The sequence below is a fragment of the Nitrosomonas sp. genome, from assembly GCF_019635155.1.
Lineage (GTDB): Bacteria > Pseudomonadota > Gammaproteobacteria > Burkholderiales > Nitrosomonadaceae > Nitrosomonas.
In genome coordinates this window covers 57,672-115,342 of record NZ_JAHBZY010000002.1, presented here as the reverse complement: position 1 = coordinate 115,342, position 57,671 = coordinate 57,672, and the positions used below count along the sequence as shown (strand labels likewise).

General features: G+C 48.6%; 47 protein-coding genes (2 of these 47 cut by a window edge). 30 read left to right on the top strand and 17 right to left on the bottom strand.

Translation table 11 applies throughout. From position 1 onward, the window contains the following. The 3 genes from KF839_RS02090 to KF839_RS02080 form a co-directional block, all read right to left on the bottom strand. Window positions 1–1,766, bottom strand: partial view of an FtsX-like permease family protein gene (locus tag KF839_RS02090; protein WP_292916166.1) — the 5' portion only. 781 nt of this gene lie to the left of the window's left edge; the window shows 1,766 of its 2,547 coding nt (coding positions 1–1,766); it begins with the start codon at window positions 1,764–1,766; the stop codon falls past the left edge of the window. Continuing rightward, entirely contained in the window at window positions 1,763–2,428 is a 666-nt protein-coding gene (locus KF839_RS02085; protein ID WP_292916165.1) for an ABC transporter ATP-binding protein, read from the bottom strand. Before KF839_RS02085 ends, KF839_RS02090 begins: the two co-directional genes overlap by 4 nt. A gap of 385 nt (window positions 2,429–2,813) precedes the next feature. Then, window positions 2,814–3,128, bottom strand: coding sequence for a hypothetical protein (locus KF839_RS02080; RefSeq protein ID WP_292916164.1), 315 nt, complete (start codon window positions 3,126–3,128; stop codon window positions 2,814–2,816). Between the two features lie 228 nt (window positions 3,129–3,356). Between KF839_RS02080 and KF839_RS02075 the strand changes: the two genes are divergently transcribed. After that, window positions 3,357–4,631, top strand: a complete 1,275-nt coding sequence (locus KF839_RS02075) for an O-acetylhomoserine aminocarboxypropyltransferase/cysteine synthase family protein (protein ID WP_292916163.1) — start codon at window positions 3,357–3,359, stop codon at window positions 4,629–4,631. Window positions 4,632–4,793: 162 nt separating this feature from the next. Further along, window positions 4,794–5,075, top strand: coding sequence for a peptidylprolyl isomerase (locus tag KF839_RS02070; protein WP_323802041.1), 282 nt, complete (start codon window positions 4,794–4,796; stop codon window positions 5,073–5,075). Between the two features lie 73 nt (window positions 5,076–5,148). Here the strand turns inward: KF839_RS02070 and KF839_RS02065 are convergent, their stop codons facing one another. The 4 genes from KF839_RS02065 to KF839_RS02050 all read right to left on the bottom strand — a co-directional run bounded on the left by KF839_RS02065 (window position 5,149) and on the right by KF839_RS02050 (window position 9,028). Continuing rightward, complete coding sequence (locus KF839_RS02065; RefSeq protein WP_292916161.1) at window positions 5,149–5,484, bottom strand: DUF4156 domain-containing protein; 336 nt, start codon at window positions 5,482–5,484, stop codon at window positions 5,149–5,151. A gap of 79 nt (window positions 5,485–5,563) precedes the next feature. Beyond that, on the bottom strand, window positions 5,564–5,917 hold the full coding sequence (locus tag KF839_RS02060; protein WP_292916160.1) for a hypothetical protein: 354 nt from the start codon (window positions 5,915–5,917) through the stop codon (window positions 5,564–5,566). A 136-nt stretch (window positions 5,918–6,053) separates the two neighbouring features. Then, window positions 6,054–7,505, bottom strand: a complete 1,452-nt coding sequence (locus KF839_RS02055; RefSeq protein ID WP_292916159.1) for a M14 family zinc carboxypeptidase — start codon at window positions 7,503–7,505, stop codon at window positions 6,054–6,056. Next, window positions 7,502–9,028, bottom strand: coding sequence for a M14 family zinc carboxypeptidase (locus KF839_RS02050; RefSeq protein ID WP_292916158.1), 1,527 nt, complete (start codon window positions 9,026–9,028; stop codon window positions 7,502–7,504). The genes KF839_RS02055 and KF839_RS02050 overlap by 4 nt, the downstream gene beginning before the upstream one ends. Window positions 9,029–9,381: 353 nt before the next feature. Here KF839_RS02050 and KF839_RS02045 point away from each other — a divergent pair, with 353 nt between their 5' ends. The 10 genes from KF839_RS02045 (at window position 9,382) to KF839_RS02000 (ending at window position 21,411) form a co-directional block, all read left to right on the top strand. After that, complete coding sequence (locus tag KF839_RS02045) at window positions 9,382–10,071, top strand: PEP-CTERM sorting domain-containing protein (protein ID WP_292916157.1); 690 nt, start codon at window positions 9,382–9,384, stop codon at window positions 10,069–10,071. Window positions 10,072–10,255: 184 nt separating this feature from the next. After that, on the top strand, window positions 10,256–12,055 hold the full coding sequence (locus tag KF839_RS02040; protein WP_292916156.1) for a c-type cytochrome: 1,800 nt from the start codon (window positions 10,256–10,258) through the stop codon (window positions 12,053–12,055). 28 nt (window positions 12,056–12,083) lie between these two features. After that, complete coding sequence (locus KF839_RS02035; RefSeq protein ID WP_292916155.1) at window positions 12,084–12,518, top strand: VOC family protein; 435 nt, start codon at window positions 12,084–12,086, stop codon at window positions 12,516–12,518. Next, entirely contained in the window at window positions 12,515–12,733 is a 219-nt protein-coding gene (locus KF839_RS02030; RefSeq protein WP_292916154.1) for a hypothetical protein, read from the top strand. Before KF839_RS02035 ends, KF839_RS02030 begins: the two co-directional genes overlap by 4 nt. A gap of 7 nt (window positions 12,734–12,740) precedes the next feature. Then, on the top strand, window positions 12,741–13,721 hold the full coding sequence (locus KF839_RS02025) for a magnesium transporter (protein ID WP_292916153.1): 981 nt from the start codon (window positions 12,741–12,743) through the stop codon (window positions 13,719–13,721). 178 nt (window positions 13,722–13,899) lie between these two features. Further along, a complete protein-coding gene (locus KF839_RS02020; protein WP_292916152.1) occupies window positions 13,900–14,250 on the top strand; it encodes a hypothetical protein in 351 nt (116 codons plus the stop codon). Between the two features lie 182 nt (window positions 14,251–14,432). Continuing rightward, entirely contained in the window at window positions 14,433–15,302 is an 870-nt protein-coding gene (locus KF839_RS02015; protein WP_292916151.1) for a hypothetical protein, read from the top strand. Window positions 15,303–15,483: 181 nt separating this feature from the next. Further along, window positions 15,484–15,696, top strand: coding sequence for a hypothetical protein (locus tag KF839_RS02010; RefSeq protein ID WP_292916150.1), 213 nt, complete (start codon window positions 15,484–15,486; stop codon window positions 15,694–15,696). After that, entirely contained in the window at window positions 15,686–19,486 is a 3,801-nt protein-coding gene (locus tag KF839_RS02005; protein ID WP_292916149.1) for an HTH domain-containing protein, read from the top strand. Before KF839_RS02010 ends, KF839_RS02005 begins: the two co-directional genes overlap by 11 nt. After that, window positions 19,483–21,411 (top strand): hypothetical protein, encoded by a 1,929-nt coding sequence (locus KF839_RS02000; protein WP_292916148.1) that lies wholly within the window; start codon window positions 19,483–19,485, stop codon window positions 21,409–21,411. The genes KF839_RS02005 and KF839_RS02000 overlap by 4 nt, the downstream gene beginning before the upstream one ends. 311 nt (window positions 21,412–21,722) lie before the next feature. On the opposite strand, the gene KF839_RS01995 is transcribed toward KF839_RS02000, so the two are convergent. Both KF839_RS01995 and KF839_RS01990 read right to left on the bottom strand, forming a co-directional pair. Next, the gene (locus KF839_RS01995) at window positions 21,723–22,586 is read right to left on the bottom strand and encodes a hypothetical protein (RefSeq protein ID WP_292916147.1); all 864 of its coding nucleotides are present in this window, start codon (window positions 22,584–22,586) and stop codon (window positions 21,723–21,725) included. Between the two features lie 234 nt (window positions 22,587–22,820). Further along, complete coding sequence (locus KF839_RS01990; RefSeq protein ID WP_292916146.1) at window positions 22,821–23,681, bottom strand: HDOD domain-containing protein; 861 nt, start codon at window positions 23,679–23,681, stop codon at window positions 22,821–22,823. Window positions 23,682–23,967: 286 nt separating this feature from the next. Here KF839_RS01990 and KF839_RS01985 point away from each other — a divergent pair, with 286 nt between their 5' ends. Then, window positions 23,968–24,174: a hypothetical protein gene (locus KF839_RS01985; protein WP_292916145.1), complete on the top strand. Its 207-nt coding sequence runs from the start codon at window positions 23,968–23,970 to the stop codon at window positions 24,172–24,174. A 30-nt stretch (window positions 24,175–24,204) separates the two neighbouring features. On the opposite strand, the gene ssb is transcribed toward KF839_RS01985, so the two are convergent. Both ssb and KF839_RS01975 read right to left on the bottom strand, forming a co-directional pair. Further along, the gene (gene ssb / locus KF839_RS01980; RefSeq protein ID WP_292916144.1) at window positions 24,205–24,657 is read right to left on the bottom strand and encodes a single-stranded DNA-binding protein; all 453 of its coding nucleotides are present in this window, start codon (window positions 24,655–24,657) and stop codon (window positions 24,205–24,207) included. Continuing rightward, a complete protein-coding gene (locus KF839_RS01975) occupies window positions 24,658–26,016 on the bottom strand; it encodes an MFS transporter (RefSeq protein WP_292916143.1) in 1,359 nt (452 codons plus the stop codon). It abuts the gene before it with no gap. 93 nt (window positions 26,017–26,109) lie between these two features. On the opposite strand from KF839_RS01975, the gene uvrA reads away from it, so the two are divergent. Next, window positions 26,110–28,929 carry an excinuclease ABC subunit UvrA gene (gene uvrA / locus KF839_RS01970; protein ID WP_292916142.1) on the top strand — a complete coding sequence of 940 codons (2,820 nt, stop codon included), beginning with the start codon at window positions 26,110–26,112 and terminating at the stop codon, window positions 28,927–28,929. Then, entirely contained in the window at window positions 28,926–30,197 is a 1,272-nt protein-coding gene (locus KF839_RS01965) for a glycerate kinase type-2 family protein (protein ID WP_292916141.1), read from the top strand. Before uvrA ends, KF839_RS01965 begins: the two co-directional genes overlap by 4 nt. Here the strand turns inward: KF839_RS01965 and KF839_RS01960 are convergent. From KF839_RS01960 to KF839_RS01950, 3 genes are all read right to left on the bottom strand, one after another. Continuing rightward, window positions 30,187–30,768, bottom strand: coding sequence for a hypothetical protein (locus KF839_RS01960; RefSeq protein WP_292916140.1), 582 nt, complete (start codon window positions 30,766–30,768; stop codon window positions 30,187–30,189). The two genes, KF839_RS01965 and KF839_RS01960, sit on opposite strands and share 11 nt — an antisense overlap. Window positions 30,769–30,775: 7 nt before the next feature. Beyond that, window positions 30,776–31,234 (bottom strand): hypothetical protein, encoded by a 459-nt coding sequence (locus KF839_RS01955; protein WP_292916139.1) that lies wholly within the window; start codon window positions 31,232–31,234, stop codon window positions 30,776–30,778. A gap of 145 nt (window positions 31,235–31,379) precedes the next feature. Further along, complete coding sequence (locus KF839_RS01950; RefSeq protein ID WP_292916138.1) at window positions 31,380–32,576, bottom strand: porin; 1,197 nt, start codon at window positions 32,574–32,576, stop codon at window positions 31,380–31,382. A gap of 259 nt (window positions 32,577–32,835) precedes the next feature. On the opposite strand from KF839_RS01950, the gene KF839_RS01945 reads away from it, so the two are divergent. Continuing rightward, window positions 32,836–33,951: a L,D-transpeptidase family protein gene (locus tag KF839_RS01945; protein WP_292916137.1), complete on the top strand. Its 1,116-nt coding sequence runs from the start codon at window positions 32,836–32,838 to the stop codon at window positions 33,949–33,951. An 87-nt stretch (window positions 33,952–34,038) separates the two neighbouring features. Here KF839_RS01945 and KF839_RS01940 read toward each other — a convergent pair whose 3' ends face one another. Further along, window positions 34,039–34,329, bottom strand: a complete 291-nt coding sequence (locus KF839_RS01940) for an Lpp/OprI family alanine-zipper lipoprotein (RefSeq protein ID WP_292916136.1) — start codon at window positions 34,327–34,329, stop codon at window positions 34,039–34,041. A gap of 275 nt (window positions 34,330–34,604) precedes the next feature. Continuing rightward, window positions 34,605–35,180 (bottom strand): L,D-transpeptidase, encoded by a 576-nt coding sequence (locus KF839_RS01935; RefSeq protein WP_292916135.1) that lies wholly within the window; start codon window positions 35,178–35,180, stop codon window positions 34,605–34,607. A 74-nt stretch (window positions 35,181–35,254) separates the two neighbouring features. On the opposite strand from KF839_RS01935, the gene KF839_RS01930 reads away from it, so the two are divergent. From KF839_RS01930 to KF839_RS01915, 4 genes are read left to right on the top strand one after another with little or no spacing between them, the layout of a single operon-like run. Further along, complete coding sequence (locus KF839_RS01930; RefSeq protein ID WP_292916134.1) at window positions 35,255–35,494, top strand: HypC/HybG/HupF family hydrogenase formation chaperone; 240 nt, start codon at window positions 35,255–35,257, stop codon at window positions 35,492–35,494. 6 nt (window positions 35,495–35,500) lie between these two features. After that, window positions 35,501–36,649 (top strand): hydrogenase formation protein HypD, encoded by a 1,149-nt coding sequence (gene hypD / locus KF839_RS01925; protein ID WP_292916133.1) that lies wholly within the window; start codon window positions 35,501–35,503, stop codon window positions 36,647–36,649. Next, window positions 36,649–37,707 (top strand): hydrogenase expression/formation protein HypE, encoded by a 1,059-nt coding sequence (hypE, locus tag KF839_RS01920; RefSeq protein ID WP_292916132.1) that lies wholly within the window; start codon window positions 36,649–36,651, stop codon window positions 37,705–37,707. Before hypD ends, hypE begins: the two co-directional genes overlap by 1 nt. Before the next feature lie 9 nt (window positions 37,708–37,716). After that, on the top strand, window positions 37,717–39,417 hold the full coding sequence (locus KF839_RS01915; protein WP_292916131.1) for a hydrogenase maturation protein: 1,701 nt from the start codon (window positions 37,717–37,719) through the stop codon (window positions 39,415–39,417). Window positions 39,418–39,451: 34 nt separating this feature from the next. On the opposite strand, the gene KF839_RS01910 is transcribed toward KF839_RS01915, so the two are convergent. Then, window positions 39,452–39,943, bottom strand: coding sequence for a hypothetical protein (locus KF839_RS01910; protein ID WP_292916130.1), 492 nt, complete (start codon window positions 39,941–39,943; stop codon window positions 39,452–39,454). A gap of 490 nt (window positions 39,944–40,433) precedes the next feature. Here KF839_RS01910 and KF839_RS01905 point away from each other — a divergent pair, with 490 nt between their 5' ends. The 10 genes from KF839_RS01905 to KF839_RS01860 form a co-directional block, all read left to right on the top strand. Beyond that, complete coding sequence (locus KF839_RS01905) at window positions 40,434–41,669, top strand: TraB/GumN family protein (protein WP_292916129.1); 1,236 nt, start codon at window positions 40,434–40,436, stop codon at window positions 41,667–41,669. 6 nt (window positions 41,670–41,675) lie between these two features. Beyond that, complete coding sequence (locus KF839_RS01900) at window positions 41,676–43,526, top strand: ABC transporter ATP-binding protein (RefSeq protein WP_292916128.1); 1,851 nt, start codon at window positions 41,676–41,678, stop codon at window positions 43,524–43,526. 485 nt (window positions 43,527–44,011) lie between these two features. After that, window positions 44,012–45,877, top strand: coding sequence for a TonB-dependent receptor plug domain-containing protein (locus KF839_RS01895; protein ID WP_292916127.1), 1,866 nt, complete (start codon window positions 44,012–44,014; stop codon window positions 45,875–45,877). A gap of 6 nt (window positions 45,878–45,883) precedes the next feature. Then, window positions 45,884–47,908 (top strand): TonB-dependent receptor plug domain-containing protein, encoded by a 2,025-nt coding sequence (locus KF839_RS01890; RefSeq protein WP_292916126.1) that lies wholly within the window; start codon window positions 45,884–45,886, stop codon window positions 47,906–47,908. A gap of 161 nt (window positions 47,909–48,069) precedes the next feature. Beyond that, window positions 48,070–48,576: a YfiR family protein gene (locus KF839_RS01885; RefSeq protein WP_292916125.1), complete on the top strand. Its 507-nt coding sequence runs from the start codon at window positions 48,070–48,072 to the stop codon at window positions 48,574–48,576. Continuing rightward, the gene (locus KF839_RS01880) at window positions 48,576–51,338 is read left to right on the top strand and encodes a response regulator (RefSeq protein WP_292916124.1); all 2,763 of its coding nucleotides are present in this window, start codon (window positions 48,576–48,578) and stop codon (window positions 51,336–51,338) included. Before KF839_RS01885 ends, KF839_RS01880 begins: the two co-directional genes overlap by 1 nt. Beyond that, window positions 51,335–53,455: an EAL domain-containing protein gene (locus KF839_RS01875; protein ID WP_292916123.1), complete on the top strand. Its 2,121-nt coding sequence runs from the start codon at window positions 51,335–51,337 to the stop codon at window positions 53,453–53,455. Before KF839_RS01880 ends, KF839_RS01875 begins: the two co-directional genes overlap by 4 nt. Next, window positions 53,442–55,385 carry a GGDEF domain-containing response regulator gene (locus KF839_RS01870; RefSeq protein WP_292916122.1) on the top strand — a complete coding sequence of 648 codons (1,944 nt, stop codon included), beginning with the start codon at window positions 53,442–53,444 and terminating at the stop codon, window positions 55,383–55,385. Before KF839_RS01875 ends, KF839_RS01870 begins: the two co-directional genes overlap by 14 nt. Window positions 55,386–55,551: 166 nt before the next feature. Further along, window positions 55,552–57,630, top strand: coding sequence for a TOL_0244 family TonB-dependent receptor (locus tag KF839_RS01865; protein ID WP_292916121.1), 2,079 nt, complete (start codon window positions 55,552–55,554; stop codon window positions 57,628–57,630). Window positions 57,631–57,638: 8 nt separating this feature from the next. After that, window positions 57,639–57,671, top strand: the start of a protein-coding gene (locus KF839_RS01860; RefSeq protein ID WP_292916120.1) for a TonB-dependent receptor plug domain-containing protein. Its footprint extends 2,061 nt past the window's final position; the window shows 33 of its 2,094 coding nt (coding positions 1–33); its start codon is at window positions 57,639–57,641; its stop codon lies beyond the right edge, outside the window.

The window sequence follows — 57,671 nt, the reverse complement described above, 5'->3', positions numbered from 1 at the left end:
GTCATTGGCAGCGTATTCCGCGGATCGGCGCGATCCACCGGACGGGCAAACAAGGTAATATCCGGCCGGTTCGGGTCCAATGTCAGGTGCAGGGTACGAAACAAATCCACGCGCTGAAAGCTTGACAGCGTTTTAATCTGTTGTTGCGCATCGGCTTGAAAACCACCCTGATCGCCGCTGACCGCTGTACGCACGTATAAATCCGCCGGCAGCACCTGTCCAAGCCATTGGTCGATTGAAATGCGGAAACTCGCGACCATAATCGCCATCGCCACCATCAAACTAAAACTTGCCAGGATACCGCCGAGCGCGATGGCCGACTGATTCGGTGCATGCGCAAGCCTGGCCGCCGCCAGCATCCCAACCGCACCCGGCTGATCTGATTGGAATCGCAGTAATCTTACGAATACCCGTGCGGTCAAATACGGCATCAACGCAATACCGCCAATCAGCAACAGCGAAATCGCCAGGTAACCGAAAATCGGCAGCTCAAAGATAGGCGGCAATTGCGTAAACAGTAACGCGATCGCCAAACAAACCAGCGCATACCAAGGCGCCGACAGCTTGGCCATCGCCATATCCTCGCTGCCTGAACGCAATGCCAATGCCGGTTTAGCGCGAGACGCCTCCAACGCCGGTGCAACATTACCCAACAGTGTCACGGTTACGCCAACCGCAAAAAACAGCAGTGCCATTAGCGGATCCAAATAAATACCCGGTTTTACGCCGGGGAAAAAATTAGTTCCCAAATCACCACCAAGCAACTGAATGGCCGATACCGCCACGCCATAACCCAATGCCAAACCCAATACCGAACCAAACACACCAAGCGTCAATCCTTCGGTCACCACTTGCCGCAACAGTTGCTGGCGGGTATAGCCCAACACCCGCAACAATGCAAATTGCTGACGTCGCCGCACTACCGACAGCGCCTGCGTGGAAAATACCAGGAACGTGCCGGTAAACAACGCCACCAGCGCCAGCATGTTCAAATTGACGCGATAAGCGCGCGACATATTGGCAATGCGCTTTTCCTGATCAGTTTGTTCGGTGACGACGAAAGCATCGCCCAGCTCATCGGCCAGCTTCACCTTAAACGCTGCATGATTGACACCATTATCCAGCTTCAATTCGATGCGCGACAACACGCCCAATTGCTGAAAACGCCACTGCATCGCACCGATATCCATCACTGCGAGACGCTGCCCGGCGCGCGCCCGCACCAAGCCACCGGCCACGCGCAACGTGATCGTCTCCAACCCGGCATGCAGCTCTAAGTGATCATGCTGCTGCACTTGCAACCATTCCATTGCAGCAGGCGATAAAAAAATGGTATCGCTGGCCACCCGATCCAACGATTTGCCCTCTTCCGGCAAGCCGAGCAAATCGGGAACAATCGCCATCGCACGAAACATATCGATGCCAATGATTTTCAAGCGATGATCATTGCGGTTTTGCTGTTTGCCGGATACCGTCACATCCAGCTCCAGCACTGGATTGGCAAGCTGCACTTCCGGGTAACCGGCAAGCCGCGGATACAACATTTCATCAAAAAAACCGCTGCGGCTCTGCACTTGCAAATCAGATTGCCCGGACAAACTTTTGCTGGCTGCGGAAAATTCGTTAAACGCGGCGGTATTGATCAAGTGAATCGAAAATGCCATCGCCACCCCGATGCCGATCGCGGTCAGCGCCACCAAGAACTGCAGCCAATGCGCGCGCCACTCACCCCACAGCAACCAGCGCGATATCATCGTCGTGTTCATGCGCCGTTTCCTGCTTTAACCGGTTGCAACCCCGCTTTGGTCAATTGCAGCACCCGGTCCGCAGTTGCCGCCGCCGCGTGCGAATGCGTTACCAAAATGCCCATCGCGCTATTGGCTTTGATTTCGCTACGGATCAACTGCAAAATTTCATGTGCGGTATCGGGATCGAGGTTGCCGGTCGGCTCATCCGCCAGCACCAACTTGGGCCAGTGAATCAACGCCCGCGCAATCGCCACGCGCTGCAACTCGCCGCCGGATAACTGCCGCGGAAAATCGCCACCGCGTCCCTGCAATCCGACTTGTTCCAGCATCTGCTCCACACGTTCCGTGCTTGTGCCATTCAACAGCAACGGCAACGCAATATTCTGCGTCAGCGTCAAATGCGGCAACACATGAAACGCCTGAAAAATAAATCCGAACTGTTCACGCCGCAGTCGCGTCGCAGCATCGTCGTCAAGCGACGAAATCGCCGCGCCATTGATCAGGATCTCCCCCGAATCCGGCGTATCCAATCCGGCAATCAGATTCAACAACGTCGACTTGCCCACCCCCGACTCACCCATGACGGCGACATACTCGCCTGCGTTCAGCGTGTAGTTCAAATCGGCCAGGACATTCCGGCCTTGGGCATAACCCTTGGTAATATTGCGTAATTCCAGCATATTTTATTCACTGCGGTAATTTATTGATCAGGACGGTTAGTGGACTTACAAAGTTAGGCTGTGCAGTGCAATCCCAAACCACGGTATTCTCAACTGTACCATGTAATAATCGCAGTTTTAAGAATTTGGAAGAAAGGCGAAGTAAACAAGTTGCGCTAATAAAATTGTTTACCTTGTTTTGGCTAAGCTTTAAAGATTATTAGCGCAATGGCATGCAATGAGCTTCATTACAAAAATGGATAAAAAGCCGGGAAGTTCAGTAAAAAGCAAACTCAGACAATCAATCCAAATTTAATCAATAACATTCACAAAAAAACTTAATTCAAGACTTTCAGACAACTAGCCCGCCCTCTTGCCGGCGGGCTAGCAAACAGCGGCATTCCTATCAATGACGCCCTCCATGTCCTCTGCCGTGGCCGCCGCGGTGTCCTTGTCCACCCCAATTCCGGTGTCCGCCGGCGCCGTGTCTGTGCCCGCCGTGCAGATGGATGCTGCCGCCAATCGCTTGTCTTGGTGCGCTATAAAATGGCCGATAGCTGTTTACGTAGCCACCGCCGTAATATCCATACGGTTGATAGCCAGAGCTATATACCGCGCCGCGATAGTATCCCGAGCCACCGTAATAAGGCGTAGCAACGCATCCGCCTAATAGAAATAAACTGACGAGAGCAGTAACGATTAGTAATTTTTTGGTTTTCATAGTATTTCTCCCGAGTGAGTCAGCGTTAAATTTCCTAAGTAACTTTTCTGACTCAATTTTGCGAGTCCGGAGCTGAATCACGACTGAATGGAGAAACTCGGTTTTTTGCAATTCCTGGTTACCGATTGACGATACCTTTGCAACGCGGTAAAAGACTGTAACAATCCAAACAAATGTACAAACTGCAAATGGCATCATTACCGCTGTTTTTTCTGAAAGGATTCATCAATGAAAGACGAAACCATCGCGATCCACACCGGTTACCAAACCGATCCCACAACCAAAGCCGTTGCGGTACCGATTTATCAGACTGTGGCTTACGAATTCGACAATGCGCAGCATGGCGCGGATCTGTTCAATTTGGTGGTGCCGGGCAATATTTATACGCGCATCATGAATCCGACCAACGATGTGCTGGAACAGCGGGTAGCCGCGCTCGAAGGCGGCGTTGCAGCGCTGGCATTGAGTTCCGGACAAGCGGCCATTCATTATTCGATTATCAATATTGCCGAAACCGGCAATAACATTGTCAGCGTACCGATGCTGTACGGCGGCACCTACACGCTGTTTGCGCACATGCTGCCAAAACTCGGCATTGATGTGCGTTTCGCCAAGGATGATCATGCCGCCAGCATGGAACCGTTGATCGACGACAAAACCGCTGCGGTGTATTGCGAAACGCTCGGCAATCCGGCTGGCAACATTCCCGATCTCGAAGCCATCACGGCGATGGCGCACCGCCATGGGATCCCGGTGATTGTCGACAACACCGTGCCGACGCCGGTGCTGATGAAACCAATTGAACACGGCGCGGATATCGTGGTGCATTCGCTGACCAAATATATGGGCGGGCATGGCACTTCAATCGGCGGCATCATCGTCGATTCCGGTAAATTTCCGTGGGTCGAGCATGCCAAGCGATTTCCGATGCTGAACAATCCGGAACCGGCCTATCACGGCGTGGTGTATACCGAAGCGCTCGGACCCGCTGCCTATATCGGACGGGTACGTACCGTCGCTTTGCGCAATACCGGTTCGGCGATGTCGCCGATGAATGCGTTCTTTTTCCTGCAAGGCATTGAAACCCTGTCGCTGCGCATGGAACGGCATACCGAAAACGCGCTGAAGGTTGCGCAATATCTGGAGAAACATCCACGCGTCGCATGGGTCAAGTACGCCGGATTGCCGTCATCGGAATACTACCAATTGGCGCGGAAATACATGAAGGGCCGACCATCGGCGTTACTGGCGTTCGGCATCAAAGGTGGTTTCGATGCCGGAGTGAAATTCTACGACGCGCTGAAATTGTTCAAACGCTTGGTCAATATCGGTGATGCCAAATCACTGGCGGCGCACCCGGCGTCAACGACGCACCGCCAGCTCACCGAGCTCGAGCTTAAGAGTGCTGGCGTGACAGCGGACATGATCCGGTTGTGCATCGGCATCGAGCACATCGACGACATCCTGGAAGACTTGCAACAAGCGCTGGCAGCAGCCTCATAACACAGTGCGCGGCCGATTGTTGATAGAAAAATGCTGCAATGCGGCGGTGCTCTGTGTTACATTCCGCCTTTCCTAGCACTGCGATTTCCGTCTATTGCAAATGATAGAATTGTCCAGTCATCAATAGTATTTTCTGCATCACAACATTTAAGGAGAACACTTATGGCACGAGCCAGCGCCCGTCATATTCTGGTAAAAACCGAAGAACAATGTAACAACCTGAAAACGGAAATCGAGAACGGTGCCGATTTTGGCACGTTAGCGCAACAGCATTCGCTGTGCCCATCCGGCAAACAAGGCGGTGACTTAGGCGAATTCGGCCCTGGTCAAATGGTCAAGGAATTCGATACCGTGGTATTCAGCGCACCGGTCGGCGAAGTGCAAGGACCGGTCAAGACGCAATTCGGTTATCATCTGGTGGAAGTCACCCAACGCAACGACTAGTCTGCGAAAATTCCATACTGCCTTATCCGCCGCTTACGATCGCGTTCCTGCTGTATCCCAGGAATGCAAGCGGCTACCGGGCAGGCTGGAAGCATTGATACACGGCAAAACTACGCCGTCCGTCAATGATATTTGAAACCGGAACAATGGTATCGCCGCCCATCAAGCCGGCTTCGTTGCGCGCCAGATCCGCCAATTCCCCCGCGACCTTCTCGGCATCGCGGTCAAAAATGATCTGACTGACCACCTTGGAATTCACATTACCTAGCTTTTTGCAGGATTCAAGCGATTTTGCGGATTGCAGTACACGCACACCCTCGCCTTTCCCCGTGACTTTCACCCACGCGCAAGCCGTCAGTGAAAATGCAAGTAACACCGCAACCATCCAAAACAATTTATTCTTCATCATGCGCACCTCATTGATAGTGCGCTTATTCTATCAAATCCAGACATTCTTCTTTCAACCACTTTTCCATCATTTTTCCGGCTTATGCCTCCAGCGCAGAGGGTGAGTGCCAAATTGATTCCGGCACATGAATAAGCAACAAATTGGTGATCTGCGCAGCGCGGTATTCGTACAGAATGTCCCGTTTTCCTTTGCAATCTCCGGCAATATCCAGCCACAAATGACGCAACTCGATTTCTTGCTCGTCAGGTAGCGCACTAAACAAGTCAAACGACACATAACCACTCGCACCTGTTTCAACGGTACCTAACTGTTTGCTGACGATTTCACCGGTTGCCCGGCAGATGTATTCAGTACTGACAGCTACAGTCGCTGTAACATAGCGATTGTTTTTCTGAACCGCTTCGCCGATGAGTAGGAGTCTGAGTTTTTTCATGATCGATCGGTAAGTCATGATTTATTTGGCCGGCTTACCAGTTCCGGACAGTGAAAGAGGTTTAATAATTCTATCGTCACGCCGATCGGTTCAATATGACTTTTGTCACGTTGCCGATCGGATTTACCGCACAGGCTTACCGGTCTTGATCAAACATGCGTGCAACGAAAAGCGGCTGGCGGGCTGCAATCAGTTGCGTGAATTGCGGATATTGAAACACGCTGCTGCTGGAGCGCGGATCCAGTAATAATGGCAATAGCCGTGCGGTATCCGGTCGTAAGGACGCATACAAGCTGCCAGGTGCGAGCACAGCGCGTTCGCGATAGCCATCCAGCACCGTGCAGGCATATTCCGGGGTATCGCCACCTGCGAAAACTTCACTTTCCAATAATCCTTCGAACGATTCAGTCATCGTGGTGAACGGGATTCGGTGACGCGCAAATAAATCCGCGAAAACATCCTTATGCGCTTGCACGATATAAGCACTGGGTAGCTGCAAGAAATCGTGAGCCGCAATGGCGCGATGATCGGCAAATTGAATAGACTCCAACTGCCGGGTATCGCGTCTGCGTAGCGTAATTAGTGCTTGCGGCGATTCAGCTCTACGCACATACGAACCGTTAAGCGGCATGATTCGCGGAAGCGAAAACCGCGCATCGCGCATCACGGTTGCGAGAATCGGCTGGCATTGCAAATGCAACACTCGCAATAACGCTTGCAAACAGTTCCACTGCTTTTCCATTCGCACGGCGATGTTGCGGAAGGTCGGATGCGGATCGGCTTTCGGTTCCATCGGCGTTTCCAGCAAAATCGCCAGCGCACCTCGCAACCCGGCTTTGTTGCGAAAAGTGCGCATCGTCAAATCCCCATGCGTAATGGGTTGTTTCGTTGAGGTGATCTCGCGGATGTAACGTTGTGCGCGCAAACCGCGCGCTTCAACCGCCGAGATCAAAGCCGGCAACAGTTGCGATTCCGCATAGTTCCGCAGATTCTCGGAAATCGCCGGATGACAGGCAATATCGAATTGCGCCTCGAAATCGGTCAAATAGCCCTCGAGTCCGAGGGTTTTGCGCTTCAATACGGCTGATTCATGCATATCAAGCACCACCATCGGTTGATAGCGTAATACCGCGGTATCCAGAGCACAGCTTTCGGGTTGCGACAACAATACAAAATCGCGATTAATATTGACATCATTACCGTTCTTGCTGGAATCGCGCTCGCGGCCATCCGGGTTGGCATTCGGTACGATCATGAATTCAAAATCTTCCAGCAGGCACTGCAGTTCACCCGAGAGTACAGCGCGTATCAGATACAGCAATGCTTCGCAACCGGCTGCTTCCGATGCTCCATGCTGCGAACCGACCAACATGATCCGCAATTTTTGCTGAGCCGCATGTGGATCCTTGGAACGGTCACCGCAATACAGCGCCAGAATTTCCCGTCCTTGCGCTGAATGACCGATGCAATCAAGCCGCGCAAGTGGCGCGGCGATGGATGCAAACATCCGCAAATAATGGACAATTTCACCCGAACTCGAATAGCGCTGAAAACCGTTCTGCTCCAACGGTGTTTTAATCCGCTTCATGGTGGGTCTAAAAGAATTCTCTCGGAAGCGCGATAAATAAAAAACTCTTCTTCCGGCTTTACCAACCGCGCATACTCAGGATAACGGAAAATACTGCTAATCGAGCGCGGATCCAGCAATAAAGCGGCGGTACGGCCGTTTGGCTGAAACAAATCAATAAGCAAACTGCCACGCGCGATCGTCAAGGATTGATGCGTCTCCGCCAGCAATTCAGCGCGCATCTCGCTATTAACAGGTGTTTTGACTCGCATCGCAACCACTGCATGATCTATCGGCTGCAATACCGTCTGATAGTCGATGCGGTGACGCGCGAGCACTGAACGGATAACATCTTGATGACGGGTAACCACCAGCATCGGCGGAAAGGCTATCTCATCGGCATTGATTTGTTTGCGATGATCGGGAAAATAGCGTTGCTCGAGTTGACCGGTATCCAGCCGCCGCATTGGAATGGCTGTCTGCGGCTGTTCCTGATTCAATGTATAGCCGGCATACAGCATGAGCGGTTCATGATGCAGCATGGCGCGCGCCCAAGCCGTCTGCGCTTGAATCTCGGTATGCCGCTCATGCACCAGCTTCAGAAACGAATGCAAACACAACAACTGCCGCGCTACCCGTTGCTCGATATTCCGGTATGTCGGAAACACTGCTTCGCGTGAATCCAGCTTGGTTTCGACCAGCAGCGACAGTACACCCGACATGGCCGCGGCATTGCGGAAATTGTGCAAGGTGAGCCCGCCGTTGGTGATCGGCTGTTGAATGCTGGTAATCTCGCCAATGTAGCGATGCGCCGGCAATCCGTCTATTGATACCCGGTTGATTAATGCCGGTAAGAAAGTATTCAGGGCGTAATCCCGCAGCGCCGCCGGTACCGCCGGATTGTTACTGATTTCGAATTGCGCATCGAAGTCGGTCAGATACCCCTCTTTGGCGAGTGTTTGCCGTTTCAATATCGCCGATTCATGCGAGTCAAGCAAGATATCCGGCGCAAAACGCTCCACTGCGGCTTTCAACGCGCGGGTTTCGGGTTGCAACAGCAATACGAAATCGGTATTGATATTGACGCGGTTGGCATTCGACCGCCGCCCCATGTCCCGTCCATCGGGATTGGCATTGGGCAGCAAAATTATATCCAACTCCTCCAGTAACGGCCGCAGGTATCCGCTCGCCAATTCCCGCGCGATCATCAACATCGCCTCACCGCCCGCAGGTTCTGCGGCACCATGCTGCGAACCGGCGATCATGACCGTTAGACGCCGCAGCGTATCGTCACGGCGCGGTGCGGAAAATCGTATGACTTCGATCGGATGGCCCAGAACGCTGCGACCGACTGATTCCACCCGCGCCAGCGCCGGATAACTTTCGGCCAGCGCATGGATATAGCGACTGATCTCGCTCGACGTGCTGATTCTGGCATAGCGCACCGCTTCCAGCGGTGTTTGCAGCGGGACAATCCGCCCATTGCATAACGCACTGTAAGCTATTGTAATGAATATAAATATTATGACTATCCGTATGCGCATCCCAGTAACCAGGCGAAAATAAACGACTCGATAGACAGGACATCCGTACCGATACGTGTCCTGCTCTTTTACTTAAACAATAGTTACTAAGTACCAGTAAAAAAGGAATAATTTCCCATTTCACTCACCCCTCTTTCAGTTTATCGTACACACAACTGTTTTAAGCATCATTATTTAGACAGCATTCACAACAATAAGCAGCAAAGCAACAAGGTTTTTTAAGCTGTAGAAGGCAATTCACGGTACTCGGAACAAGTTAACACCGCGGATTGGTGGATATTATGGCAGAAACCGGCCATCCGCCGGACCGGTGAAATAAATATATCGCGTTGTAACTGATTGGAGATTTCATCATGCGTATTGTATCGATTCTTGCATTACTCGCTTTAACGAGCGGTTCCGCTACCGCGGCTGTTTACCAGATTGGCGACAATGATGGTTATGGTGCGGGCATTTGCGACAACTGCTCACACACCTTCGACGGCTTCACTGCCGATTATGACGGCCGCAGCGCTGCGGAGAAACTGGCAACGGATGGCGCGCAATATACGGACACTTACAGCACCACGCAACCGGGTTATAGCCCGCATGGGTTGGAAACGGTTGCCACTTTTCATTTCAGCGGATTAGGCACGCATTGGACATTCGGTAAACTGGAAATCGATGTGGCGGATTTCCAGGCTTCCGAATTTGGCGCCGTTGCCGCCGCGTTTAACGGCATTTCTCAAGACTTTGCATTTAACGACGGCTACACAAAAACCGCGATTCACTCTTTCGTGTTGAGCGATGCGGTATTGAATTCGATTAATGCGACCGGTGAGTTGATCGTCACCATCGATCGCAATAATTCCAGCGATTTTTATGGAATTGATTACCTGAGACTGACCGATTTCACCGAACCAGCGATGTTTATGCCGCCGATAACGCACACGGCTGCCTTGCCGGTGCCCGAACCTGAAACATATCTGATGCTGCTCGCCGGTCTGGCGTTATTGAGTTTCGCCTATCGCCGCAACCTCAAGCCGATCGGCTTAACGGCTTAGCGGCTCAACCTTTTTTCGATGTCTCAAAACAAAAACCCGCTTCGGCGGGTTTTGTTTTTCCGCGCAGCCGCAAGCGTGCAATCGATAGGGTGCAAATCGGCGCTGTGCTACAATTTCCTCCGTACACAGCGTCAATCCAAACATTTGCATTACCCTCAACGATTCCATCCAATAAAGGACCGTTATGAAAATCGTCTGCGTTGCTTTGTCCGCTCTTGTTTTGTCCGCTTGCATTTCCCAACCATTGGAAGCACCGCCGCCGCCCGCATATGTAAAGGCAGTGCCCGACGATTGGGAACAAGCATTCCGCACAAAAACTCAGGAAAAATCGGCTTATCTGCAGTCGCATCAGGTCGCATACGATTGGTTCGGCAATTTCGCTTTCAGCGAAACCGACGGCATTCCTTATATCGCGTTGAAACTCATACCGAAACTGGCGCCGGAGCTCTGGGGCAGTGCTGAAAACTTTCTCGACGCGGTGGGTTTGTTCATCGACGAACGGCAACCCGCATATCCGGTTGCGCGCGGTATCGGCTTCAGCGGCTTGTCACGTGCCGATGCCAACAGCAATATCGACTATGCTTCGTTCACCTGCGGTGCCTGTCATATCGGCCGGGTGCGGCTGGAAAACGGTCAATTCGATTATCTCGATGGCGGCGTGAACACCACCTTCAACATCGTATCGTTCCGCGTCAAGCTCTATCAAACTTTGCAACAAGCATACGGCGGCAAAACCGGCAACGACAAATACCAATTGCTGACGCAGAAATTGCTGGCGGCGCTGGATGAAGCCCATCAACAGAATCCGCATTATTTTTATAACAACTTCCAATCCGCCACCCGGCATTTTGATGCGGATTACGAAGCCGCTCAGATCGCCTTGTTCAAGAAGAACGCCGAGCAAACGATCAAACAGTTTGCGCAACGCGTTGAAGCCGAGTACGATGGTTTCGGCGCCTTGATCGCTAAAAACTATGCCGGCTTCGAACAACCGATGCTGGCCGGTTTTCCCGGCATGGCCGATGCCACCGGCTTGAGCGCGGTCAACGGTTATATCAGTGCACGTAAAAGCCCGATCCTAAAATGGTTTGCCGGACTTTCGCTGCCGCCGGAACCCGGCATTACCGATTTCATGTCGGTATGGGAACAAGACAAGCGCCGCGCCAGTTGGGATAAAAGCCATAAGCGGCTGATTAATGGCGGCGGACAATGGAACGGCAACGTGCCGATCCCGGTGTACCGCAACCTGATCGCCATGCTAACGCTCGGTCTGGAGCAAACCGATGTGCGCGTCGCGGCTTTTGCTTCGGAGTTACTCGATGGTTTACCGGCCAGCCCGTACCCGTTCACCGTCGATGTTGCGCTCGCTAAAAAGGGACAAGCCTTATTCGCCGAACACTGCGCCGATTGCCATCAACCAAAAAACGGCAAGGTGTACGACACTCTCGGCACCAGCATGAAACGCGCTTACGTGGTCGGCGCGCTGTTGAACTATGCGGCGCGTAAGGAGCTGTATGACAATTGTTCGCCGGACACCACGGTGCAGTTATACGGCGAGAATGTCAAGCCCTGTGCCGAATTCGACGACGTCTCGATGGTTGGCAAGAAAAATCTGCTGATGTCGCCGAACAACGAACACCACGGTTACAACGCCCGGCCGTTGAGCGGCATATGGGCGCAAGCGCCGTACTTGCACAACGGCACGGTACCGACGGTTTACCATCTGCTGGTGCCGGACGAACGCCCGGCCAGCTTTGTCAAAAGCCGTCTCGATTACGATGCGAAACTGCTCGGCTTTGCCTGGGAACCGCAGTACTCCGCCACCATCAGCGAAGGCTATCCATTCCAAGCCAATGCCATCCCGGCACTGAGCAATCAAGGGCATGACAAAGACATCGTGGAAGGCAAAAAAACCTACCGCCTCAATTGGTCGAACGATAAGGAAGGCGCATTTGCCATCATCGAATACTTGAAAACGTTATAACTTTCAATCACTCACCTAAGGAGCTACCATGACCCAACCCGTAATTCAGCCTTATCTGATGTTTGGCGGACGTTGCGAAGAGGCGCTGGAATTCTACCGCACCGCACTGGATGCGCAGATCGACATGTTGATGCGTTTCCAGGAAAGCCCCGATCCGCCACCACCCGGTATGCTGCCTCCCGGCTTTGAAAACAAGATCATGCACGCCAGCTTCCGCATCGCCGGGAATATGCTAATGGCGTCGGATGGATGCGAAGTCGGTTCGCAATTCAAAGGTTTCTCGCTGTCGATTTCGGTTGCCACCGAAGCGGAAGCCGACCGGTATTTTGCCGCGCTGTCCGACGGTGGCCAGGTACAAATGCCGTTGACTAAAACTTTCTGGTCGCCGAAGTTCGGCATGCTGACCGACCGCTTCGGCATCAGTTGGATGGTCAATGTCGTCACTACCGAATGCAACGGATGATAGTTCGCATCCCAATCATGGGCATCGCTGCGGCGATTGGATTGACGGTTAGCGGTTGCACCGCGCAGCAACTCTACTCCACCAGTCAATCGTGGCAACGCACCCAATGCACTCAGATGCTGGATCAACTGGAACGCGAACGCTGCCTGTCGAATACCAGCACGCCGTATGAAACGTATAAAAAGCAATCCGAACCCGCCGATACCCGGAAGTGACTCGCGCATGAATCCTGACGAGCAGCCCGACAAGCTTACCTTTGAGACCGCCGCGCAGCACGCCAGTCGGCAAGTGCCGGTTTTCCCGCCGTCGTGCCGGGCCGATGAAGTGCGGCAAGAACTGGCGGGGCAGCAATACGAAAACGCAAGTCTCGTAATTGTCTGCAAGCAGCAAAAATTTCTCGGCGTAGTGCGCATCGAGGCTCTGTTGGCCGCTCCAGCCGGTGTCACGCTGAACGATCTGATGGATCGCGAAGCGCCCGTTGTCGCGCCGGGAATCGATCAGGAAGTCGCCGCCTGGCATGCCGTGCGCAACGAAGAATCCGCCTTGGCCGTAGTGGACAGGGAAGGCAATTTTGTCGGCGTGATTCCGCCGCACCGGTTGCTCGCGGTATTACTGTCGGAACACGAGGAAGATTTATCGCGCTTGGGCGGTTTCACCAAAAGCACCCTTGTCGCCCGCACCGCCAGCGAGGAACCGGTGGAACGCCGCTTCCGCCATCGTATTCCCTGGCTCATCGTCGGGCTTAGCGGCGCCCTGCTCGCCGCCGATTTCGTCGGCTGGTTCGAATCACAGCTCGAGAAAACGGTGATGCTGGCATTCTTCATCCCCGGCATCGTCTACCTGGCGGATGCGGTCGGTACGCAAACCGAAACCGTCGTCGTGCGAGGATTGTCGGTCGGCATCGGCATGCAGCGGATGGTCAAACGCGAATTATTGACCGGCCTCGCCATCGGCTTTGCACTCGCAGTGATTGCCGGGCCATTGGTATGGTGGCGCTGGGAGCAAGCGGATGTCGCGCTGTGCGTCGGATTATCGGTATTCGCCGCGTGTTCCACCGCCACCGTGGCGGCGATGACGCTGCCCTCCTTGCTCGACCGGTTCGGACTCGATCCCGCCTTCGGCAGCGGCCCGCTCGCCACGGTGATCCAAGACCTGCTATCGATCCTGATTTATTTCGGTATCGCCAGCGCAGTGGTGCAGTGACAGGCTGAGACCTTTGCACGGCTACTGCGCAGCACGATAATCGCGTTAAAAATTCGCGAAAAATGCTCATTTACCCTATGTAAACTGCGCTTTTTCACAAATTTTTGCCTTATTCTCGCACCGCTCATGACGCCGTGCAAAGGTCTCAGGCTATTAATTCATACAAAACTGACACGCTATGAACTTCGAACAATTGAGCGAACAACAAATTCTGGCGATTGCCGAACCGATCATGGGCAATCTGATGGACGCCTCCACGCACCGCGATCACGCCCGGCATATCCGCGACTTCACCGGACGGCTGCAAGCCATCGTCACGCCGGATTACTTTGAATGCGTCTGCCGGCAATACCAGGCGGAAAAAGGCTTTTTCACCACCCGCACCCCCGTCGCCGTCTTCCGCCGCCCCGACTCGGCAGCGATCATCTGGAGACAATCGTTCACGAAAGCACCCGGTGAATTCGTCGCGGAAATGATGCTCGTGCATCGGGATGGCCGGTATTGGGTGGATCATGTGATGGTGTTTTGAAGTTTTGGTTGAAGTTGACTCATGGAATCCGTTTTTTCGGATCTAAGAAAATTTGTTATGATGGAAACTAAATTGACCAATCTCTATGAAACATAAGAACATCCTATGACGCATACAGTAATCAATCTCATTTTTGACAATAGATGCGTCATTTCGGGCGTCTAATTTTAATCAAACAACATATGGCCGAGAATCGGAAAATAAGATCTCAACCTAAAACTGCAATGGGGACGCGAAGAGCAGTTGAGATCTCGGCTTGCCTTTGGATGGATCTCCTTGGTTATGGTGAAATGCTTAGGAAATCTAATTTTGACTTAACGTTGCCAGAATCACTTATAGCCATCGAGAGACTCTTTTTATTTCAGGATGTTATATCAAGCCATTCCAGCCGTCTCTTTACAACCGTGGTTTTAAATGATGGCTGCGTTATGCAAAGAAGGTTAACTCCTAGATCTAAAAGCGTTACTTATGATTTCTTACGCAGAGCATACTGCCTGCATCAGGTAGTAAACAGCGTTGAGGCCAAAAACAATTTTCCGGGTGTCCGCAGTGTTGTAGCTGTTGGTTTTCGATATAGGCGGACGAGTGACAATAAAACCCAATTAGTCCAGAACGTTGGCAAAAAGTACTGCGATAAAGTGAAAAGTGGCGAACTATCTTTAGAAGAAGCAGTATTTAAAGCCCTTACATTCACTCCTAGTTTTGATCTTGTACCTGAATTGCAAGCTAATTTTGCCTTCTCAAAGGCATATATAGCTGATTCAAAGGGATCAAAGGGTGGATTTGGTGGAGCAAATTTTTTTCTTGATGTAAATATGCTCCCCAAAAATCTGCCCAAATGGATTCGCTATGACGAAGTCGTTGAGCTTAAAGAGGAAGGAATTGGTGGAAAATTCCTAAAAGTCTCTGAAATGGATCTTTTACCTGGAGAAACTGAAAATCATGATTTGCCAGATGCGTTCGATATTGCAACGGCGATTACTGGTTCTACTGATACAGCAATACTTTTGAAAAAAATGAAACTCGTCGGTGGTAATCATCGTGTTGCCTAATGAGTCGCTCAAACGGATGCTCGCTATCACATACACCGCTTAGCCTACCTTAGTTGTCAAGATAGAAATCATAGTGAATCAGTAGTGCCTGTTTAAAAAATGATATCGAAATGATATCTTTCAAGTATTTGAAACACTCTCTGCATCTTAATAGTCAAAGACTCAAATAGGAGTAACTTAATTGGAAGAAATTGTGACGTGGATTTTTGATAATAAAAAATGGCTATTCTCCGGTATAGGCTTTGGGATCATTGTTTGGATAGGACGTCTCATCTTCAAGAAGACTTGCACTTCATCCACACAAACCATCCACTCAGGTAATAATTCCACCAATTTTCAGGCGGGGCGAGACGTTAATATCAGATCGAAGAAAAAGCAAACAGATGTGGAATAATAAACAGTCGATTTCTGCCGGAGATAAATCGATAAATCTGATCGCCGGTCGCGACATCTATTATTCTTGCGAAAGAAATATTCCGACAGAACTTGTTAACCAAAAAATTCAAGAGGAAGTTGAGAGACTTCGAAAATCCCGATTCTTCCCCGGATTCAATCGTAAAGAATCATCGCTGAAGCTTGGGGGTCGCCTTTTTGAAGGCGATCTTTCGAGCGGTTCGGATAAGATTAGGGGCGAGGCGTTGGCATGGTGTGCCCGAATTTTGTCGTCAGACTTCCTTGAGCAAGCACAAAATTACTTAGGACTTGCGAAGAAACTCGGAGATTCACCAAAAACTACGATCGCAGAAGCATTCATCATTTCCCAGAAGGGAGAAAAAGCAGTGGCACTTAAGGCCCTTGCTGGTATCGACTCTCACGCTTCGCATTCTGCCGGTTTGATAATCGTTGCACATCATGATGGCTATGAAAATGCTCTACTTTGGATGGATGCCGCAAGCTATAAAGTTGGAGATCTGGATTCGGACGGCAAAGCTATTCTCTTATTTCATCAGCTTCAACTTGGCCGCTGGGATGAAATTGCTCAGACAGTCGATGCACTTCTCGAAATTGACTTTAATGAAACCCCCTTCCTTCACCATTTGGCAGCTCTAGCAAAGCTAGTTCGTACCATTCCAAAAGCTTTACGAGCTGATGTTCTGACACAAGTTCCTTTTGGTGCGAAGGAATTTCCTCTCTCATCGGATACCGCTGCGATAGATGCGAGAAATACTGCGCATCAACACTTTCTGGATGCAGTAGAGGTTGCAAAGCAGCTGGATTGTCCAAACGCTGCAAAAATTTTTGACGAGTATGCGCTTTGGCTAGAGCTGCGCGACCCGACACAAAGTGCACATGGAAAGAAAAGATTAGAAGACAAACTCCGAGATCCGCATACCGCACTCGGTTTGGTTCACTACGCACTTCAGTTCGGCATCAAACTGAACCTAGAAGCCGTAGAGCAGGATATCGAACGGAGTATCGCCATAAATGGCGGAATGACTATTGAGGCCGCCCTAGCTCGTTATGCACTTGCATTTACGCAATCGACCCCCGAGGAGGTGGCCGATTACCTCGATCGCCACTACAGTCAACTCGCTAATCACATCAATACTAAGCTGATGCGGTACCGTCAGATCGAAATGCTTGCACGCGCAGGTTTGGTCGACAGGGCAAATGAAATACTTAGCCAATTGATTACAGAGGGTATTCCTACTGAACAAGAAAGCAGTAATCTCCAGAGAATCATAACTGAGGCTCAAGGGAGTGATCCCATTGAATCCCGTAAAGCACAATACCAATCAACTAAAACTATCAGCGATCTAATCGACCTTGTCTCCGAACTGGAAGAACATCACCGTTGGAACGATTTGTGCGAATTCAGCAAACTTCTGTTTGAAGAAACGCACTCACTTCGCGATGCTGAACGCCTCGTGAATGCTTTCAACAATACGCACAGATCAGAAGAACTGGTTGGTTTCTTGAAAGAAAACCACTACCTGTTATCTCAATCCAACCATCTGTGCTTATCATATGCCTGGGGTTTATATAATGAAGGTGCATTTCTTGAATCTCGTGCTGTGCTAGCGGAACTCGGTGATGATATTGAGAGCACTAATTACCGAGCCCTGCAGGTAAATCTCGGAATTGCAACCGGTGATTGGGCATCACTTTTCGCTTATATTGCTGCCGAGTATCAGAAAAGAAATGACAGAAGTGCGCAGGATCTGATTAGCTCTGCGCAACTGGCGCTTCATTTGGGTTTATCTTGTGCGAAAGATCTAGTCTTCGAAGCAGCAGAGAAAGCCAGAGATGACCCCAATATCTTAGCTTCTGCATACTTCATCGCAACAAGTTCTGGGGGGGAAGATAATCCACGTGTATTCCAATGGCTCGAGAAGGCTGCAAAAATATCAGGAGAAAATGGTCCGCTTCAAAGAGTAAGCATGAAGGATATTCTTGATCGAAAGCCCGAATGGGATCGCCGCACATCAGAAACGTGGCGCTTGCTTGCACAAGGGCAAACACCCATCTTCCTCGCTGCCCAGTCACTTAACCGGACTCTCATCGACCTTACGGTCTTCCCGGCATTGGTCAATCTCACGGAGCTAGACCCGAGACGAAGAGGCACAATTCCAGCTTATAGCGGTAAGCGTGTGCCGTTAGAATTCAAAGTCTGTGAAAAAACCGTTGCTCTGGATGCAACCGCACTGCTCACCTTGAGTTTCCTGAAAATACTCGATGTGGTGCTCGATACATTCAAAGCTGTATATATCCCACATTCGATGCTTGGATGGCTGTTTGCGGAGCGTCAAAAAACCGCTTTCCATCAGCCTAGTCGTATAGCAAATGCACATAAAGTTCGGGACTTTCTGGCAACAGATATGTTGGAAAAGTTCACTCCTAGCACTGCGGCAAGCAGCGATCTCTGCGCTCAAGTCGGCGATGAGCTAGCAGCATTGATCGCCGAGGCGGAGAAGGTGCGGGATGATGATACACAGCATATCGTTGTTCGCTCTGCTCCAGTGCATCGTCTTTCAAGTCTTATGGAGGAAGAAGCGGATCTATCCGCGCATGCACAGGTCTTGAGCAGTTGTCTTGCGGTGGTGGAGAAGCTAAGACAGAAGGGACAGATTACCACTGATGAGGAAAAACGGGCGCGCGTTTATTTGCAATTGCAGGAGAAACCGTGGTCAAATCAGCCCATCATTGCCGATGGTGCGACTCTATATCTTGACGCTCTTGCCATCACGTATCTGCAACATCTTGGAATGCTTGGAAAGTTCAAAGCCGCGGGTCTTAGAGCTGTAGTCTCACCCAAAGAGGTTTCCGAAACGAATGCTTTTATTTCTTTCGAACGCACTTTTAATGATGTGAAAGATATCATTGAGGATATCCGTGCTTCTGTAAGTTCGCGGCTAGAGGCCAAACGTATTAAGGCTGGTAGAAGCCTAGCCTTTAGTGAAATCAAAGACAAATCAATTTTAAATCACCCTTCAGCAGAGATTTTTGCTCTGGCCCCTTATTGCAACGTTGTAATTGTTGACGATAGATTTCTCAACCAGCATGCACACATTGAAAGCGGTGGCATACAAGTTCCCGTCTTTTCAACTCTGGAACTGTTGGATACTTTGGTAGCGGCAGGTGTTTTATCGAATGATGATCGTCTTGAACATCGGACACGGCTGCGCCAGGCCGGTTACTGTTTCATTCCGGTCACTGCAGACGAACTCCAACGATGTTTAAGCAAATCAAGCGTTTCCGACGGGAGGGTGATTGAAACTGCTGAACTGAAAGCTATCCGGGAATCCATTCTCCGCATCAGAATGAGCGACTGGCTGCAACTTCCAGAGGAAGTGCCTTGGCTGGATAGTACGCTCAAAGCTTTCGTTCAGGCGCTAAAAAACCTATGGATTGATGGGATCGATATCGAAGAGATCACTACTCGCTCAAACTGGCTCGTTGATCAGATAGACATTCGAGGATGGGCACATCGCCTTATTCCAGATAAGGCCGACAATGTCGTTCGGACTGAGCATGCTGCATCTCTTCTCTTGTTACTAGCTCCGCCCGCCGGGGTTCAGCAAAGCGTTGAGGATGCTTACCACAATTGGGTGGAAGAAAGAATTCTGGCCCCAATTCAGGAACAGTTTACCGAAGTTTATGAATGGTTTATCGATAGATATCGCAGCTTCGTTGCCCAGATAGCTGATACCCCGATCTCGGATGAGGAGAAGGATAATCTGTGACCAACTCATCAAATGAAAGAGCGATTTTGGCAGCTGAAGCATTGAAGTTCGTCCCGCCACTAATACGTAAGAGCTTGTTCAATGACAAGAATTTCATAGAAGAATACAGTTTAAAGACTGAAGTGATGATTACCTTAGGGGAAAGTGATGTCTCTGTTCAACGTTCAGATCTTTTCGATGCTGTTCGTACCATTCTCGCCGGTAAAGCCTCCGTTAAATTAAATGACGTTGAAGATAGAACGTGGAATCTCACAAATAATGCACGCGAAGGTGAATTTCCGAATTTTGTTCTTTCATCTGATCAACAACAGCTGATGCTGCCTGACTTCTCTGTACTTTCTGGAGATGCCTCTACACGCATTCGTTCTCTGGAGAAATCTGCTTCAGACGTGAACCTTCCGCTCAGTGCTCAGGAAAAATGGCGAAGCATCCTTTTAGAACGTGCGTTGGAAGACGACGAAGTCTGGATTTTTCACAGTGATATATGCGACACACCGGTTCATGTGGAGCGGACTATACAGAATGAGATCATGGCAAGCAAAAGTACAGTTTCGTCTCTTGTTCCATATTCGCAACAATATTTTGAAAGACTTGTTGGCATTTACGACGGAAGCGGCTCAATCCAGGATTATGCCGTCGGTACAGGGAGTCAAATTTTTAAGCAGTTGATTGAGTGGCGTCCTTACGACGGCTTTCTCTTCAGTCTATTACTTTCTTCACACTCGGCACTGACTACCGAAATCAAAGCTGATCATCTCGATCGGAAGGACTTGGTAAAAGCGTTTGACTATCTGGAGAAACACGGCGACACACTCTCTCGGATTGGTGCGTTTGAATTTGGATTGCGAATTCTTCCAGATAGACCGGAAGTCGAGCCTTTCCTGCTGCAGCTCGTTCATCGAATCCGTGATGATGACGTAGAAGGCGCAGTCAGTGAATTCAAGTTGTTCTCTGCTTTGTTTGTTCTAGTCGACGGGGAACTGGCCAGAACACGTCTTCTCTCCGATAAACCACCCTTTTATCGAAGATTGGCTTCTCTGGCTCAAGCTGCATTGATCCATCGCCAGCTTGTGCAAAGCGAAGTTAATTACGATCATTTTTGCAAGTGGGTATACAAAAATCGTGGCGAGTATTTTTATATGCAATCTCTCACGGATATGCGCGCTGAGCCACGATGGGTCCCTGATTTTGCGACTGCACCTCAATTGCAGGCGGACTTTCTCGGCCGCATCATGATTGCAGGTAATAATTTTCAGGCAAACCTTGGTAGCGGAGAGTTACGTGACACAATTCTCAGCGATGGAAAGCAAAGTCTTATTAAACGTTGCAAATTTCCGCATCCGTACTTCCCAGGGCCGCTCGAGGGAGCTGAAGATAGCCCAAGTGTCTTGCCTAATGACCTTGCTCGTATCATTGAAGAGCAACTCGACAGCGACAAAGTCGAAGCGGCCTCGTTTATAGCTCTCGTCAATTCAGCGATGATTTTCAGGATTACATCTGATCAGTCGGAGTTAGCAGCAAAAGCTCTCAGACTCAGCAACTACACGCTCGCTAATCTGGAGGACAAATCCCAATTACTAAACATTTTAAACGGTCTGGCTACAGTTGCAGCCGCGTCTCGAAATCCGGCACTGGCCGATGAACTCCGAATTCTTGTACGTCGTTATCGACGGGATTCCCAGTATGGCTTCACTGCCGAAGAAGCACTAAAAATATGCCTTGTAGCTTCCGCTGCAAGGAAAGAACTCACGGAATGGTGTAGATTTTCTGGTGATTGGTTAACTGAGCTTGCTTTTGACGACTTGAAAGAAAATGAAGGCGAAGTTTTTCATTCCCACCTATTGATATTGTTGCATTCAGTTCCTGAATTGTGGGTTTCGTGCGCTAGGGCAGATGCGGCATTGCGAGCATGGTGTTTTCGTTAATAACATTGTCGCGAAGTTTTTTGTTTCTTTTCGGATCAACCAGATCACCTGCCAGAGATACCAGAAAAATCCATTAATTTTAGATACTTAAATTACATTAATTGTTAATAGCGCAAATAATACTTCTACCGAATATGAAAAAGTTTTTGAATAAACTTTCCTCCATTGTATTGATCATTCCACCTTTTCAAGCAACTGGAGCTCACAACGCTTAGCTTGATCCCAATCGAAGTAAATGATTCGATACCGAATTTCGAAACACCACATTGCAGCTTAAAACCCATTTCAACTTGAAAGCTGGCGGATAAGTTCTAACGATGTCCGGGCAGGCCGCGACGGCCTCCATGACCATGACCTTTACTGAGTATGACCACCGCCGCGATGATTCCAGCGGTCACGATGACGACTGCCGCTGTGGCTGCGATGGTTCCCCAGTCGATGACTTTTTTATAGAGCGGGTAATCATCCCGCCAGCGGATGCGTTGCCAGATTTCTTCGGGCGTGAGTAAATACGGCCGTCCGAGCGTATCGCGCGTGACCACGACTTCGCGATCTTCCCGAACATCGATGGATTGCGCAGTATCTCCAAGCGGAGTCACGTCAATCGTTCCGCTGATCACTGTGACTTTCGTTTGATGCTCCGTGACTTGCAGATGCAGGATGGCGTTACTAGCGTCTATCCGGGCATGCGGCGTTTCTATCTGTTGCCGGCAGTCCGCCGTATCCGCGTAGGCATTGCCGGCGTTGAATTCGTCGATCTCAATCGTGCAAACCGGACCAGCCGCTTCGAACTCGACGCGCGCGCTGCTTTGCGGCCCGGTGTTTATCCGGGAATGGTTCGCCAGCTTCGCGGAAACATCAACCGGCGTACCGTCACGTAAAGCGCTTTCCCCCGCTGCAAATACCAAACCGATCGTGGCCTTATCGACCTGATTGGGGATGTGAAAACGCGCGCTGGAATTCTCATCTTGCTCCCAGAACCCGCCGTTTCCGGTCGCATTCCGATCGTCGATGGGTACGGTTTTACAAGCGCCGAGCAATAACATGGCTAACAGCAGTATCAACACGATTGCGCAGCTCGGTAGTTTCAGCTCAGCAGGTTTTAATGCTTGAATGGAAATCGATCCAGCTTTTCTTTGTTTGCCGGGGAATGATCCGGTGGTGATGGCGCTCATGATGCTTCTCCTTGTGGTTATTTTTTCCAAGCAGATGCGGATGAGCCACTGTACTTCGGTCTGGGTGAACCGGGACTGAATGATGCCGGGGGATAATCGTCTGATTTTCTTAAGCAATGCCGGAATCGGTCTTTCAGGAATGACGAAGGAACGTCAGTATGCTGCCAACAGTAGCAGCGGAATTATGCGGCTTTGCCGCTCGTAGGATGCTTTAGGGTTCTTCGGTTGTGGAAACTACACGCACAACGCTTCGGTCAACGACTTTACTTCAGCGGCTGAGTCTTTCAGGATCTCGCTGAGTGTGTCTTCGTCGGTTAATACATCAAGGTCGGCGGTCGCATCCGCGCCGATCAAGTTAGAGGGCAATACAAAGGGGGATTTGACGGGCGCCAGTTGATTGGCGATCAGCAATGTGTCGCCAAGCGTATCCGGCGGGAAAGATAAGTAACCACGCCATAGGTATACGATGTCGTCGATCACCGATTGCGGCACCGACAGCGCTTTGAGAATCGCGGTGCCGATGGTGATTTCGCAATCGAGTTCACTTTCGTCTTCCAGATCTTCGTCCGCGTTCCACGAGCTGGCCATGCTGGCGTCGATCAATCCGGGAAAATATTTTTCGCGCGCCAGCAAATAGAACCAGCTAATTTCGTGAATCATACCGGCAAACAACGCGGTTTCGGGATCTTTGCGGGTGACGCGGCGTGCAATGACTTGCGCCAGCGCGGCGACATACGCGGAATGTTTCCATAGTTGTTCGGCTTGCTCGCTTCTACCTTGCGGCCCGGTCAGTTGCTGTACGGCTATGACCGTTGCCAAATTGCGCACCGTGCGCATGCCGATCAGGGTAACTGCGGAGCGCACATCGGTAACTCTTTTTCCCGAACGGTTAAACACCGTGGAGTTGGCAATCGCCACCACTTTGGTCGACAGCAGCGGCTCGGCTTGAATCAGCCGGATTACGGCATCAAGGCTGCAATCAGGATCTTCCAGCTTTTCCTTGATTTTGATCGCGGCTTGGGTCGAGGTCGGAAAAATCAAGCGTCCTTGCGCTACTTCCGCAGCCAACGCACTCAATATCGCGCTTTTCTCCATGCAAATTTCCCTTATCTCCGCCGCCGCAAGAATTCGGCCAATTTTTGATGAATTCAAGCTTAAACCAAAGCCGTCAAAAGCAATTTCAAAATAAAAGCAAGGAATAATAGCTATTTCTTCGATTGTTTCTTTAATAGGTTGCAGAGATTCCTGGTTTCCGTTGCGATGAGGAATCTTTTGGGGGACGGCTAATTAAAGTTTAGCCGGTTCGGGTCGTAAAAACAGCATCAGCAATGCCACTGTAACAATCAAGTACCTGAAAAATTAAAACTCACTGGATAACGTTATGAAAATTCTTGTTCACTTCAAGTCTGGATTCAAGCAAATATTTATTGTTCCCAAAAGTATGCTGGCACTCGAATTCCGCAACATGGCCAAAGAAATCGGCGGCGCTATTGAAAGCATTGAATTTTCATTACCTTCCCGTAATCAAGCAAATTTTGCGAGTCACGACTATCGCAACGGCGTATTGCGGTTACCCGATAAACACTAGTGCCCGCCAGCGCCCCCGGATGCGACCCAATTAAAATGGAATATCGTCTTCCATATCGTCAAAACCGCTAGGGCTCTTCGTCGAAGAAGGGCGGTTGGAAGCTGCACCGCCTTCTTCGTGTTCAGGCGACGATTCAAAGCTACCACTACCGGATCGGTTACCCAACATCTTCATATCGGTCGCAATAATATCCGTCGTATAACGCTCCACACCATTCTTATCAGTCCATTTCCGGGTTTCCAGTCGACCCTCGACATAAACAGGACGCCCTTTTTTTAAATATTCCCCGGCAATTTCGGCCAGTTTCCGATAGAAAGTTACGCGATGCCATTCGGTTTTTTCCTGTTTCTCGCCATTTTTGTCTTTCCAAGTATCGGTTGTTGCCAATGTAATATTGGTAACCGCTTCACCATTCGACATGTAACGGGTTTCCGGGTCTTTGCCCAAGTTACCGATGAGTATCACTTTATTGACAGAAGCCATCTATGTTTCCTCCCCAAGCAATTGAATCACTTTTTCTTCGTCGAAGCCTTTCATGTCCACTTTCAGATAAGCCACCCGTTCATTGACCAGCACCAGCGCTTCAAACACACCGGGTATCGCCGCCAGTTGGCGCGACAATTCTTGCGATTGGTCCGGATTCATTTCCTGTACGGGATACATTCTGGAACGCACTGCGGCAGGCGCTTTCATGGTAATCGCCAACACCAGCCACACCGCCAGCAACACACCACAAAACGCATACAAGGCACTGCTACCATAGGTACCAAACAAATAACCGCCGACAGCGGCGCCGGTAAACGCACCGAGAAACTGCGTGCTGCTGTAGATACCGATCGCTGTTCCTTTGGCACCGACCGGTGCGATTTTGGAAATCAGCGAAGGCAAGCTGGCTTCCAATAAATTGAACGCGGCAAAGAAAACCAACAATGCGCCAGCCGTCCCCCAGACCGACTCAGATGTCAGCGCCAGCAATACCTGCCCGAACAGCAGCATTGCGATCGCGGCCACAAAAACCTGCTTGAGCTTGGCTTTTTTCTCGGAATAAATAATGGCCGGCACAATGAGTACAATCGATAGCACCAGCACCGGGAAATAAATCTGCCAGTGCGTATCCGCCGCCATGCCCGCCTCGCGCAGCGTCAGCGGCACCACCAGCCATAGCGCCATTAAAGTGGCGTGCAGCGCAAAAATACCGTAATCCAAGCGCAATAATTGCGTGTTGCGCAAAACGCTGCCCAAACTGGCGGACGATGCTTCGGTGTCGGAATGGAATCGGCTGATGACCGGATCGGGAATCACTTTTTTCACCACAATGATCGCCAGCAGCGCCAATATCCCGGTCATGGCAAAAATGCCCGGCACGCCGATCCATTGGTTCAACACCGGTGCGGCGATTAACGAAACGGCAAACACCACGCCGATGGTCATGCCGATGGTCGCCATCGCCTTGGTGCGATGCTCTTCCCGCGTCAGGTCCGCCGCCAATGCCATCACCGCCGCCGAAATGGCTCCGGCTCCCTGAATGACCCGGCCGATGATAACCCAATAAATATTGGTCGCAAATGCGGCGATAAAACTGCCGATAATGAACAAAATCAGTCCCAGATAAATCACCGGTTTGCGCCCGATCCGATCCGACAGCCAGCCGAATGGAATTTGCAAAATCGCTTGTGTCAAGCCATAAGCACCCAGCGCGATGCCGACCAGCGTGTAGTTATCCCCGCCAGGCAACTCTTCAGCGTAAAAAGCAAACACCGGTAAAATAATAAACAAACCCAGCATGCGCAAGCCATATACACCGGCCAAACCGATCGTCGCACGCACTTCCGTTGGGGACATTTTTTCAGATGATGATGAAGCAGACATGAATCAGGTTGTGATATTCCTAAAAAGTTGGGTATATTAACAGGTTGACTCTTACATAGATAGTTCATGGAATCCATAAAAATACGCGGTGCACGCACGCATAATTTAAAAAATATCAGCCTTGATCTGCCCCGCAACAAGTTAGTGGTCATTACCGGCTTGTCGGGGTCTGGCAAATCTTCGTTAGCTTTCGATACGCTCTACGCCGAAGGTCAGCGCCGGTATGTTGAATCGCTGTCGGCATACGCCCGGCAATTTCTGCAATTAATGGAGAAACCGGATGTCGACCTGATCGAAGGATTGTCCCCGGCCATCGCCATCGAGCAAAAAGCAACGTCGCATAACCCCCGCTCGACGGTCGGCACTGTCACCGAAATTCACGACTATTTGCGCTTGCTGTTCGCTCGCGTTGGCGATCCGTTTTGCCCGGATCACCAAATCGTTCTGACCGCGCAGAGCGTCTCGCAAATGGTCGATCATGTGTCGCAGTTGCCTGCGGATACCCGCTTGATGATTTTGTCGCCGCTCATCGTGGAGCGCAAAGGGGAACAAGTCGAGTTGTTTGACGAATTGCGCGCACAAGGCTTTGTGCGGTTACGCATCGATGGTGAAGTTTATGAAATCGATGCATTACCGAAACTGCAGAAAAACAAAAAACATACTGTCGAGGTTGTGGTTGATCGCCTGAAAGTTTCCGCCGATGCCAAACAACGGCTGGCCGAGTCATTCGAAGTTGCGCTGCGCCATTCGGACGGACGCGCTTTGGCGGTGGAGATGGATAGCGGCCAGGAGCATTTATTTTCGGCCAAATTTAGCTGCCCGGTATGCAGCTATTCATTAGCCGAGTTGGAACCCAGATTATTTTCCTTTAATAACCCGCTGGGCGCTTGCAACAAATGTGATGGTCTAGGACAGATCACTTTCTTTGATCCATCGCGCGTCGTAGCTTTTCCGCATTTATCGCTAGCTGCGGGCGCCGTGCGCAATTGGGATAGGCGTAATCAATTCTATTTCCAGTTACTTATAAGCCTCGCTGCGCATTATCAATTTGATCTGGAAACGCCTTTTGAGAAACTCGACGAATCGATCCGAAACATTATTTTGCATGGTTCCGGTAAAGAAAAAATAAAATTCTCCTATTTAACGGAGAGCGGCCGCAAACAGCAGGATATCCATCCATTCGAGGGCATTATCCCCAATCTGACCCGGCGTTATAAAGAAACCGAATCGCAGACCGTACGTGAAGAATTGGCAAAATACCTGAACGCACAGACTTGCCCGGAGTGCCAAGGCACGCGCTTATGCCGCGCCGCGCGGCATGTACATGTCGCAGGACAGGCGATTTACGAAATCAGTGCATTGCCGTTAAGAAAAGCCAGAGAATTATTCGATCATCTCGAATTATCCGGTCATAAGCAATCCATCGCGGAACGCATCATCAAAGAAATTTCCAGCCGTTTGCAATTTCTCAATAATGTCGGATTGGATTACTTATCACTGGATCGATCAGCGGATACGCTATCGGGCGGTGAATCCCAACGCATCCGCTTGGCCAGTCAGATCGGCTCCGGTTTAACCGGAGTCATGTACGTTCTCGACGAGCCTTCCATCGGTCTGCATCAACGCGACAATGGTCGTTTGCTCGATACCCTCAAGAATCTGCGGGATCTGGGTAATAGCGTCATTGTGGTTGAGCATGATCAAGATGCAATTCAAATTGCGGATTACGTCGTTGACATGGGCCCCGGCGCCGGCGAACACGGCGGATTCGTGGTAGCGCAAGGCACACCGCTCGAGATCCAGCAACATACTGATTCATTAACCGGAAAGTACTTGTCGGGCGTGCTGGCGATCGATATTCCGCCGCAACGGCACCCGCCCAGCACGGATCGGATCTTGCGTATCGAAGGCGCCACCGGAAATAATCTGAAAAATGTCACACTTAACTTGCCGGTCGGGTTGTTTGTTTGCGTGACCGGCGTTTCCGGATCGGGTAAATCGACACTCATCAATGAAACCCTGCATCGCGCGGTCGCACGTCATCTCTACGGCAGCAATGACGAGCCTGCATCTTACCGGCATATTGATGGACTGGCATTCTTTGATAAAGTCATTAACATGGATCAAAGCCCTATCGGACGCACACCGCGTTCCAATCCCGCGACTTATACCGGTTTGTTCACACCCATTCGCGACTTATTTGCCGGAGTGCCGCAAGCTCGTGAGCGCGGTTATGCGCCGGGGCGGTTTTCATTCAACGTCAAAGGCGGTCGCTGCGAAGCTTGTCAAGGCGATGGCGTGATCAAAGTTGAGATGCATTTCTTGCCGGATATTTACGTCACTTGCGACGTCTGTCACGGTCACCGCTATAACCGCGAGACCTTGGAAATTCAATATAAGGGCAAAAATATCAGTGAGATTCTACAAATGACGGTAGAAAATGCATTGGAGTTTTTCCAGCCAGTACCAGTAGTAGCCCGCAAACTTCAAACATTGATGGATGTCGGCCTAGGTTATATCACGCTGGGACAGTCCGCCACCACTCTTTCCGGTGGCGAAGCGCAACGTGTCAAGCTATCGCTGGAACTGTCAAAACGCGATACCGGACGCACTTTGTACATCCTTGATGAGCCGACCACCGGCTTACATTTTCAGGATATCGATCTATTGCTAAAAGTGTTACACCGGTTGCGTGACCACGGCAATACCGTGGTCGTCATCGAGCATAACCTGGATGTCATCAAAACCGCCGATTGGATTGCTGATTTGGGTCCGGAAGGAGGCGACGGTGGCGGTCGCATTGTGGCTGAAGGTACGCCGGAATCAATTGCGGCGAACCCTGACAGCTTCACCGGTCATTATCTCCGTCCTATGCTGTCCAAGTGAATCCGCGCGATTATCTACTTGAAAGCTTCTCGGTCGCCGTCAAAGCGGCTGATCCGACTCAAATTGTGCCGCAATATCTGCCAAAACCACCTCGCGGCCGCACGTTTGTGGTTGGCGCCGGAAAAGCATCCGCAGCCATGGCGGCGGCATTTGAGCGCGCTTGGCCTGCCAGTGCACCATTCGATGGTATTGTCGTGACGCGCTATGGACATGAGCTCCCCGCCCATACCATCCGAATCGTCGAAGCCGGGCATCCCATTCCTGATAGAAATGGCGAATATGCAGCACGGGAAATTCTTGCGGCCGTACAAACGTTAACCGACGAGGATTTATTACTGTGCTTATTCAGTGGCGGCGGTTCCAGTCTCCTTCCTCTGCCAATCAATGGCATTTCACTGCAAGATTTGCAAACAGTAACGCGATTGTTATTACTGAGCGGCGCCAGTATTCAAGAAATCAATATCGTCCGCAAACATCTATCCGCAATTCAAGGCGGCAGGCTTGCAGCCGCTTGCCGCGCTCCTATTCTTGCATTGATTATTTCGGATGTCACCGGCGATGACGCGATCCACATCGCTTCCGGGCCATGCACGGCCGATCCTTCCACATATTCCGACGCCCTCGCGGTACTGGAACGTTATCATCTGGATGTGCCGCCGCCGATCTTAAAGCTATTGCGCGACGGTCAAGCGGGAATCCTTGCGGAAACACCGAAACCTGGCTCTCCGCTCTTCGCCCGCACCGATAATAGAATCATTGCAAATGCACACCAATCATTGGTAGCGGCGGAAAACTATTTCCGAGCTTTGGGGTTCAATACGCTGATACTCGGAGATACGGTAACCGGAGAAGCCCGCGAAATTGCAAAAAGTTATGCCGCATTGGCGCGAGAAATCAAATCATATCCGCGATTACTTAAAACACCTACGGCTTTGCTTTCTGGCGGAGAGACTACGGTCACTATCAAAGGTGATGGTCGCGGTGGCCGTAACACTGAGTTCTTGCTCTCGCTATTCGTTGAGCTTGCCGGAGTGGATAATGTATATGCCTTAGCGTGCGATACCGACGGATTGGATGGTACAGAAAACAACGCCGGTGCAATCTTATCACCGGATTCTTTTAACCGTGCCAAACAACTCGAACTAAATCCTGCAGCATTTCTATCGAACAATGATTCGTATACTTTTTTTCAGCGTTTAAACGATTTAGTCATTACAGGCCCCACACACACCAACGTTAACGATTATCGGGCAATCCTCATTCTTTAATCGGGCACGTGGATTTCTCATTGAAAGTGATCGGAATTTCCCGATCCCGGTCTACTTGAATCGAAGACAGTAATAAACCTTGTTCAAACCACCGGTTTATTACATACTCGTAAAACTGCTGATTTCTTGTGACGGGAATGGACGAAGCTAATTGCTTTCCGCATTCGGTAAGCACCACCTGCCCCAAATCCAGATAATTATTTTCATCAGTCTGGAAACCGATTTTGGTAGGCTTGCCGCAATAAAACAGGCGCGTATGCTTACCCAATCCTTTCTTCACGAATCCGACTTTTTCAAAATAGATCAATCCGATATCCGCCAATCTTTGCAAGGATGCTTCAGTTACTCCTTGATCGGTATAAATCGAATGATTCGCGTCAAATACCAATGGCAGCGATTCACCCTGCACCCAAAGAAATTGGCATAATGCTTCAAACGCAGACCGGTCTTCGAAAGTTAATTCGGTTTCAAGGCTGTGTTGCTCGTCACAATCATGCGTTTTTTCTTCCGTTTGCAAATTCTTCGGTCGAAAAAACCGCTCAATCGCAGAAAGTAAGCTGCGAATTGCCATCGTTTAATTATTTATCTGATTTTTCAGAATTCTTTGGGTCATTGACCGACTCAGATGTAACAACCGTATTTTCTTGTTGGTTTTCAGTCTCTTCCAACTGTTCAGTCCCTTCCGCTTGTTTTGTTACTTTATCCTTCGCTTTCGAAGTGTCTTTCACTTTTAACTTTCGCGATTTAATCTCGCGATTGATTTCTTCAAGAAAAGCAAGATTATCCTTGCGTTGTTTATCGCTTTTATACCAAGACATGCAGGTAATGGCGCCCATGATGATCAAAATGATACTCATCACATCGACGCCATCCAGAATCATGAATGTAACGCCGGTTGAAACAGCAAAAGCCCCCAATAATCCTGTGAATAACCACATTTTCGTGCCTGATCCGGAATTTTTACTATTCTTCCCCAAAGATTCAAGACTATCACGTGTCGAAATCAGCTCTTCATCTGTCCATTTTTTCATACTCATGTCAATACCATCTCCATAAAAATACGCTCGTGTGCGATTAAGTTTAAATAAGAATCCAGAAGAAGTGCACAGGCGATTATTATATTTTCTTTCTCAAAATAAAAAAGGCACCTTCCGGTGCCTTTTTTATTAAACAAAACTGCTTTTAGAAATTGTGACGCATACCCAAAGACCAGGTATCGCTGTCTTGAAATGTCGCATTTTTATCACTAACCATTGCACGTTGATAACCGCCAAACAAGCTTGAACGTTTGCTCAGATTATGAATTGCACCCACCGTGAAGCTGCTTACTTGTCTGCTTTGAGCAGCGCCTATCACACCGTGTGCATGGGTTTGACCACCTTGAGCGATAAAGCTGGTATTACCCCAGTCATATTTACCACTGGCGAACCAGATATTACCATCGCCACCCACATTCATAGCGGAATTACATTGACCGCGCGTATCAGGTAATCCTGTTGCTGGATTGCCTAAAGCTGCGGCATTGGTACAAGTTGCGGCACCAACTGCATTGGTGATACGTTCATATTGACCGCTCAATGTGAACTGTTGGTAGTTCCATGAACCGCCACCACGCCATACGTGCTCGTTGTTCCGGAAACCCACTGTTCTTTGACGGGTACTAACATTATCGCGTGAATAGCCGCCGAACACCGCAAAATTGTGACCTTGCCATTGCGCATCATATTTACCTGCAAGTTGGAAATCCCATTCGCCATCTTCACCACCGGCATTCGATTGGCTGCCTTGGAAGGTGCTTGTTGCAATAATTGTGTTTGCTGGATCCAGTCTATTGGCATCACCCGGCATTAACAAGCCAGAAAAACTAAAACCTTCAACCTTTGGAGAATCATAACGAACTGCGCTATTAACAAAACCTTGCGCGCCTGAACCATAACCATTTGCAGATGCCATCATAGTACCGCCGCTACCACCCGCTTGCAGGGTTGTGTAAGCAAACGGATCAATGGTCATACCACCGGCGAAATCTTTAAAAGGAGATTGCACACGACCGAATTTCACTTCACCCCAGCTATCATTTGCCAACGCTACCCAACGTTCACGTGCAACACCTAGTGCACCGGCTCCTGTGTTAAAGCCATATTCAACGTGCGCTTTCGCTTTAAAGCCGCCACCCAGATTCTCGGTCACGTGCATACCCATTCTTGAACGACCTGTATCGTCACCTATCAGAGCCTGGCTACTTTGATTTTCACGATTAACCGTAGCATATTCAGCTTGAACGCTACCAAAAAGAGTTACATGAGTACCTTGTGCCGACACTGTCATCGGAACTGCAAGTGCACCAGCTACTGCCAACGAAATTAGTTTCTTCTTCATACCGAAGTTCTCCTTTAATGTTTAAAACGACTGGGGCCGTCCTATTTCTCACCCACTACACTCCGCTGGAATGCACCCCGCTTGTTCGGACCCTCCGTCTCGGAAGGTTTGGCTTGATTGTGCACAACACAGAACTGTACTGCAAGAAAAATGAGTATTTTTTGTGAAGTTCACAACAACATTGTTGCACACATGCAACAGACCTGTTGTTTTTCTGACGATACGCTTAATTTCAAATTATTCTAATCCTCAACGAATCATGAAATTCATATCAAATAATAATGCTATTTACCGTTTCCGAAAAAGAAGTTTCAGCTATTATTTTGTTTTTATCGCTTATTTGCATTTAAACATGATTGCAAGGCTTAATTATATGTATAATTTTTTTCTTTCCTTTGTTGTTCTGACAAACTTTCTCCTAATTCAGTCTGTTCGCGCTGAAACATGGGTGCTCCCTCCTCCAGATATCGATATTTTTGGCCAAATCCGAACTACACAAGCGAGTCGTACTGAGACATTACTGGACATTGCACGTCAGTACGATATTGGTCAAATCGAAATTTTGCTGGCCAATCCGGCAGTCGATCGTTGGTTGCCCGAAGACGGCGCAACAGTCATTTTACCGAGCCGCTATATCATTCCCCAGGGAGAGCGCAAAGGCTTATTACTTAATTTACCTGAAATGCGAATATACTATTTTCCCGAACCGAAAAAAGGAGAAAAACCCATTATAATTACCCATCCGGTTGGCATTGGCAGAATGGACTGGGTAACGCCGCTTGGCATTTCAAAAATCGTAGAAAAAAAGAAAGATCCCTCCTGGATACCTCCAAAATCTCTACAGATGGATAGAATCGCGAATGGCGAACCACCTTATCCCAGCATTGTCCCTCCCGGGCCAACCAACCCGCTAGGTCGCCATGCCATGCGTTTGAGTATCGGTAGCGGGAGCTACCTTATTCACGGCACCATCAAACCATTCGGTGTAGGAATGCGGGTATCCGCCGGTTGTGTGCGAATGTACCCTGAAGATATTGAAGCACTTTTCGATAAGGTTCCCATTGGAACCCAGGTACAAATCGTAAATCAACCAATCAAACTCGGATGGTTGTTAGGTTCACTCTTCATTGAACTTCACCCCCCCTTGGAAGAAGATCAAGAAAAATACTCCAACTATCGCAGCATCGTAGTTGCTGCCGTCAACGATTTTCTAGCGCGAGACAGCAGTAAAAGAAACATCTCGGAAGATTTTGAAATTGATCCGGAAGCTCTGCAGCAAGCAATACATGATAAAAGCGGGATGCCCACTTTAATTTCTCGTTCCCGCTCACAGAATCAATTGCACACTCAAAACGATAAATCCCGCTTGAATTAAACCCCAACCCTTGATTCTCTTCAATTTCTACTCTACAAAAAAAACCCCTCAGAAGAGGGGTTTTTTTTGATTTTCCGGTAAGAAAGCTTATTTATGCATTGCTTTCTTAAACATACGATCAATTTTCTCAGCTGTATCCATTGAACGTCTGTTAGCATCTTCTGCAATACGAACCGCTTCATTTGCTCTCGAATTAGCCGCATCTGCAGCTTGTCTTGCAGCGGCAGCGTCAGCTTTCACCGCAGCGATGTCGGCATTTACTTTGTTTTGCAATTCTTCAAGTTGCGCTGTAGTTGCGCACCCCGTTAATCCAATAAAAGCTCCCGCAACTACTGCTAGCGTTAACTTACGAACTGGATGTTGGATTTTTTCTCTCATTCCGATCTCCTCAGTTGTTTATTTTATTCAATACGCACAAACATCCACAACTTTATTGTCACCAATACTAACTTAGAAATATTAGCAACGCAGTAGAATCTTATCTGATTTCTTCCGCAAAATAAATGGATTCTGTGACAAATTTACCAATCGCTAGACATAAACACAACACAACTTGTCTCAAGCAGATGATAAATAATGGCAATTATATACATTTGTTATTCAAGCAATTAACAACAGACATCAAGTCGATGCAATCTTCAGCTAAGTGACAACTAACGAATATTCACCATAATGCCTGGTTTGATCCATCTCCCAAGCTGGTCCAGCTGCTCGTTGGTCAATGCTATACAGCCATTCGTCCAGTTATACTGATCATGCACCTCCCGATCGCCTCTACCGATTCCATGTATACCGATATACCCGCCCAGTGGCGTATTCTGCGGTGGTGACTTACCTCTGATTTTCGCCTTCCAAATCGATAACCAGGTTTCTTCGTCGATTCTGTTTTCATCATAAGCGCGTTTCGCGGTCTCAAGATTCGGATAGTTCAAACCATAAAAACGATAATAGCGGCTTTTCTCATTTACCCAGCCGATCTTAAATTGTCCCAACGGAGTTTTATCATCCATTGTCATCTTAGACCAAGTGGTACCATATCGCCCAATCGCCACATTCTTGAATACAGCTTGAACAGTATCACCTTGCATCACGGACAAAGTATGTTCCGTAGTATCAACATCAATCCACACCCCATTGTCGGCCCGGGCGGAATGGCTCATCGCCATCCATCCAAATAAACCAAACAAAAAAATCATCAGAAAATTAACAAGATAATTTTGCTTTTTCACTTTATAGGTCACCGAGAATTAGGATAGTTAATTATGTCATAATTTCAACATCCGTAAACTTCCATAAAACGCCTATGTGCCTTGCTATTCCTGCTTATATTGAACAATTAATCGCTGATAATCGTGCGATCGTCAATATTAGTGGCATCCGTAAGGAAATTTCTCTGGAACTGGTTGATCATGTCGTTCCAGGTGATTATGTTGTGGTACATGTTGGATTTGCGCTACAGAAGCTTGATCCGATAGAAGCGCAGCACACATTGGCGATGTTTGCTGAAATAGCGGTACTAAATAACGATGACGCAACTCAATAATTCATTATGAAATACATCAATGAATTTCGCGATGGCGCTATTGCGAAAACAATCGCCGCCAATATTAAGCTTGAAGTAAATCCGACGCGCCGCTACCAGCTAATGGAATTCTGTGGCGGACATACTCACGCCATTTCCCGTTTCGGTATCGTGGATCTGCTCCCGAGCAACGTTCACATGATTCATGGACCAGGTTGTCCGGTATGCATTTTACCTGCCGGCCGTGTCGAAAATGCCATTCAATTGACACAAATACCCGGGCTGATACTGTGCAGCTATGGCGACCTGCTGCGGGTACCGACCCCCAGTGGCACGAGCTTATTAAAAGCAAAAGCACAGGGTGCGGATATCCGGATGGTTTATTCCGTCTCCGATGCAATATCGATCGCGCAAGATAATCCGCAACACCAAGTCGTATTTTTTGCCCTTGGCTTTGAAACCACCACGCCGCCAACTGCAGTTGCAATCAAACAAGCACATGCACTCGGTTTAAAAAATTTTAGCGTATTTTGCAATCATGTTCTCACACCATCCGCCATATCCCATATTTTGCAATCTCCCGAAGTCCGCGAGCTCGGTTTGGTTTCACTGGATGGCTTTATCGGGCCGGCGCATGTCTCCGTCGTGATCGGCAGCCAGCCATACGCCTACTTTGCTGAAGAATTCCAAAAACCGGTTGTAATCGCTGGTTTTGAACCATTGGATGTCATGCAAGCCATTTTGATGCTGATTCGTCAAATCAACACGAACCGATCCGAAGTCGAAAATGAATTCACCCGGGCGGTATTACCCGCAGGGAATATCAAGGCACAAATGCTGGTATCCGATGTTTTTGAACTACGGCGCACTTTTGAATGGCGTGGCCTCGGATTGGTGCCTTATAGCGCGCTAAAAATCAAAGCGGGTTATGCCGATTTCGATGCCGAGCAACGTTTCCAAATTCCGGTATTATCGATTGCCGACAACAAAGCCTGCGAATGCGGTGCCATTTTACGCGGCGTCAAGCGCCCGCAAGACTGCAAAATTTTTGGCACGGTCTGCACACCGGAGAATCCGATCGGTTCTTGCATGGTATCATCGGAGGGCGCATGCGCCGCACACTACAGCTATGGCCGTTTCCGTGAAAAAGACCACATCTCGCCACAAGACAAGTAATGCTCAACAAAAGTAAAGTCAAACCCGGATACACGCGAAAACTCGACTTTAAGCAGGGCCACATTGAAATGGCGCATGGCGGTGGTGGCCGGGCAATGGCGCAACTGATTCAGCAACTGTTCGTCAACGCGTTTGATAACGAATTTCTGCATTCCATGAACGATCAAGCCTGTTTCCCGAGTTCTAATGGACGCATGGTCATGTCAACGGACAGTCATGTTGTGACGCCGCTATTTTTCCCCGGCGGTGACATCGGTAGCCTGGCAGTCAACGGTACCATCAATGATATTGCGATGGCAGGCGCCAAGCCATGTTACCTGGCTGCCAGCTTTATCCTGGAAGAAGGCTTGCCGCTGGCCGATCTGCAACGAATTGTCGATTCCATGGCAACAACCGCGCAAACCGCAGGCGTGCCGATCGTAACCGGCGATACCAAAGTTGTGGAAAAAGGTAGCGGTGACGGGGTATTCATCACCACAACCGGAATCGGGATGGTACCGGAAGGCATTCATATTTCCGCGGAAAAAGCACGTCCCGGCGACAAAATTTTGGTATCCGGCACGCTTGGCGATCACGGAATTGCCGTCATGGCATCCCGGGAAAACTTATCGTTCCAAACCAGCATCATATCGGATACGGCCGCTTTGCATGATCTGGTCGCTGCCATGATAGCCACCGTTCCCACCATCCGGGTATTACGCGACCCTACGAGAGGCGGTTTAGCTTCAACCTTGAACGAAATTGCCCAGCAATCCTCAGTGGGAATGATGCTCTATGAAAATAATCTCCCCATTCGTGAACAAGTTCAGGCCGCATGCGAATTCCTAGGACTCGATCCGCTGTATATCGCCAATGAAGGCAAGCTTATAGCAATCTGTCCGGCGAAAGATGCCGAAAACTTATTGCGCATCATGCAAAATCACCCGCTTGGCCAGAATGCGGCAATTATCGGTGACGTCATTGATGACGCGCATTGCTTCGTGCAAATGCAAACTCAATTGGGTGGCAATCGGGTAATTGACTGGTTAAGCGGTGAACAATTGCCTCGCATCTGCTAGTCAACCACCTTGAAAATTTTAATTCTGACACATAGCTTTAACTGCCTGACACAACGCCTCTTTGTCGAATTGAAACGTTGCGGATACGACTTATCCATTGAATTTGATATCAACGATGCTGTTACATGCGAAGCTGTTGAACTGTTTCAACCCGATTTAATCATTGCACCCTATCTGAAACGCCGTATCCCGGAAAAGATCTGGCGTACCCGCACTTGCTTCATCGTTCACCCTGGAATTGTTGGCGACCGGGGTCCTTCTGCACTCGATTGGGCGATCATGCAAGGTTTGCCGCAATGGGGCGTCACCATCTTGCAAGCTAATGCGGAAATGGATGCCGGAGATATCTGGGCCACCGAAGTTTTCCCCATGCGGTTTAGCAAAAAAAGCAGCCTATACCGTCATGAAGTCGTTGAAACAGCAACGCGTGCCGTCTTAACAGCAATCTCACGTTTAAAATCAGAAACATACCACCCCATGCCGCTGGATTACACACGACCGGATGTTCAGGGTCGTTTACACACGCCAATGCGGCAAGTCGACCGTTGCATTGATTGGCAACGGGACAACACGTTCACCATTTTGAGAAAAATTCATGCTGCCGATGGATTTCCCGGCGTCCTGGACTGGCTCTTCGAAGAGCCCTGTTATCTTTTTGATGCTCATTCTGAAAAATATCTCAGCGGAAAACCTGGAGCTATCGTTGCCAAGCGGAATAATGCCATTTGCCGCGCAACAATTGATGGCGCAATTTGGATTGGCCATGTAAAACGGCGTAGCGATAATGAATCAACTTTTAAACTGGCCGCCACCCGCGCATTGAAAAACCACTTAACCGATATTCCGGAAATATCGATAGATCCCAATTCAGGAGCAACCACTGATACCTATCAGGAGATCTGGTTTGAAAAAAAACACCAGGTCGGCTACCTGCATTTTGCTTTCTACAACGGCGCTATGGATTCCGGACAATGCGAACAACTGCGGGATGCCTATTTGAAGGCGATTTCAAGCGATATCCGCGTGATAGTGCTAATGGGGGGGCCGGATTTTTGGAGCAATGGCATCCACCTGAATCATATCGAGTGCGCCGATAGCCCCGCCGATGAATCCTGGCGCAACATCAATGCCATGAACGATTTGGTACACGCCATCATTACCACCGACCGGCAATTAACAATCGCTGCATTACAAGGCAATGCCGGCGCTGGCGGCGTATTCCTATCGCTGGCCGCTGACTATATTTACGCCAACACCAGCGTCATTCTGAATCCGCATTATAAAAGCATGGGCAACTTGTACGGCTCGGAATATTGGACTTATCTATTGCCGCGCAAGGTTGATACCGTTCGTGTACAAACACTCACACAAAACCGGTTACCGATTGGCGCTCAGGAAGCGCGGGACATAGGATTGATCGATGATTGTTTTGCTTTGAGTCCCGAAGATTTCAGAACAAAAATCGCAGCTATTGCTGAAACACTCGCAACCAGCCAGGATTTCACCTCCCATTTGCAACGAAAGATCCAGCGACGTCTATGGGAAGAACGCCTGAAACCGTTGCAATGCTACCGGGATGAAGAACTCCAACGGATGCAGCTAAACTTCTATGGCTTTGACCCCAGCTATCATGTGGCACGTTATCACTTTGTGCATAAGATCCCTTATGGCTGGACACCTCGCTATCTTGCCCGGCATCGCAGCCATTGACAGCTCTGCTTTGCCACTCGCACACTCAAATATTTCACCGCTGGCCAGCAACGGCTGCAGGCTTAACTGCCTCTACCATATCGGGATCAAATTCCGGTGGTCTTTCTGCGGGAGGAATCACACCGGGGCATTGCTTAATAACCGCCCACTGTTGTATCGCGTCGTATTCACTTTTCAACTGAAGATACTCCGCTTCTTGCTCTTCAGTACCACCCAGTGCAAACAATGCAGCCCACGATAGTGATAAATCCGCCCCCAAAATCCATTTGTCTTTTGCAGGTATGGTAGCACCCGGCTTACCAATCAACTCACTCACTCTGTTTTGAATTCGCTCGATTTCATTTAGCAATTCTTCACAACTGTAAGTTTGGAATTGTGATGGCGAAACATAGGATACAGAGCGGCTCTCCGGTGAAGTAGCGCAACTCGACAATAGAATTACGATAACAAATACTAACAAAGCAACGAGGTTATACATAACAACCGCTTCCATTTTAGTTTTATTCAAACCACCATCAAATTCCATGCGAAAAACTCCAAAAAACTGATGTGATATGGCATAAGCCTACAAAAATATATTGTACTCCCAGAAGCAGTCTTGGGAAATGCTGATTAATTTGACGAACATCATGAAGCGCGAAATGCACGGAGCACGGAACACAGCGATTAAAAATATTAATCAGATGAATGAAGCGCTAATCCTAACTATGCAACAAAGTGACTCGCTCACATAGATTTTAGCTTAAAAACCCGCATTTCAGCATTTTAAACTTCCAAAGATATATAAAATATCGCTTATGGCGTTTATTGGTACTCTTAAATAAGCAAACGAATAATTGACAACCTGGAATAGGGATACAAATTTATAATCTGACGGGCTTTATTCGGACACGGTGCAATACAGTATTCCGTAAAATATTTTGCCGGCTACGAGAAAAATTTTTCCACAATATTTCCTTTCCCCATCACAGTATGGAAATGTCGATTCTCTAATTATCAACTTAACTTAAAAAATAATGACAACAGCAGATGCAGCACTCTTGGTTGACCCGCAAGCAAATCAGACCGAACCGATCAAAACAATTCAAATCAATGAATGCAAAATTACTTTACTGGGTACCGCGCATGTTTCAAAAGCAAGCGCCGACAAAGTTCAGGAACTGATCGCTACCGGACAATATGACGCGGTCGCAGTCGAACTATGTCCCAGCCGTCACAGAGCCATCGTCAATCCGGACGCCATGGCAAAAATGGATTTATTCCAGGTTATCAAAAAAGGTCAGGCCAGCATGGTAGCAGCCAGTCTTGCTTTGGGCGCATTTCAACAACGTATGGCGGAGCAATTCGGTATTGAACCGGGTGCCGAAATGCGCGTTGCGATCAAAGATGCACAAGCGGCCAAATTACCGGTACTGCTGATCGATCGCGAAATTGGCACAACCATGAAACGAATTTACCGTAATATTCCCTGGTGGAGACGTATGAATTTATTCGCCGGCCTCATTGCCAGCGTCATCAGTAAAGAAAAATTCAGCGAAGCGGAAATCGAAAAAATGAAAGAAGGCGATGTGCTGGAAAGTTCTTTCTCGCAATTTGCCGAAAATGAGAAGGACTTGTTCCTACCGCTCATCAGTGAACGGGATGAATACATGTCCGCCCGCCTCATCAAAGAAAGCCAAGAAAATAACTACCGTCACATTCTGGCGATCGTCGGCGCCGGGCATTTAAACGGCATGGCACGCCAACTTGAAACACAGCAAATTGCCGCCCCGGATGAACGAATCGCGCAACTCGACAGGATCCCGCCTTCATCGCGCTGGTTGAAGTTGATTCCATGGTTGATCGTTGCATTGATTCTCACAGGATTCGCAATCGGTTTTATGCGCAGTCCGGAACTGGGAACAGCCATGGTACTTGACTGGGTTTTGATTAACGGCGGGCTGTCAGCAATAGGCGCGGCAATCGCTTTTGCGCACCCGCTATCCATTCTGACCGCTTTCCTGGCGGCACCGCTCACATCGTTAAATCCGACCATCGGGGCCGGCATGGTCGTAGCCGCCGTCGAAACCTATTTGCGCAAACCGCAAGTTGGCGACTTCAATCAACTCCGGTCGGATACAACTACTCTAAAAGGCTGGTGGCGCAATCGCGTAACCCGCATTCTATTGATTTTTATTCTTTCCACGCTAGGTTCCGCGATCGGTACTTATGTCGCCGGATTTAGAATATTCGAACAATTGAGCACTGGTTAATTAACGATGTTCGGCTTTTTTGAACGCCTGATCAACCCCTACCCGCCGGAGCATCCGACAGAACCGCCTCGAGGACTCTATCAGTTTTGCCGCCACTACATCCGCGGCATAGAACTGCATCTGGTAGTGCTGGCAGTCTTAACCACTTTATTGGCGATCAGCGAAGCCATGCTTTATAGCGTCGTCGGTCAAATGGTCGATTGGCTGGCGGAGAAAAAAATCGAATCTTTCTTTGAAAGTGAATGGCCCACCCTACTGGGTATGTCGATTTTCATTTTGATCTGGATTCCATTGCTGGTATCGCTGCACGCGCTGGCGATTAATCAAACGCTGATGGGTAATTTTCCAATGCGCATCCGCTGGCTGTCGCATCGTTACCTGCTTAGCCAAAGTTATGCTTTTTTCCAGCATGAATTCAGCGGACGGATTGCCACCAAAGTCATGCAAACTGCACTGGCGGTACGCGAGACAGTGCTGAAACTGCTTGATGTCATGCTGTTTGTCTTGATCTATCTGACTACGACAATGCTCTTGATCGTCAATGCCGATCCCTGGTTATGCACGCCCTTACTGGTTTGGTTATTTTTATATATCGCCATTCTGACGTATTTTGTACCTCGCTTGAAACGCATCTCGACACTCCAAGCCGACGCACGCGCACTGATGACCGGCCGTATCGTTGATAGTTACACCAATATCCTGACGCTGAAACTGTTTTCCCGTAATCAGCGGGAATCGGCCTATGTCCGCGCTGGCATGGAAGAATTCATGGCGACTGTGTATCCGCAAATGCGCCTGGCGACGGGCCTGAATTTCTCAGTATGGACTATCAATATGCTGATGGTATTTGCGACCGGCGCGCTAGGGCTTGCAATATGGATGCAAGGCAATATCGGCCCGGGCGCCATTGCGATTGTCATGAGCCTGGCCATTCGTTTGACCGGCATGTCGCATTGGATCATGTGGGAAGTCAACATGTTGTTTGAAAACATGGGAACCGTGCAAGATGGCATCAATACCATTTCCAACCCCCAGCTCGTCACTGATGCAGCCGATGCTCAGGAAATAACCGTACAACACGGCGCTATCGAGTTTCACCAGGTATCGTTTTCCTATCATTCGGAATATCGCGAATCGCTGCATATTTTTGAGAATCTCAATTTGCATATCGCCGCCGGCGAGAAAGTCGGCATTGTCGGCCGTTCAGGTGCCGGTAAATCGACACTTGTCAGCTTACTGTTGCGGTTTTATGACCCGCAGCAAGGCAGCATTACCATTGACGGACAAGATATCCGCCGCGTCACGCAAGACAGTCTGCGCGCCAATATCGCCATGGTAACGCAAGACACCTCGCTGCTGCATCGCTCGATTCGCGACAATATACTGTTCGGCAGACCTGATGCAACCGAGGAGCAAATGATTGCTGCCGCAAAACAAGCGCATGCGCATGAATTCATCCTCACATTACGGGACATCAAAGGCCGCACCGGCTACGATGCGCATGCCGGCGAACGCGGTGTCACCCTCTCCGGCGGGCAACGCCAACGTATCGCAATCGCGCGGGTGTTGCTGAAAAACGCCCCGATCTTGGTGTTGGATGAAGCGACTTCGGCGCTCGATTCCGAAGTCGAAGCCAGTATTCAACAAAACTTATACCAACTGATGGAAGGAAAAACCGTCATCGCTATCGCGCACCGTCTTTCAACCATCGCTGCAATGGATCGATTGATCGTATTCGACAAAGGCCGCATCGTCGAACAAGGCAGCCACGCGAAACTCATCGCCAATAATCAACTCTACGCGCAACTATGGAATCACCAATCCGGCGGATTTTTAGGGTTACTTGAAAACCAGTAATCCTCATTGCAGGGTAACCAATTTTACCGGCACATTTTGAGAAATACTTGATCTTTCGCTAGAAGTCATTGCGCACATCAAAGACATAGTTTCGACCTTAAAATTTATAGGCGATGGAATGCGTTCGACCGGCTATGTTACCCGCCACCAAGTTTACAAATAATTCACAATCCACAATTCCAATATTACCGCACGTAAGAAATAAACTACTTTAGAACCCCTCTGAAGTGGCTTCATTTTTAATATAAACACAATAAAAACCCCATTTCTTTCCGAATAAACCAATTGATCGTCGTGTTTTAATTAAAAATTCACAATTTCTAGCTTAATCAGTAAGCGTGTTAACTTTGGAAAAGCCTGATTCATCGATTCTGGATCTGCATGTCAGAATAATCTTGCTATTTTTGTCATTCGGCTTGTTCTCAATTCAAACACCACCTGCTTATGCAACTAAAAATCTAGAACAGTTAAGTTTGGAGCAGTTGATGAACGTCAGTATCGTTGGTGCTTCAAAATATGAGCAAAAACAGCAGCAAGTAGCTGCTGCCGTAAGCGTCATCACGCGCAAGGATATTCGCACCTACGGCTGGCGCACGCTGAATGAAGCGCTCGCCAGCCTTCCAGGAATTCATTCCACTTACGATTATCAATATGAATACTTAGGCACACGCGGTTTCGGTTTACCGGGGGATTTCAATACTCGCGTACTGATCATGATTAATGGCAATCGCATCAACGATGCCACTTACGATCAAGGTCCCACAGGGCGCGATTTTCCGCTTGACATTGATCTGATCGAACGCATCGAATTTATCCCAGGTCCCGGCAGTGCGGTTTACGGACAAAATGCCATGCTCGGTGTTGTCAATATCATCACCCGCAAAGGCTCCGACGTAAACGGCGCCGAAATCTCGGCTTCCTACCAAACAACAGAAATCATGCCGCAAGAACGCGTAACGTTCGGAAAAAAATTTGATAACGGTACCGATGCATTGATTTCATTTTCCGGCGTGCAAGCCCGCGGCGCGAATCGATTCTTTGAGTTTTGCGATACCGGGATAGCCGGCGTGGCGCATCACATGGACGGCGAAAATGTGAAGCAAATGTTTGCTCGTGCTTCACACGGACCTTTCTCGTTTGATTTCATCTACGGCAATCGAAAAAAAGAGGACCCGACAGGCACTTATCAATCCGATCCGCTCGTACCAGGACAATTTCAGCGGGATCGACGTCTCAACACCCAGATTCAATACCAGGACAACTTTGCCAATGACACATTGAATGTGTTGGGCCGGTTCTTTTATGGTCAGTACCGCTATGACAATCCGATGGTTTACGATGGCGAAAGAACATTTTCAACAGGTCCCAGCGACTGGCACGGCCTTGAGTTTCGTTTACTGTCAACGGCTCTTGACAATCACAAGCTAATGGCGGGGTTCGAGTATCAAAACAACACCAGCATCAAACAAACTTTTCAGAATTTCAGCTCCCCTGAAGATAATTTATTCATAAAAAGCTCCGTCATGCGCATCGGTGTATATCTTCAAGACGAGTGGCGCATCACCGATACGCTGTCCGCTACTGTAGGGCTTCGCTTCGACCACAACCGCTGGATTGGCAACCGGTTAAGTCCGCGTGCTGCATTAATCTGGCAGGCCACACCCAAAACAACCTTCAAAGCATTATATGGCCGCGCACATCGCTCGCCGAATTCTTATGAACGCGATTACAACGATGGCGCTTTTCAGGTCGCCAGCCCAGAATTGCACAGCGAATTCATCGACACGGCCGAACTGGTGGCGGATTATCTGGCGCAGCCGTCTATGAATCTGCGCGCAAGCGTTTACGCTTGGGATATGTATCACCTCATTGCTCTCGGCATTGATCCTCTGAGCGGGCTTTCCCAATACCAGCAAAATTCCCGGAAAGTATCAGCCAGAGGCACGGAACTGTCGCTGGATAAAACCTGGGATTGGGGTGCGCGGCTGCGTGGCAGTTTCGGCTTCCAAAGTGTTGAGCAACAAAATTCTCATCTCCCCAATTCGCCTTATTATCTCGGCAAACTCAATTTTTCCGTACCGATCCCGCTAATTACCGGGTCGCGGGCCGGTTATGAACTGCAATACTACGGCAAACGCAAAACGCTGGACGGCACCAATACCGATAACTATGTCCTTTCGAACCTTAACTTGATCACTCCAGTCCCGCAGGTAAAAGGACTGGAGGCATCCCTAAGCATCTATAACTTGTTTAACGAAAATTATCTGCACCCGGCTGCCACGATTAATTGGCAAAACGCCTTCTGGCAACCTGATCGAACGGTGCGGTTTAGGTTGGATTATCGATTTTAAGTACTTATGGATACAGCATTTTCCTGGTATTGCATCCAACGAATACAAAAAACAATTATCAATTTTGATAATTGCTATCGATCATTGCTGTTTTATTTGCTTTTTGTTCATACGATACCCGCTTCCGCAGGCAAGAATTTAGAACAAATGAGTCTCGAAGAATTAATGAATATACGTATTGTAGGCGCATCCAAATACGAACAAAAACAGCAACAAGTAGCGGCTGCAATCAGCATTATCACACGCAAGGATATTCGCACTTACGGTTGGAGGACACTCAACGAAGCGCTTGCCAGTCTTCCGGGCATTTACACCACCTATGACTATCAATACGACTATCTTGGCACACGCGGTTTTAGTCAACCGGGCGACTTCAACAGCCGGATTTTAATTACGATAAACGGTAATCGTATCAACGATGCAACTTATGACCAGGGTCCTACGGGGCGTGATTTCCCGCTTGATATTGACTTAATTGAGCGAATCGAATTTATCCCTTGGTCCGGCAGCACCGCTTATGGTCTCAATGCGATGCTTGGCATTGTTAACGTAATTACGCGCAAAGGAGCGGATATCAAAGGCGCAGAGCTTTCAGCTTCGTACCAGACAGCGGAAATCATGCCGCAAGAACGTGTGACCTTCGGTAAGCAATTCGATAATGGCGCTGATGCATTAATCTCCTTCTCCGGTCTTCAATCCCGTGGTGCAGACCGATTCTTCGAGTTTGGAGATTCCGGTATTTCAGGCATTACACGGCACATGGACGGAGAAAACGTCAAACAAATGTTTGCCCGTGGTTCGTACGGCCCTCTCTCGTTTGATTTCATCTACGGTAATCGGAAAAAAGAGGATCCGACCGGCGCCTATCAATCCGATCCGCTCGTACCAGGGCAATTTCAGCGAGATCGGCGCCTCAATGCTCAGATTCAATACCAGGACAACTTTGCCAATGACACATTGAATGTGTTGGGTCGGTTCTTTTATGGTCAATATCGCTATGACAATCCGATGGTTTACGGTGGCGAAAGAACGCTTTCAACAGGGCCCAGCGATTGGCACGGCACCGAATTACGCTTGCTGTCAACCGCTATTCCCGATCATAAATTAATGCTTGGTGCGGAGTACCAGAATAACACCAGTATCAAGCAAACCTTTCAGAATTTTGATAACCCTGATCAGAATATTGCGGTCAGCAATTCACTTCTGCGCATAGGCGTATATATCCAAGATGAATGGCAAATTACGGATACGCTATCGGTAACCGGAGGGATACGTTTTGATCATAACAAATGGATTGGCAATCGGTTTAGCCCTCGAGGCGCGCTAGTTTGGCAAGCAACGCCGAAAGTGACATTGAAAGCGCAATATGGTCGATCGCATCGCGCTCCCAATTCCTATGAACGAAACTATAGCGATGGCACTTACCGGATTGCTAATCCCGAACTTCACAGCGAAATGGCGGATACTGCTGAGCTGATAGCAGATTATCTTCCGGAACCGAATTTGAATCTTCGCGCAACCCTCTATCAATGGGACATGCACCACTTGATTACATCCGGCATTGATCCCATCAGCGGCCTTTCCCAGTTTCAGCATTCCTCGAAACGCGTATTAGCACGCGGCACGGAATTATCACTGGATAAAACCTGGAACTGGGGAGGTCGGCTACGTGCGAGTTATGGACTCCAGGACGCTGAACAGCACAATTCGCATTTAGTCAATTCACCATACCATTTAGGCAAATTAAATATCTCTATCCCTATTCCCCTGATTACCGGATTACGAGCTGGTTATGAGCTGCAATATTATGGCAGGCGCAAGACACTCGATGGCTCCAAAACCGATAGCTACGTGTTATCCAATCTGAATTTGGTCACCAATATACCGCAAATAAAAGGGCTGGAAGCATCATTAAGCGTCTATAACCTGTTTAATGAAAACTATTTGCACCCGGCAGCGGATAGCAATTGGCAGAATACTTTCTGGCAACCGGGGCGTACTGTGCGCTTCCGATTGGATTACCGTTTCTAGGCCCAGGCGACATGATATTTTTCCGAAAAAATAATCGCCTTAACTATCGGACTGCACACTCTGGTGCAATCGGTAGCTATCCGATCCGCAAAAAACAAAAATGGATTGCTTCCGGAAATGATCAGGGCCTCAGAAAACGGCTGCGGGCCTACTGCTTATCGATGTTTGCTATTTTCTGCTGGATGATCAGTTATCTATCTTTCGCATATGCCGAAGAACAAGCTTCGGAATATCGATTGAAAGTAGCATTTCTATACAATTTTGCCGCTTACACAACATGGCCGAATCCACCGGATAACGGACTAACTTTATGTATTTATGGTGAAAATCCATTTGGACAATACGTGCAGCACTTGCAAGAAAAAAAAATCAATGAACATGGTATATTGATAAAACACACGAAAAGCATGACGGACTTACCTGATTGTCATATGGTTTTTATCACTCAGTCCATCATAAGTGACATTGAAGACGTCATTAAACAATTGCAAGGAATGCCGATACTAACCATTGCAGATAGCCCTGGAGTTGGTCGGCAAGGGGTGATATTAAATATGACCGTAAAAGACCGTAAGGTTATTTTCGAAGCCAATATCGCAATGGCGAGAAGAAATGGCCTGAATCTCAGTTCTCAACTACTACGTTTTGCCAGCGAGGTATACCAATAATGGAGCATCCAACAATTGCTGCGATAACTTTGCGTGCCAAATTGCAACAGATTAGCTACGCCACGCAAGGCACCGCCATGCTGCTGGTTGCAACTCTGGTTATCGTCAGTAGCTTCTTCATCAGCTATATGTCATTGCTGGAAACCAGCCGATCCACCGCAAAACTGCTAGCCGAGAATGCAGTGGCAACGTTGATGTTCCAGGATACCAACACCGCCAAAACATTATTGCATTCGCTCAACAACACCCCCGAAATTGAAGCTGCGGCCATTTACAACATTGAAAAAAACCAATTCGTACAATATTCGATTGAGAATAAACCACTTCCCGAAACTCTGATGTCGTTGGACGAAAGCTTCGTAACCAGTATCAGTCACTTAACGATTACGCAACCTATTTATTTCAGCGATCAATTGTTAGGTAGTCTCTATCTGGAAATAGCGCTGTCCCCGCTTTACTGGCAAATTCTCTGGTACGTCGTCATCACTATCGCAGCGGCTGTTATCGCATTATTCATTGCCAATCTGATGCTCCAACGCTTAAACCGCTCCGTATTGGATCCCCTCAACGAGCTTTCCAGTGTCATGGAGCAAGTTACTACTAAAGCGGATTACACCACACGTTTGCAGCCCGGTACTATCGTAGAATTGAACACCTTATCGAACGGGTTCAACAATATGCTGGGAATGATTCAAGAACGCGATGCGCAACTTGAGCTGCATCTCGATCATCTTGAAGATGAAGTCGCGAGAAGAACGGAAGAACTCGTACTCGCAAAAGAATCGGCAGAGGCTGCAAGCAAAGCGAAGAGCGAGTTTCTAGCGACTATGAGCCATGAAATCCGCACCCCGATGAACGGCATTCTGGGCATGACCGAACTATTATTAGGCACACTGTTGGACAAGGATCAGCATCGCTTTGCGGAAACCGTGCAAAGTTCGGGTCAGCACCTGTTAGGGATCATCAACGATATTCTCGATTTCTCCAAGATCGAATCCGATCACATGGAATTGGAAATCATCGATTTCGATCTGGTTCAAATGATCGAAGATACACTCGCGATGTTCGCGCAACCTGCCGATAAAAAAGGCCTGGAATTGGCCGCACAATTTATACCGCCGAACATGACTTTCATGGTACGTGGCGATTCTTTCCGGTTGCGTCAAGTAATTGCTAATCTTGTCAATAACGCCATCAAATTCACCTCCAAGGGTGAAGTCGTCGTTCGAACAAAGTTGATTGAAGAATCCGAATCTCTGGCAAATATCAGCATTTGTGTAGAAGACACGGGAATTGGCATACCTCCCGAACACCACGAAAAGATCTTCCAACATTTTTCTCAAGCGGACGGTTCCACCACGCGCCAATTTGGCGGGACCGGGCTTGGCTTAACGATCTGCAAACGTTTGCTGGAATTGATGGGCGGCAGCATACAAGTCGAAAGCTCCCTTGGCCAAGGCTCCAAATTCTGGATCCACTTACGGTTAGAAAAATCGAAGCTAATGCACGCAACGCCTTCGAATATGACCGATTTTCTTGGTCTTAAGGTGTTGATCGTTGATGACAATCAAACAAATCGGGAAATTCTCAAAATTCAATTACAGAACTGGCATATCACCACCGCTTGCGCCGAGGATGCCGATCAAGCCTTACATTTGTTGGCCGAGGCAATGGATAAAAATGATCCTTTCCAATTAATGATCCTGGATATGCACATGCCAAAAATGGATGGATTGGAGCTGGCAAAAGAAATTCATTCGCACCCCCTATTTTGCAAAACCCGGATGATGATGCTCACTTCAACCCATAGCGATGCAACTCAGCTTGAAAGAGAAAGCTTAGGTATTTTACGTTGTGTCAACAAGCCAATCCGGCAAAGAGAATTATTCGAAATCATTCGGGATGTCATGAACCGCAATCTGGACAAATCCACTGAAAAATCAGCCGCTGTAAAAATCACCTCGTCGCCGATCACATCAAGCATCAACGGACATGTGCTTGTAGCGGAAGATAATCCGGTTAATCAGGAAGTCGCCAAAGCGATGTTAGCAAAACTTGGCATGACCGCAACCATCGCTAATGATGGAAAAGAAGCTATTGATCTTATTAGCAAAAATAAGTACGATATTATACTCATGGATTGCCAAATGCCAGTCATGGATGGATTGGAGGCAACCTCGCTGATCAGAAAGCAATTTTGCGACATCCCCATTATTGCATTAACCGCCAATGCCACTGAAGATGACAGAACGCTCTGTATTAATGCTGGAATGAATGATTTTCTTTCAAAACCTTATTCTATCGAGCAATTACAACAAAAAATCACCACTTGGTTGCCTCAAGAAAAACTGGATACGACGAATACGTTAGAAACCAGATCAATTGAAAAACAGGATGAGATTAGCGCTATGTCAACACTTAATTTTACACGCCTTGATCAGATTCGCGAGCTCGACCCATCAGGTGGAGATAGCTTATTGCATAAGATTCTGCAAGCTTTCCTGGAATCGGCGGAATGTAATATCCGTCAGTTGGAACAAGCCATTGCCGACAATGACGTCGAGAGCCTTCGCCAATCCGCACATGCTTTAAAATCCAGTTCGGGCAATATCGGCGCTGACGATCTATCTGCGATCTTCAAGCAAATGGAAGCGGATGCCCGAGCCGGAGAGCTTGCGCATGCCAAGACGCTTCTAGACAATATGAAACAGCAATATCAGAGCGTTACAGCCGAAATTAATCAGATACTCAATCAATCGTGACAATAGAATCCTTTAGAATTTTACTGGCCGATGATGATGCCACGGTCAGGATATTGATGCATGCCGCCTTGGCGAAAGCAGGATTCCAAGTAACATTAGCTTGTGATGGCGAAGAGGCTATAAAGCTGTTTGAAGCAGCACCAATGGATATGGTGATGTTGGATGTCGAAATGCCCGGCATGGACGGTTATCAGGTATGTTCGTATTTACGGACCAAAATCGGAAACGAATTACCGATTATGATGGTAACAGGAATGGACGACATGCAGTCAATTGATCGCGCGTTTGAAGCCGGCGCAACGGATTTTATTGCCAAACCCATCAACTGGAACCTGATTGCTTATCGAATTCTCTATTTGAGGCGCGGTTATCTGAACATGCTCGCACTCAAAGCCGCAAATGCACGCAACAAAGCGATTTTCAGCGCGATCCCCGATACCATGTTCATCTTGAACGAAAAAGATGAAGTGATCGATATCTGCAGTCATTCCAATAGCACACCATGGCTCAAGGTCGGCGAGAAAAACACATTGAACCAATGGCTACCGGAAGACGTTACCAAACTTTATTTGGAAGCGGCTGACCGAGCCCGCCATCATGGCACAATAGAGCCTTTCGAATATCCGCTTAAGTTATCCGACAACAAAACCAGATATTATGAAAATCGCGTGGTAGTCATTGATACCAAAGAAACGCTTTGCTTGGTTCGCGATATCACCGAACGTAAAGACTCCGAAAGCAAGATCTTTCATCTCGCTTATTTTGACAATCTGACCGGGTTACCCAACCGCCAATCCTTTATGGAACGCCTTGAAGGAGAAATTAAGCGTGCCAAGTACACCGGCAATAAGCTGGCGGTGCTTTTTCTGGATTTGGACGGATTTAAAAGCATCAACGACACCATGGGGCACACCACGGGAGACACCGTCCTGCAATGGACCGCCGAACGATTACAAAGCAGCACGCGCCCATCCGATTTCATATCACGAAACAACTCGAAACACTCGGAAGTAAAATTGGCGCGGCTTGGCGGTGATGAATTTACAGTAGTCATTCCGAATCTTCATCGCACGGAAGATGCATTAATACTGGCGCATCGAATCCGTGAAGCGATGCGCCGCCCCTTTCATCTCGAAAGCCGCGATGTTGTTCTAACCGCGAGTATTGGTATCGCCCTGTATCCGGATGATGGCGACAATGCCGAAACCCTGCTGAAACACGCCGATACTGCAATGTATCATGCCAAAAATGAAGGCCGTGATAATTGCCAGTTCTACAATATTGATTTAACGTTACAGGCCGAAAAACGCATGCATCTGGAAAACGATCTGCGTGATGCATTACAGAAAAACGAATTTTTCCTGGTATATCAACCACAATTCGATGTTGCGGAAGAAAGTTTCCAATCGGTTGAAGCGTTGATTCGCTGGAATCACCCGAAAAAAGGACTGATTTCCCCACTCGATTTTATTCCGTTAGCTGAAGAAAACAGCTTGATCATCCCTATTGGCGAGTGGGTGCTTCGAACAGCCTGCAATGATGCTGCGCGTTGGCATCAGCAGGGGCATTGCCTCCAAGTTGCTGTCAACCTGTCGCCCATGCAAATCAAGAATCCCGGATTGGTACGATCAGTACTGGACATCTTGACGGAAACAAACTTTCCGCCGGAAAAATTAGTACTCGAAATTACCGAAGGCGCGCTAATGGAACATAATGAAAATACATTGAATACGCTCCATGCACTACGAAACCACCATATCCAAATCGCGTTGGATGATTTCGGCACAGGGTATTCTTCCATGAATTACCTAAAGCGTTTGCCTATCACCAGTCTCAAAGTCGATCAAAGTTTTATCCGTGGCCTGCTGGATGACAACGACAATCTTGCTATCGTGCGGGCTATTATTTCTTTATCCAAGAATCTTGGTTTTACAGTAACTGCCGAGGGAATTGAAACATTGGGCCAAGCGCAAGTTTTAAAATACTTTGGTTGCGAAACCCTGCAGGGTTTTTATTTCAGCAAGCCGATCAGTGAAAATGAGATCCTGACTGCCAATGACAAGCGGTGGTCGATCCAGCCAATGAAACCCAATGGAATAACCCATGAAGATCGCTGACATCAACCAGCTGAAAATCAGCACACTACTGCCAAGCCCCAAGGGTGTGGCGCTAGCCCTAACCGAGGCATGCCGGAAGGAAGATGTCACGATAGCTGAAATTGCCAAGTTGATACAAACAGACCCGGTACTATCGGGCCGCCTGATTCAAAAAGCGAACGCCACTAACCTGCGCACCCGCGCCATTTCCTCCGTCATTGAGGCCATTCCTCATGTGGGTTTAAACGTCGTCAAACAATTGGCGATGGGGTTTTCATTGGTCGATCAATTTCAAGGCGGCCCATGCAAAGGATTCGATTATCAAGAATTTTGGTCGCATTCGCTATTGATGGCGATCACTATGCAAGAATTGGGCAAAATAACCCGCATATCCGCACCGGATGAATTATTTGCTTGCGGTCTGATGGCGCGGATCGGCTGTCTGGCATTAGCCACTATTTACCCCGAGCAATATACCGAACTATTAAAACAATATCCCCTTGAACCATCGATCGTGCAACTGGAACAACAACAACTGCAAACGGATCACAACCAGATTACTGCAGCCATGCTGATCAATTTCGGTTTCCCAACGATTTTTGTCGAACCCGTCTACTATCATGAAAATCCTGCTGAATCAGAATTTTCCGAAGGCTCCCGTCCCTATCAAATTGTACATTTATTGAATCTGGCCAAACGGATCGCCGATTTTGGATTGGTTGAAGAAGCGGAGCGCAACAAATACATTCCGGAGCTCATGCTATTCGGTGGGAAAATTGGTCTTGATACCGAATCATTCGGCACTTTTGTCGATCTGATCATGAAGGAATGGCATGCTTGGAGAACGATACTGAAGCTGCCGACAATGGAATTGCCACTACCATTCCATAAAATGATGAACGCTTGCGCACCACGTACGGATAAGGCATCGAATGCCGCATCCCTGCGCGTGCTCTTGGTAGAGGATGATCCGTCTAATCACATTCTTGTCAAAGAATTACTAGCCAATGTTCTAGGCCATACCGTTTTTTCAGCGACCAATGGTCAGCAGGCGCTCTCATTATCGATGGAAACTCTGCCTCATATTGTCATTACCGATTGGCTGATGCCGGTTATGAATGGCCTTGAATTAACAAAAGCGTTGCGCGCCACCGAATGGGGTCAGAACTTATACATTATTATGCTGACCAGTGTTGAAGACGAAGACGAAGTCATTAAAGCGTTTGACGCGGGCGTTGACGATTATGTAACCAAACCGATCAACATTCGGGCATTTCGCGCCAGATTACGGGCGGCCTGGCATTATCGGCAGCTGCAAGAATCTTGGGAGCGCGATCGCGAGCAACTCAAGCGATTTGCCGCTGAGTTAGCCGTCACCAATCGAAGATTGGAACACTACGCATTGACGGATATGTTGACAGAATTGCCAAACCGGCGTTCCGGCATGGAAACTCTGGCGGAGACATGGAGCATCGCTAACCGGACCGGGCAATTGATGGCCATTCTATTGATCGACATTGATCATTTTAAAAGCATCAATGACAACTATGGCCACGCCATCGGTGATAAAGTACTAGTAGCCGTATCGGCAATCATCCGGAAAATTGCCCGTAAAGGCGATACTTTTTGCCGTTTAGGCGGGGAAGAATTTCTAGTGGTGTGCCAACCTGGAAATACCGATGCAAAATCCGCTGTCTTATTCGCCGAAAGGCTTCGTCAGCATATTCAGAATCAACAAATCACGGTTGAAAATTTTATCATCCAAATCTCGGTCAGCATCGGTGTCGCTTTAAAAGAATCGGGTATGCACAGTGAAGATCACCTGGTCAACGCTGCCGACAAAGCGCTTTATGCAGCCAAGAATTCTGGAAGAAACAGAGTTTTTCTATCGTTGAACAACAAGCTCATAGCAGCCCCTGCAACCAACAACAAACCACCGACAACATCCTAGTCACAATCGAATCGCTTGATTAAAGCGGCTGAACTCGTTGTAATCGAGCTTTCGGGAATTTGCTGACACAGTATGATGACGAGTTCTTACAGAAATAAAGACTGCTCTCAATATTAACAACATATTCATAATAGATCACACTTCAAAACCAGCATCTGTGCTTGCAATGCTTGACCTGATAACGTCACTGAACAAAAAATTGTTGTTAAGCTCCGCTATGTTATGCAGTCTGAGCAATATTGCAGTTGCAACAGAGTTGTCGCTCAGTGGGAAAAAACCAGCGGGTAATCAGTTTCTGGATCTCAGTATTGAAGAACTTATGAATATCCAAGTAATTTCCGCTTCACGGCGATCGCAAAAACTGTCGGAAGTGCCTGCCGCCATTTTTGTTATCACTCAAGACGATATTCGCCGTTCGGGTGTGACCAGTATTCCCGAAGCATTGCGCATGGCACCCGGTGTCGAAGTCGCACGCATCGGCACCGATAAATGGGCGATCAGCATTCGCGGTTTCAATGGACGCTTCGCCGACAAACTGCAAGTTCTGATCGATGGACGCAGCGTCTATAATCCGTTGTTTGCCGGTGTGCAGTGGGAACAACAAGATACTTTTATAGAAGATATCGAACGCATCGAAGTCATCCGCGGACCGAATGCTTCTGTCTGGGGCGCCAACGCCGTCAATGGCGTGATCAATATCATCACCAAGAAAGCCGCCGACACGCAAGGCATCTTGTTCTCAGCCGGTGGCGGCAGTTTCGAACACGGATTCGCGGGTGCCCGTTATGGCGGCAAAATCAACGAGGATACTTACTACCGTTTCTACGCCAAAGGGTTTACCCGTGACAACATGAAAACCGTTACGGGGGAAAGCGCCAATGATCAATGGCATTCCGCCAGAGGCGGATTCCGTATCGATCATTCGCGCGGTATCGATCAATTCACGCTTCAAGGTGATATTTTTCACAACGCTTTCGGCGATCACCTGAATAAAACGCAATTAAGCGCTCCCATTATCCAAGCGGATTCCGCCAGGGGTCACAACGAAGGCGGCAATATCCGTTTCCGTTGGGATCGCACCTTGTCCGATCGATCGTCGATTATGTTGCAAAGCTATTATGATCGTGTCGATTACCGCTTATTAACAAGCGCATTTTTTAGAGCGGAAAGCTTCGATATCGATTTCCAGCACCGCTTTCCATTGTTTGAACGGCACGATCTGACCTGGGGCGCCAATTACCGCCTGTATCATAATAAAGTGTTCGATAACGAACTGATTTCGTTCAGTCCCCGTCAACAAACCAATCACATGATAAGCACCTTCATCCGCGATGACATCACGTTGATCCCGGAACATTTAAAGCTGACACTGGGTTCGCGCTTCGATCACAATGATTTTACCGGCTGGGAAATTCAACCGAATGCTCGCGTTATGTTCACGCCGGACGAAAAAAATTCATTGTGGCTGGCTGTTTCCCGCGCAGTCCGCATCCCTTCGCGCGCGGAAAACGATATCCTCTTTAATGCCAGAACATTGGGTGCGCGCGATATACCCGGTTTATCGGCTTTGCTACCTTTTCCGGTGCTGACTCAGTTAACCGGTAGTCCGCATTTCAATGCTGAAAAACTGCTCGCGTACGAAATCGGGTACCGGCATCAATTTTCGCCGCATGCCTCTGTCGATATCGCTGCTTTCTATAACGATTATAGTCAGTTGCGTGACTTATCCCCGAATTTTCAGCAACTATCGTTTCATTCAAACTTTCCGCAACATTTGATCCTGCCGATTTTGCTAACCAACAACGCTTCCGGACAAGCGCATGGCGTTGAAATATCCGCCGACTGGCGGGTAAATGAAAAATGGCGTCTGCAAAGCAACTACAGCTTCATCAACATGCATATCCATTCCGATTCATTGCTGCGGCAATTCGATCCAACCACCGGTAGCGCCGATACCGTCAGCCCTCAGCATCAAATTTCCGCGCGGTCGAATTACGATTTCTCCGACCGGTTGCAATTGAATTTGTGGTTACGTTACGTCAGCAGCGTGGATTTTTATCGCTTACCCGGCTATACCACCATGGATGCCAAACTGGTATACCGGCCAAAAAAGAATGTTGAGTTATTTGTGGTCGGGCAAAACCTGTTTAGCTCTAATCACCGCGAGTTCGTGTCGGATTTTATTCCTTCGTTTCCCACTTATATCCCGCGCGGTGTCTATGGCGGTATGGAATGGCGCTTCTAGCAATGGATATGAAGAAACATAAAATGCAATTTTCCTACAAG

Coding starts and splice junctions, on each gene's coding strand:
- KF839_RS01865 (WP_292916121.1), top strand. CDS start 55,552: ATGCTTGACCTGATAACGTCACTGAACAAAAAATTGTTGTTAAGCTCC.
- KF839_RS01910 (WP_292916130.1), bottom strand. CDS start 39,943: ATGGAATTTGATGGTGGTTTGAATAAAACTAAAATGGAAGCGGTTGTT.
- KF839_RS01905 (WP_292916129.1), top strand. CDS start 40,434: ATGACAACAGCAGATGCAGCACTCTTGGTTGACCCGCAAGCAAATCAG.
- KF839_RS01890 (WP_292916126.1), top strand. CDS start 45,884: ATGGATACAGCATTTTCCTGGTATTGCATCCAACGAATACAAAAAACA.
- KF839_RS02065 (WP_292916161.1), bottom strand. CDS start 5,484: ATGATGAAGAATAAATTGTTTTGGATGGTTGCGGTGTTACTTGCATTT.
- KF839_RS01900 (WP_292916128.1), top strand. CDS start 41,676: ATGTTCGGCTTTTTTGAACGCCTGATCAACCCCTACCCGCCGGAGCAT.
- KF839_RS02085 (WP_292916165.1), bottom strand. CDS start 2,428: ATGCTGGAATTACGCAATATTACCAAGGGTTATGCCCAAGGCCGGAAT.
- KF839_RS02035 (WP_292916155.1), top strand. CDS start 12,084: ATGACCCAACCCGTAATTCAGCCTTATCTGATGTTTGGCGGACGTTGC.
- KF839_RS02030 (WP_292916154.1), top strand. CDS start 12,515: ATGATAGTTCGCATCCCAATCATGGGCATCGCTGCGGCGATTGGATTG.
- KF839_RS02055 (WP_292916159.1), bottom strand. CDS start 7,505: ATGAAGCGGATTAAAACACCGTTGGAGCAGAACGGTTTTCAGCGCTAT.
- hypD (WP_292916133.1), top strand. CDS start 35,501: ATGAAATACATCAATGAATTTCGCGATGGCGCTATTGCGAAAACAATC.
- KF839_RS02060 (WP_292916160.1), bottom strand. CDS start 5,917: ATGAAAAAACTCAGACTCCTACTCATCGGCGAAGCGGTTCAGAAAAAC.
- KF839_RS02050 (WP_292916158.1), bottom strand. CDS start 9,028: ATGCGCATACGGATAGTCATAATATTTATATTCATTACAATAGCTTAC.
- uvrA (WP_292916142.1), top strand. CDS start 26,110: ATGGAATCCATAAAAATACGCGGTGCACGCACGCATAATTTAAAAAAT.
- KF839_RS01945 (WP_292916137.1), top strand. CDS start 32,836: ATGAAATTCATATCAAATAATAATGCTATTTACCGTTTCCGAAAAAGA.
- KF839_RS01895 (WP_292916127.1), top strand. CDS start 44,012: ATGAACGTCAGTATCGTTGGTGCTTCAAAATATGAGCAAAAACAGCAG.
- KF839_RS02070 (WP_323802041.1), top strand. CDS start 4,794: ATGGCACGAGCCAGCGCCCGTCATATTCTGGTAAAAACCGAAGAACAA.
- KF839_RS01975 (WP_292916143.1), bottom strand. CDS start 26,016: ATGTCCCCAACGGAAGTGCGTGCGACGATCGGTTTGGCCGGTGTATAT.
- KF839_RS02015 (WP_292916151.1), top strand. CDS start 14,433: ATGGCCGAGAATCGGAAAATAAGATCTCAACCTAAAACTGCAATGGGG.
- KF839_RS01885 (WP_292916125.1), top strand. CDS start 48,070: ATGTTTGCTATTTTCTGCTGGATGATCAGTTATCTATCTTTCGCATAT.
- KF839_RS01955 (WP_292916139.1), bottom strand. CDS start 31,234: ATGAGTATGAAAAAATGGACAGATGAAGAGCTGATTTCGACACGTGAT.
- KF839_RS01930 (WP_292916134.1), top strand. CDS start 35,255: ATGTGCCTTGCTATTCCTGCTTATATTGAACAATTAATCGCTGATAAT.
- KF839_RS01990 (WP_292916146.1), bottom strand. CDS start 23,681: ATGGAGAAAAGCGCGATATTGAGTGCGTTGGCTGCGGAAGTAGCGCAA.
- KF839_RS01870 (WP_292916122.1), top strand. CDS start 53,442: ATGAAGATCGCTGACATCAACCAGCTGAAAATCAGCACACTACTGCCA.
- hypE (WP_292916132.1), top strand. CDS start 36,649: ATGCTCAACAAAAGTAAAGTCAAACCCGGATACACGCGAAAACTCGAC.
- KF839_RS02040 (WP_292916156.1), top strand. CDS start 10,256: ATGAAAATCGTCTGCGTTGCTTTGTCCGCTCTTGTTTTGTCCGCTTGC.
- KF839_RS01940 (WP_292916136.1), bottom strand. CDS start 34,329: ATGAGAGAAAAAATCCAACATCCAGTTCGTAAGTTAACGCTAGCAGTA.
- ssb (WP_292916144.1), bottom strand. CDS start 24,657: ATGGCTTCTGTCAATAAAGTGATACTCATCGGTAACTTGGGCAAAGAC.
- KF839_RS01880 (WP_292916124.1), top strand. CDS start 48,576: ATGGAGCATCCAACAATTGCTGCGATAACTTTGCGTGCCAAATTGCAA.
- KF839_RS02075 (WP_292916163.1), top strand. CDS start 3,357: ATGAAAGACGAAACCATCGCGATCCACACCGGTTACCAAACCGATCCC.
- KF839_RS02080 (WP_292916164.1), bottom strand. CDS start 3,128: ATGAAAACCAAAAAATTACTAATCGTTACTGCTCTCGTCAGTTTATTT.
- KF839_RS01985 (WP_292916145.1), top strand. CDS start 23,968: ATGAAAATTCTTGTTCACTTCAAGTCTGGATTCAAGCAAATATTTATT.
- KF839_RS01995 (WP_292916147.1), bottom strand. CDS start 22,586: ATGAGCGCCATCACCACCGGATCATTCCCCGGCAAACAAAGAAAAGCT.
- KF839_RS02045 (WP_292916157.1), top strand. CDS start 9,382: ATGCGTATTGTATCGATTCTTGCATTACTCGCTTTAACGAGCGGTTCC.
- KF839_RS02005 (WP_292916149.1), top strand. CDS start 15,686: ATGTGGAATAATAAACAGTCGATTTCTGCCGGAGATAAATCGATAAAT.
- KF839_RS02025 (WP_292916153.1), top strand. CDS start 12,741: ATGAATCCTGACGAGCAGCCCGACAAGCTTACCTTTGAGACCGCCGCG.
- KF839_RS01960 (WP_292916140.1), bottom strand. CDS start 30,768: ATGGCAATTCGCAGCTTACTTTCTGCGATTGAGCGGTTTTTTCGACCG.
- KF839_RS01950 (WP_292916138.1), bottom strand. CDS start 32,576: ATGAAGAAGAAACTAATTTCGTTGGCAGTAGCTGGTGCACTTGCAGTT.
- KF839_RS02020 (WP_292916152.1), top strand. CDS start 13,900: ATGAACTTCGAACAATTGAGCGAACAACAAATTCTGGCGATTGCCGAA.